Below are 55733 nucleotides of genomic sequence, written 5' to 3'. Positions count from 1 at the left end.
CGCGGCGACCACGGCGATGGCCCTCGGTGCGGGCTGGTTCCTGATCGAGCTGAACGGCCACGGCGCCGCGGGCGTCGCCGAACGCCTCGTCACGTGTATGCAGTCCCTCTGGCCGCTGGTGGTCGTCGTCTCCTGCGTCTGGCATCCCGACGACGACGAATCCCCGGCATGACCGGCCACTGACCGAAGACGGGCATCAGGCGCGCGGCGTCCGGGGCTCGATCCGGAAGTCGAAGGCGAGGGTGCCCGGATCGAGAGCGGTGGCGCCGCCGTCGACGGTGAGCACCGCTCCGTTGACGAACGAGGAAGCGGGCGACAGCAGCCAGGCCACGGCCTCGGCGACCTCGCGCGGCTCACCGGGCCGCCCGGCGGGCAGCACCCGCGTCACCTCCTCGTACGCCGCCTCGACACCGCCCTCCCCGAGCCCCGCCTCCTCGGCGAACCGGTCCATCCGGCGGTCCGCCATGTCGGTGCGCACCCAGCTGGGGCACACCGTGTTGGCCCGCAGGCCCTGGGCCCCGTAGTCGACCGCGAGTGAACGGCAGAGCTGGAGCAGCGCCGCCTTGGAGGTGGCGTAGGCGGCGTTGCCCACGCCGTTGCGCAGGGCGGACACCGAGGCGACCGCGACCACCGCGCCACGGGCGGCGAGCAGATGGGGGAGGGCGGCGCGCAGCAGATGGAAGGGCCCGGTGAGGTTGGTCCGCATCACCGTCTCCCAGTCCTCGGGCGTCACCTCGCCCACGCCGCCGCCGCGCCCGATACCGGCGTTGAGGACGAGCCCGTCGAGGCGGCCGTACGCGGCGACGGCCGCGTCGACGAGTGCGCGTACCGCGTCGGGGTCGCCGATGTCGGACGGGAACGCCAGGGCCCCGGTCTCCTCCGCGACGAGCCGCAGGGGCTCGGGCCGGCGCCCGGAGATCACCACCTGGTGCCCCGCTTCGCGCAGCAGCCGGGCGGTCGAGGCACCGATGCCCGTCCCGCCGCCGGTCACGAGGTACACGCGCTGGTCCGTCATGGTCGTCGAGCCTCCGCCGTCGTCAGCCGGGTCGGTCGGCCGTCGTCGTCCGCCGGCATCGTCCGCCTTCCTCATGATCATATGCGCGGGCCGTACGCCAGGGGCGGTCGTCGGGTACGTACATCGCCTTCCGGGGCGACACCGGCCGTCAGGCGAGTCGGGCCACCGCCTTGTGCGTGGCGGCGAGCGTTCCCGGAGCGATCCGCAGCTGGAGCGCGGAGCCCGTGGCCGTCACCTGGACCGTGGAGTCCTTGGACAGCACCGCCGACACCGGCCGGTGCCACGTCAGTTCGATCGTCGCCCCGTCCCGCAGGGGGCCGGAGACACAGACCGTCGCGGTGGTACCGGACTCGCGGATCAGCACGGAGGCGGGAGCGCCGGCGGTGACCTCGCCGACCGTGCCGCCGAGCCAGAAGTTGATCCCGGTGAGGCCCAGGGAGGCGACGCGCACGCCCTGCTGACCGTTGGTGTTGGCGAGCACGGTGAGCCAGCCCGTGTCCGCGGCGCGGGCGGCCGTCTGCGCCTGACCGGCGCCCGGCATCACGACGTACGCGTACGTCGCCCACGTCGGATCGGTCCCGTGGTCGAACCAGAGGGTGAGGTACCGGCGGGTGACCGGATCCGTCACCGCGCCCTTGTTGATGTCCGACCAGGCGCCCGTGCGCGCCTGGCGCAGTGCCTTCAACGAGGGGGCGCCGCCCGGGAAGACGTACCCCGCGTGCCCGGCGAGGTGGGCCCAGCGCGCCCCGGTGAGAGTGGCGCTCCAGCCGAGCGTCGTCGGCTGGGCCGTGCCGTCGACGGTGAAGGCGTGGCCGCCGGTCGCACCGAGGTTCCGGTTCTCGACGACCGACTCGACGCCCGTGCCATCGCGCCCGTGGATCCCGGCGCCCAGGCAGACGACCGCGTCGTCCAGGAAGAACCAGGACTTCTTGGCCAGGAGGGTGGAGGACAGGCCCTTGAGGTACTGCCCCACCGCCGCGTACGTTCCGTCGGTCGTCCCGCCGACCCAGCGTACGTCGGGCCGGGCCGCGCCCCAGACACCGCCTTCGCCGTCGGCGAGGAGCTTGCGGGACGCGGTGGTGCCGGGCAGCCGGTAGGGGTCGACGGTGGGCCAGAAGTGGTCGCTGTACTGACCGTTGGCGAAGTCGTGGCCCCACCAGTAGAGCATTCCGGAGCCGCTGTGCCAGGCGCGCACATTCTCGCCGTTGCCGTTCTCGTAGTACGTGATCCGGTTCGACGCCATGGAGAGCGAGGCCGCCCAGCCGGCGCGGCGGTGCACGGCACGGTCCATGCCGGGGAAGAGCCGGTGGCCGGCCGGCTCGGGGCTCGCCGCGGCCGTACCGTCGTCGACGGTCTTGAGACGGGCGAGCGCGGCGACGCCGAGCGCGGGACTGGCGAGCAGTGGACTGTATTGGTCGCGGGCGATCCAGCCCTTGACCATGCCGTCCCAGCGGGTCTTCTCCGCGGCCGAGGCGCTCTGCGCGAGCAGGGCGACGCAGGCGATGACCGAGTGGCCGCGCAGGTGGTCGTCCTGGCGGACGCCTCTGGTGTCCGTCTTCTGCACGCCCCGGCTGACCGCCCGCCCGGAGACGGCGTCCATGGCGAGACCGTTGAAGAGGAAGGGCGCGTACGCCTTCTCGACGGAGTCGAACACGATCTGCCGGCCGCTGTCCGTGACCTCCCACGTCGAACCCTTGAACAGGGCGAGGAGGAGGGAGAGGCCGCCGAGCATGACGGCACCGTAGGAACCGGCGTAGGGGACGTAGGTGTGCTGGATGAAACTGCCGTCGGCGTGGAGCCCGTCCCCGTTCGTGACGTACGGGAAGACCGGCGAGAGCGCGTCGCGGGCGAGGGCCAGTTTGGCGGCGGACCTGCCGATGACGCCGCGCAGCGCGAGGACCCGGCACAGGTCCACCCGGTTTGCTCCGGTGGAGGTGCCGGTGTAGTTCGCGACAACGCTGTCCGGGACGAAGCGGTCGACGGCGGCGCAGTGTTCGGTGACGCGCGCGGTGCCGAGATGGTCGTACAGGAGGGCGTCGATGTCGAGCAGCGCCTGCGGGATGCCGATCTGCCAGTTGTACCAGTTGCCGTAGCGGGTCCGGTTCGCGTGGTACGCCTGGTCGTGGAGGTGGTCGAGGCCCGCGAGGATCTCGACCCGCAGGGCCGTGTCGCCCGTGAGGCCCGTGCCGGGCTGGGAGTACGCCTCGGTGAGGGTGCGCAGCCGGTTGTAACTGGTGTTGAGATTGCCGGAGTACGTGTACGACTCGGCGTCCGTGTCCGGTTCGGGGTCCGCGTAGGGCAGGTCCGGCCAGAGGGAGCCGTGCACCGGTGCCATGGAGGAGCGGAGATCGCGGGCGGTGGCGCCGAGGGCGGCCAGCTTGGAGGCGAAGGGCTCGGCGGTGGGCGAGAAGTTCGCGCCGAGGAGCAGGTCCCGCCACTTCAGGCGCAGCGTGTCGTAGGCGTCGGCGCCGTACGCGGGTGTCGCTGCGGCCGGCACCGCGAACGGCGCGAGAGCGGCGGCGCCGAGGGCGGCGCGCAGCACGGCGCGTCGGGACAGCAGGGAGGCGGGCGCGGGGGAGTGCGCGGGGCCCAGACCGGGGCCGGGGCTGTGGCTGGGGGAGGGCGTGTCGGAGCGCATGGCGGGGTGCATCGGGGAGGGACCTCCTGGAGGCGAGCGCCCGGCGGTCGGCGCGTGGCCGACAGCATGCCCGCGGCAGAAAGCGATTGCTACCCCTCGGAGCCGAGCTGTCGTCGGATCCGGTGGTACCCCCTCCACTTCCGCTCGTCATGACGGTATGTTCACGTCAAGCACACACGATCACCACATGCCGCACGAGGGGACACCTTGAGCCAGCAACATCCCGGTCCGCCGCGCCGACCTGACGAGCCGCCGGCCTGGGGCGGGCCTCAGCAGCCCGGCCCCTGGGGGCCGCCGCCCCGGAAGAAGTTGTCCACCGGGGCGATCGTCGGCATCAGCCTCGGCGGTGTCTTCGCCTTCCTCGTGATCGTCGGGGCCGTCACCGGTGAGGGCGAGACCACGGACGGCAAGGCCGCCGGGGAGAAGCCGGCGCCCACCGCACCCGCCACCTCCCGGCCTGCCACCGCCACACCGAGCGCGCCCGCCGCTCCCTCCGGCGTTCCGTCCGCCGCGCCCGGCAGGAAGACGGACGGTAAGAAGGCGGACACCGGAAAGCTGCCCGCCTTCCTGGGCAAGGGGCTCCAATACGCGCAGGACGAGGCGCAGTCTCTCGGGTTCTACAGCCTCCGCTCGCACGACGCCCTCGGGCGCGGTCGCAACCAGGCCTTCGACCGGAACTGGAAGGTCTGTTTCCAAGCCCCGGCTCCCGGCACCCACAAGACCGACGTCACCGTCGACTTCGGCACCGTGAAGCTCGAGGAGAACTGCCCGAAGAGCGACTTGGGGGCGCGGGAGGAGACCGAGGCGGGCGGCACCATGCCGGACTTCGCCGGGAAGTCCGTGAAGGTCGCCCGAGGCTCCCTGCCCTCCAACGCGAGCATCACCGTGACGGACGCCGCCGAGGGCCGCATGGTCCTCATGGAGTCCAACTGGAAGGTCTGCACGCAGGACCCCGAGGCGGGCGCCGCGCTGAACGGCCGACCCGTCAGCTTCACCGCCGTGAAGTTCGAGGAGAGCTGCCCCTAGAACCAGGTCGTGTCCGGACAGTAGCGGTCCGACCGCGGGTCAGGCGGGACTTCACGGACACGGCCCAGGGGGTACCCGAGCCCGCCGCCCCCATGGGGCGGGCTCGGATCACGGGCCCGCGGTCACCCCGCGGGCCTCTCGCAGGGCCCGGTGGACCGCCCAGGTCACCGAGATTAGGGGCACGGCCACCACGGCCCCCACGATTCCGGCCGCGATCGATCCCGCGATCACCGAGATCGCCACCACCAGAGGGTGCAGCCGAACGGCCCAGCTCATCACGAGCGGATGCAGCAGATGGCCCTCGATCTGTCCGATGACCACGATCAGCGCGACCACGATCGCCGCCACCAGAGGGCCCTGCGATGCGAGCGCCACGACGGCGGCGACCGCGAGAGCGACGGGGGAGCCGATCAGCGGGACGAAGGCGGCCATGAACTCCAGGAGCGCCAACGGGACCGCCAGTGGGACGCCGAGGAGCCAGAGCGCGAGACCGACGAGGACCGCGTTCGTCGCGGCCACCAGCACGATGCCGTGCGTATAGCCGGTGAAGGTGTGCCAGGCCGCGCGTCCGCCGATCTTGACGCGGCCGCGCACGGAGCGCGGCAGCTGCTCCTGGAGCCAGGACCACTGACGGTCTCCCGAGTGGATGAAGAACACCGAGCAGAACAGTGCCAGCGCGAGCGTGGTGAGCACCGACACCAGCTCGCTCGCTCCGCTCAACGCCCGGCTGACCAGGGTGGAGCGGTGACTCGACAGCCACTGTCCGATCTTGCCCTGGACGTCGGAGAGCGCCTCCGGATTCAGCCGGAACGGCGGTCGTTCGAGCCAGTGCTCGATCCGGTCGACGCCGACCCGGAACTCGCGCACCAGTGTCGCCCGCTCACCCGCCACCGCCTCGCCGACCAGCGTGAGGACACCGAGGACGAGCGCGATGCCGCCGAGGAAGGTGATGGCGACCGCCAGCGGGCGGGGCAGGCCCCCGGCGACCACATCCGCGACCGGACGCAGCAGCGCCGTGATCACCAGACCGAGGAACACGGCCACGCCGATCTCGTGGAAGCGCCCGAGCAGGGCGAACAGGCTGTAGACGAGAACTCCGACGGCGAGCAGCCGCCACGCGTATGCGGCGGCTGTGCGAAGGAACGGGGACACCGGCGGGGGCGTGCCTGGCTGCATGACCGACGACCTACCACCGCCAGGTCGGCGGGCCACGCCCGACCGTCCACATTCGCCCCTCCGGGAGCCCGGACGGGCGAATGCGGGGCAAACCCCTGCCCCGGGCCGGTGTCGTCACGAGGCCCTTCGCCCGCGCCGGTGAGTATCAGGGGATGGGTGTCGTCCTGCCGGTCCTGTTCTCCTTGTTCGCCGCGTTCAGCAACGCGCTCGCCACGGTGCTGCAGCGCCGCGCGACGCTGACAGTCCGTCAGACGGACTCGTTCCGCCCGAGTCTGATCCTCGACCTGATGCGGCGCCCGCTCTGGCTGGTCGGCATCCTCGCGCTGATCGCGGCCGGGGTCGGGCAGGCGGCGGCCCTGGCGACCGGGCCGCTGGCGCTCGTACAACCCCTGTTCGTGCTCGAGCTGCCGCTCGCCCTGCTGATCGCGTCGCTGCTGGCGCGCCAGCGGCTCCCCGCCCGCCTTTGGTACGCCGTGGCAGCGGTGGTCGTCGGCCTCGGGGTGGCCCTGATGGCCGCCTCGCCCGCCGGGAACCGTACGCAAGTACCGCTGGACCGCTGGATTCCGGCGCTCGTGGCGTGCGGCGTCGCGGTCCTGGCGCTGTCCACGGTCGGCCTGAAGAAGCCGACGGGACGCGCCCGCGCCGGTTGCCTCGGAGCCGCGACGGCGATCTGTTACGCCCTCACCGCGGCCCTGATGAAGGTGTCGATGCACATTCTGGAGGAGGGCGGTATCGGCGCCTTCCTGACGAGCTGGCAGACGTACGCCTTCGGTGCGACCGGGATCGCGGCGATCCTTCTGCTCGAACACGCCATGCAGGGCGGACCCCTGGTCGCCTCGCAGCCCGCGCTGACGCTGGGGGACGCGACGGTGAGCCTGATGCTCGGCATTCTGCTGTACGAGGAACACGTCCGCACGGGGTGGTGGCTGCTGCCGCAGCTGGCGGGAGTCGGTCTGATCGTCTTCGGGGTGTTCGCGCTGGCGCGCAGCGGGGTCAGCGCGACCTAGGTGTATTGACCCGCAGGGCAGGGCCTGCGGCGTCTGGTGCGTGCGATCGCGAGGCGGCGGGTCGCCCTCGTACGGGGCGTACTCGGGTGATCCCGACAACACGGCGAGCGTGCGTGCCAGACGTCGCGGGCCAGGCGGGACTTCACGGATACGGCCTAGTGCCGTGACCGCACAGGTTCACCGGGTGAGGGACAGGCACCGGATGTAGCGAGGTCTGTCCGGTGTAGGGCTATGGCACGATGCGGCGATGATCACCTCACCCATTCCGCCCGTCGTTCCCGCAGGTCACCTGGCCAAAATGGACCAACCCGTGCTTGCTCTGCCCAGCGGTTTGGAGCTACGCCCTTGGCGTGTCAAAGACGCCGACGCGTTGGTAGCCGCTGCCCAGGAACCGGCCATTCGTCAGTGGAACCGGCTCGTCGTGACGTCGCGGGAGGAAGCGCGCAAGCGGATCGAGCGCATGCGCGAGCGTTGGGAGAACGAGCAGAGCGCGATATGGGCCATCGCCCGGCCCGATGGTGGTCAGGCGGTGGGGCTGATTGGCTGGGGTGACATCGACCTCAGTGGCGGCAGTGCCGAAATCATGTACTGGATCCTGCCGGCAGGACGCGGGCGGGGCGCCATGGTCGAGGCTACGAAGCGCGTCAGTCAGTGGGCGTTTGACGACCTTGGGCTGCACCGGCTCCGGCTGTGCCACGCGGTAGCCAACTCGGCATCGTGCCGAGTAGCGGCGAAGGCCGGCTACTCCCTGGAAGGCACGATGCGTAGCGCCCTGCTGCACGAAGACGGATGGCACGACGAGCACCTGCACGCCCTGGTTCACGGCGACATTTGATCCTGTGACGAGTGGTCAGGCCGCGGTTGGTAGCGGTCTGCCGCCCCAGTGGATGCCTTTCTCGGTTCGGATGCGGGCGCGTTCGCGTCGTTGGGCGGCCAGGACGTCCGGGTGTCGCCGAGGCGAGCAGCATCATCGCCCGCCTGAACCGCACCGAGCCGGTGCTGCCCCGCCGAACGATGTGCTGGAGCTTCTGCCTCTCCTGCTCGGTCAGCCCGCGGACGCTGACCGGTAACGCCATCCCGCCTCCCCATGCCAGTCGAAGTCGTCACATCCGACCAGCGCAACGAGCAACCCGGCGTACTTTCCCGGTCACAGCACCAGCGAGGGCGGCCTGTCCATGGCGAGGAGCGCGCCGAAAGGCCCGCAGGGCACATGGCGGCCACAATCGAGAGAGGGGCCCCGCCCGCAGTGCGAGGTACGGAGGTACGCCGTGGAAATCCTGGAACCCCAGCCGACCACGAAGGCGCCCGCCGAATGGTTCACCGGGGAGGTCTGGTTCGACGTCATCCACGCCGGCCGGGAGCCCTCCCGCCTGCGCGCCAACCTGGTCCGCTTCGCGCCCTCCGCCCGTACGCACTGGCACTCCCACGCGCTCGGCCAGACCCTGCACATCGTCTCGGGGATCTCCCTCATCGGCACCCGCGACGGGAGGATCATCGAGGCCCACCCCGGTGACACCATCCACACCCCGCCGGGTGAGGAGCACTGGCACGGCGCCACTCCCGACCGCTTCATGGCGCACCTCGCGCTGTGGGAAGGCATCGGGGAGGGAGTCCCGGAGACCACGTGGCTGGAAGAGGTCGGCCACGACGTATACACCGGCCCGCGCATCAGCGCCAGCTGAACCGGCCGGGGAATACGCCCTCCGCACCCGTCGTTGTCGCCGCTGAAGCGGCCACTGTCGACGCCCCCCGGGCCCATACCCAGAGCGGTGGCCGAGAGCTCCGAGACCTTCCGGAACGCCATGCCCAGAGCCCGAGTCGTTCGTAGCGCCCTCACCACCTCGGCCGCCGTGGTGGTCGGCCTGCTCGTCGGCTGCTCCGCGGTGAGCGGCAGCCGCGGTACGGCCGACGTGTCGACCCCTGTGTCCGTGTCCATGTCGGTCTCCGAGACGCCCAAGCCGCCCCCGACGCCTGAACCGACACCGAAACCGACGCCTCCGCCGGTCCCGTCCCCGCCCGCGACGCCCGCCGCCGCCCCCGCCGCCGAACCGGAACCCGACGAGAAGCCCCGGACCGCGGAGCTGGCCATTCCGTCGATCGGCCTCAGCGACCTGCGCGTGGTGCCGTACGAGGGAACGACCGACGACCGGGCGGGAACGCGGATACAGGACCGGGGCGTGGCCGCCAGCCCCTACGGAAAGCGGGGCGGTGTCGGTCCGGGCGAGATCGGCAACTACCTGGTGACCGCCCACCGGCTCTCCGCGGGCGGGCCCCTGCGCGACCTGCCCTCCGTCGACGTGGGCGACTCCGTCTTCGTCACGGCCGGGGACACCGTCTACGTGTACAAGATCGTCGAGACGAGGACGACGTCCTTCCGCTCCGCCCGCTCCCTCGCGGAGCAGCGCGCCGCGGTTCCGGGCGAGCCGGGCGAGAAGCCCACCCGGGCCATGATCACCCTCTCCACCTGCGCGACGCCCGAGGACGACGCGGCGGGAAACTTCTGGCGCGACGCCCAGGGCAACCCCGAGCACCGGATCGACAAGATAGGCGTCCTGTCGTCGACGCGGCCGGCGTAGGACACCGAGCGCCAGGATCGCTCAGGGGTGCGTGAACACGCCGGCCATGCGGGTGTCCGGGTTGCTGCTGATGGCGACGATCGCCCCGCCGTCGGCGCGGTTGGCCCGCGCGTGGGCGCCCGCGTAGCCGTCGTCGGTGAGGAAGATCCCCAGGGCCGCGATCCAGTCGTCGACCGTGCCGGTGGCCGGGTCGTGGACCGGCTCGGGGCGGGGCACCACCCGCTCCTGGGCGATGTAGCCGTGTGCGGCCGCCGTCTCCAGCGCCTGCCGCCACTGGGCGTCGCTGCACTCCCAGCCGACGAACGTGTCCATGCCGCCGTACCCCGCCCCGGGTTTCAGGATGAGGTGCTCCCTGCGCTCGCGGCAGACGTCCAGCAGCTCGGCCGGTCCTGAGGCGCGCAGGGTGCGGCTCCAGGGCAGAACGCGGTCCAACAGCGCCCGCTCCTCGGCGTCGAAGGCGGTGCTCCACCGCGGGTCGGAGAGCAGGGCCAAGGCGCTCTTGTGGGAGTAGAGGCCGCTCTCCAGCGATGTGAACAGCACGGTCCTGCCGGCCTCGTGGGCGCGGACGAAGGGCTCCGCCGCCTCCGGGCCGGCCGGGTCGTCGAGCAGTTGACCGGCCGCGAAGTTCCGCAGCACCACGTCCAGTGGGGTGCCGCGCAGGGTCAGCTTGCCGTCCGTCCGGGCGCGCACCTCGCCCACCTCGCCGATCCTCAGGTCGAGGCCCTGCGCCGCCATCGCCTCCTGGACGGCGCGCATCAGCCTTCCGTACGCGGCGACGGCGCCGTTCCCCTCGATGAGGCCGATCACCGGCTCCGCGCCGGCCGCCACGACCGGCCGGGCCCTGTCGCGCAGGACGGCCGCCATCCGCGCCGCGATGTCCACGTGGTCGAGACCGTGCCGCCGGGCGAAGTCGGCGAAACCCGGCACTCGCAGAAGACTCTGGTTGAACACGGCCATGTCCGTGCCGCCCACCTCGCTGCCGAGGTTGAACTCCAGGAGCTTGTACGACGTGCCGTCGTGGTACACGTCCGCGCGGCCGAGCTTGTCGGGGCGGCCGGAGCCCGCCCGGCACAGCAGGGCCGCGTGCCGGGGGCCGAGCCCGATCTCCGCCGCGTACCGCTCGACGTCGCCGTCGAAGAGCCGTCGCGGGAGCGAGACGAGAAGCTCGAAGAGACGCTCCAAGTCTGCGGCGAAGGCGGCCAGTTCCGGGCCGTGCGCGAACCAGGGGCGGGACAGCAGGTGGGCGCGCCAGGCCTCGTCGAAGGCCGGAGGCAGCTCCGCGCGGGCGACGGCGTCACCCAGGCCGCCGCCTTCGCGCCGGCACTCGTCCACGTACATCCGGCTCAGCACGGTCGTCGGCAGCTCGGTCATCCGTATCGGCTCGATTCGCTGGAGGAGTCGGGTCCGGGCCCAAGTCGACCACGCCGGTGCGGCGCACCGAAAGAGAGCGCCCGGCAACTCCTCGCCGTGGTCGCGCAGCCTGGAACCGGTCCATGCCGGGCCCGGCGCCGCAAGGCCGGCGTCACCCGCTTGCCGCTCCTCCGGTTGCGGTTAATGTCGATATATAGGCCATATGTGCATCCTCGCTCCCGCGCCCTTCCGGTGAAGGGGAAGGGGCGGCACGAAAGGAGCCTCCCATGACCCGTATGGTGCGGGGCGCGATAGCCCTGGCCGGAGCCGTAGCCCTCTCTCTGGGAGCGGTCGCAACCAGCGGCGCGGAGCAGCCGGGCGCGGACAGCGCGCAGGGTGAGGTGAAGATCGGTCTCCTGCTGCCGGAGAGCAAGACGACACGGTACGAGAAATTCGACCGGCCCTACATCGAGGCGAAGATCAAGGAACTGGCGCCGGACGCCCAGATCGACTACTACAACGCCGCCGAGAGCGCGACCACCCAGCAACAGCAGGTGAACACCGCCCTCGCCAAGGGCGACAAGGTGCTCATCCTCGACGCCGTCGACGCCAAGTCGATCCAGTCCTCCGTGCAGAAGGCCCGTGACGCCGGCGTGAAGGTCGTGGCGTACGACCGCCTCGCCCAGGGACCCGTCGACGCCTACGTCAGTTACGACAACCGCAAGGTCGGCGAGCTGCAGGGCCAGGCGCTGCTCGACGCGCTCGGCGACAAGGCCGAGACCGGCCAGATCGTGATGCACAACGGCTCGCCGACCGACCCGAACGCCGCCGAGTTCAAGGCCGGCGCGCACTCCGTCCTGGACGGCAAGGTGAAGATCGGCAAGGAGTACGACACCCCGAACTGGGACCCGAACAACGCCAACCAGCAGATGTCCGGCGCCATCAGCGCGCTCGGCAAGGAGAACATCGTCGGCGTCTACTCGGCCAACGACGGACTGGCCGCCGGTATCGCCACCGCCCTCAAGGCGGCCGGCATGAACGTGCCGCTGACCGGTCAGGACGCCCAGCTGGACGCCATCCAGCGACTCCTCCTCGGCACCCAGACGATCACCATCCAGAAGCCGTACAAGCCCGAGGCCGACGCGGCGGCGACGATGGCGGTCAACCTGGCCGAGGGCAAGGAGCTGCCCAAGTCGCTGACGCCCACCACCGTCACCAGCGGCAGCGGCGAGAAGGTCCCCGCCACCCTGCTGACGCCGATCGTGGTCACCAAGGACAACATCAAGGACACGGTCGTCAAGGACGACATGTACACCGTCCAGGAGATCTGCACCCCGACCTACGCGGCAGCCTGCAAGGAGGCCGGTCTCCAGTAGCCGTGAGGCGTTCATCCGACGGGGGCGAGGCGGCCCGGACGAGCGGGCGAGCGGAGGAGGCGGTTCCGTTGCCGGAGGCACCTGTGCTCACACTGCGGGGGATCTCCAAACGGTTCGGCGCGGTCCAGGCCCTGTCGGGGTTCGACCTGGAGGTCCACCCCGGCGAGGTCGTCGCGCTCGTCGGCGACAACGGCGCCGGCAAGTCCACCGCCGTGAAGGCGATCGCCGGGGTGAACCCGCCCGACGAGGGCGTCATCGAGTGGGAGGGCCGCCGGGTCACCATCAACCGGCCCCACGACGCCCAGAACCTCGGCATCGCCACCGTCTACCAGGACCTGGCCCTGTGCGACAACCTCGACGTCGTCGGCAATCTCTTCCTCGGCCGTGAACTGCGCCGCTTCGGCATCCTCGACGAGGTCCGCATGGACCAGCGCTCCCGCGAACTGCTCGACACGCTGTCCATCCGCATCCCCAGCGTCCGCATCCCCGTCGCCTCGCTCTCCGGCGGCCAGCGCCAGACGGTGGCGATCGCCCGCTCGCTCATCGGCGAACCGAAGGTCGTCATCCTGGACGAGCCCACCGCCGCGCTCGGCGTCGAGCAGACCGCCCAGGTTCTCGACCTCGTCGAGCGGCTCCGCGACCGCGGCCTCGGCACCATCCTGATCAGCCACAACATGGTCGACGTGATGGCGGTCGCCGACCGGATCGCGGTCATGCGCCTCGGCCGGAACAACGGGTTCTTCGACAAGCGATCCACCACCACCGAGGAGATCATCTCCGCCATCACCGGGGCCACCGACAGCGCCGTCACCCGCCGCCAGGCCCGCAAGCGGGAGGAGGAGGGAGAGCGATGAGCCGCGACCAAGACCCCGGCGGAGCCCCCGGCAACGGCCCGGCCAGAGGCGTCGGCGGACGCCCCGACGAAGCCACCGCCCAGGAACCGGCGCGCGATTCCCTGCCCGCCGTCGACACCCGCCTGCTCGTCCGAGAGGAAGGCGTCCGGGGATACCTCGGGGAGTTCCGGCGCAAGCTGCGCAGCGGTGAGCTGGGCTCCCTTCCCGTCGTCGTCGCCGTGATCATCATCTGGACCGTGTTCGGCAGCCTCAACAGCGCCTTCCTCTCGGCCCAGAACCTCTCCGACCTCAGCCAGCAGATCGTCGGCACCGGCATGATCGCCGTCGGTATCGTCTTCGTCCTGCTGCTCGGCGAGATCGACCTGTCCGTCGGCTCCGTCAGCGGCCTGTGCGCCGCGCTGTTCGCCGTGTTCAACGTCATCAACGGCATGAACGAGTGGCTGGCGCTCCTGGTCGCCGTGGCCGGCGGCGCGGCCGTCGGCCTCATCCACGGCTTCTTCTTCGCCAAAGTGGGCGTGCCCGCGTTCGTCGTCACCCTGGCCGGCAACCTCGCCTGGAACGGACTGATGCTGCAGGTGCTCGGCACCAGCGGCACGGTCAACATCCCCAGCGAGACCATCGTCGCCAAGCTCTACTCCACGATTTTCCACAGCCCTGCCGCCGCCTACGTGACGGCGGCCGTGGGCGTCGGCCTCTTCCTGGCGGCCTCACTACTGGACGCCCGACGCCGGCAGAAGGCAAGGGTGCCGTTCCGGCCGGTGGCGGAGATCGTGCTCCGTACGGTCGTCATCGCCGCGATCGCCTTCGCCGCCGCGTACATCCTCAACCAGTACCAAGGCCTTCCGCTGGCCCTCCTGATCTTCCTGATCCTGCTGGTCGTGCTGGACTTCGTGCTGCGCCGCACCACCTACGGCCGCCGGATCTTCGCCGTCGGCGGCAACATCGAGGGAGCGCGCCGGGCCGGCATCAGTGTGCCGTTCGTCCGCATGTCCGTCTTCACGATCGCCGGCATGATGGCGGCGATCGGCGGCATCTTCCTGGCCGGCCAGATCCAGTCCGCGAGCCAGACCTCCGGCGGCGGCAACCTGCTGATGAACGTCATCGCCGCGGCAGTCATCGGCGGGACGAGCCTGTTCGGCGGCCGCGGCTCCGTCTGGTCCGCGCTGCTTGGCGCGCTGGTGATCGGGTCCATCCAGTCCGGAATGAACATCATGGGTGTCAGCAACGCCGTCCAGTTCATGATCACCGGGTCGGTCCTGCTCGCCGCGGTGGTCGTCGACTCGCTGTCCCGCAGAAGCCAGAAGGCCGCGGGCCGCGCCTGACCGGGACCGTCCCGGTCCACCGGCGCCGCGGTGTGAGGAGGTCACCGACGATGTCCAGTACCGCCGTGAGGGACATGCTCGCCACATACCCGGCCGATCTCGGCGGGATCGACCCTGGAAAGCTGACCCGCTGCATCGAGGAATGCGGCGCGTGCGCCCAGGCGTGTACCGCCTGCGCGGACGCCTGTCTGTCCGAAGGCATGGTCGGCGATCTGACGAAGTGCATCCGTACCGACATGGACTGCGCCGACATCTGCACCGCCACCGCGGCCGTGCTCTCGCGCCACACGGGGTACGACGCCGGCGTCACGGCCGCGATGCTGCACGCCTGCGCCACGGTGTGCAAGGCGTGCGCGGACGAGTGCGCCTCCCACGCCGACATGCACGACCACTGCCGTATCTGCGCCGAAGCCTGCCGCTCCTGCGAGCAGGCCTGCGACGACCTGCTCGAGTCCCTCGGCCGCCGCTAGGTCGTGTCCGGAACGTAGCGCCGTCCGCCCGCAGGGCGGGGCCCGCGGCGTCTGGTGCGTCGATCGCGAGGCGGAGGGTCGCCCTCGTCCTGGGCGTACTCGGGACTCGGGTGATCCCGACAACGCGGCGAGCGTGCGCGCCAGGCGGGACTTTACGGACACGGCCTGACGGCCCTCATCTGCTTCCGGGGCACCACGCCGGCTGCCCCGGAAGGTCAGCCGCACCCTACGCAACCGCCGCTGCCGCAGCCGGCGCGAGGTCTCCGCGCCCAGCGGCTGAGCCCAGCCGGTCACGCAGGCGGCCCCACCTCCCGGCGGGTGGCGAGGCCGTGGCCGAGCGGCGAGGTGCCGAGCGGGAGGGCGGTGCTCTGCTGTCCGACGGCGTCGTACGGAGCCGTGGTGTCGGGTGCCGTCAGGGCCCGGACGAGACCGTCGGACGGTCGACGTGAGGACCATGCCCAGCGTGGGGGAAGGGCAGGCCGTACCGAAGGATCTTTCTGGAAAGATCTTCTACCCCGGCGGAGTGCCGACCCGTCTCCACGGCAGCCGAGGCTAGTCGGGCCGCAGCGAACGCCAGATCCGGTCGGGCAGGATGCGCGCGGCCTGGTTCAGGTCGATGTCGTACGTGCTGGACAGCCAGCGGCGCGCGGTCTCCTCGATCGGGCCCATGACGAGCACCTCCAGCACCGGAGTGGGCAGGGGCGCGATCACGCCCGCCTCGATGTGCGGCCGCAGCCACTCGGCGATCGAGGCGAACTTGACCGCCTTGAACGCCCTGATCTCCTCGGCGTGGGCGGTGAGATAGCCCGAGTAGGCGGAGGCGTGCAGGAACAACGCGGCGTCACGGTGCTCCACCGTGAACCGCAGGTAGCCCTTGACGAGCGCGCGGACCCCGGTGCGGGGAGTGCGCGTGCGGCCCAGATCGGCGAAGACCTCGTCGCACAGCTGCCCCATGCAGCGGATGTAGAGGCCCGCGGCCAGACCGTCGAAGCTGCCGAAGTGATGGTAGAGACTGCCCAGGCTGACGCCGCTGGCCGCGGTGACCGCGTTCACCGTGAAGCCCTGCCGGCCACTCTCCGCGTACACCTGGAGCGCCGCGGTCAGGAGGCGGTCGACGGTGACCTCACCACGCTGTTGCTTAGGGGGCATGGTGGATTCCCGTCGACGTCATGGCCGTCAGCCTAGCGCAAGCGGATCGACCGTCACCCAGCCGAAAGGGGTGGCATAACGCCTGGTCGGCCGGGTGTTGAGGGGCTCGGTCGGTCACGCATCCGGAGAGCTGCCGCGAGCCGGGGACACCCGTGCGAAGCCTCTTGATCGATATGATGTGCGCTCCGCTCGCCGAGGGCGAGCAGGGGGCTCGGGGGAGGCCACGTCGTGAGAACCGTTCTGCTGGGTCCGGTCGGGGCGCGCGCCGACGACGGGACGCCGACCGACATCGGCGGGGTGCGGCTGCGCATGCTGCTCGCCAGGCTCGCTCTCGAAGCGGGACGGCCCGTCTCCGTCGACGCGCTCGTCGACGGCCTGTGGGGGACGGAGCCGCCGGCCGAGGCGGGTAACGCCCTCCAGGCCTTGGTCTCCCGGCTGCGCAAGGCCCTGCGCGGGGTCGGCACCCTGGAGTCGGTGGCGGGCGGATACCGGCTGGTGGCGCGTCAGGAGGACGTGGAAGCCCACCGGTTCGAGGAACTGGCCGGCCGGGGCAGGCGCGAACTGGCGGCCGGGCGGCTCGAAGCGGCGGCGTCGACACTCGACGAGGCCCTCGGGCTGTGGCGCGGCGCCGCCCTGGCGGACGTACGGGAGGCTCCGTTCGCCCGGGCGGCCGCCTCGCGCCTCGACGGCCTGCGGGACGCCGCCGCCGAGGACCGGTACGACGCGGAACTGCGGCTCGGGCGGCACGCCGACGTCCTCGCCGACCTCGAAGCGGCGGGAGGCGAGAACCCGTTGAGCGAACGGCTCGCCGGTCTGCGCATGCGGGCGCTGTCGGCGGCGGGACGGCAGTCCGACGCGCTCGCGGTGTACGAGGAGACGCGCGGCCGGCTCGGCGAGGAACTGGGCGTCGACCCCTCACCGGAACTGCGAGGCGTCCATCTCGCCCTGTTGCGCGGTGAGTTGAAGGCGCCGGCGGCAGTGTGGCGGGAGTCGGCCACTCACCGCCTCCCGGCGCGGCTGACGAGCTTCGTCGGCCGCGAGCGGGAACTGGACACGCGCGCCGAACTGCTTGCCACCTGCCGTCTCGTCACCATCGTCGGCTTCGGCGGCGCGGGCAAGACCCGGCTGTCGGTCGAAGCGGTGAGCCGGCACCGGGCCCACGGGCGTGGCCGGGTGTGGTTCGTGCCGCTCGCCGGTGTGGGGCCCGGGGACCGGCCGGCCGACGCCGTCCTCGGCGCGCTCAGCTCGCACGGTGGTCGCCTCGGACAGCGCGAGCGCCCCGGAGGGCGTGGACGGGGGCGAACCGCGCTACCGGATGCTGGAGACGGTCCGCGCCTACGCGGCCGAGCGGCCCGCGCGCGCCGGGGACGCCATGGCCCGGCGCTTCGCCGACCACTTCCTCGCCCTCGCGGAGGAACACGAACCCCTGCTGCGCACCCTCTCGGCTTCCATCCGTCGCTGCCCCTGCTGCGGATGTCCCAGCTCGCGGACGACCCGGAGCTCAGGGACCGAGGCCGCCGGCAGGCCCTGAACTCACCGGGCCCCTGGGTGCGGGCGAGCGCCCACTGGGCGCACGACTTCGTCCTGACCGAACAGGGAGACCTCGACACCGGAGCCGACGCACGCCGGTAGGCGCTGCGCGGTTTCGGGGACCGCTGGGGGCTGGTCATGAGCCTGCTGCCGCGCGCGGGGAGAGCGAGGGGCTCGCGTGGGTGGCGCTGCTGCCCGCCTGGCTGCTGGCGCGGGAGGACGACCCGGCCGGCGCGGCGACGGCGGTGGGGACGACCCGGGCCCTGCGCGGGGCGTTCGACCACGGGGACCCGGAGCTGCGCGCGCTGGTCGCCGAGCTGACCGGGCGACTCGGCGAGGAGGGGTACGGGGCGGCGTACGACCGGGGCGCCACGCTGCCGCGCCCCGACGCGCTGCACCGGCTGACCGAGATGGCGGGCCTGCCCGCCCCGTCGTAGGCCGGGGGCACCCGCTGCTTTCCGGCGAACGTCGTCATCCGGTCTCCCGGCGCGGTTCACCTGATGCGCCCGACGCAATCACCGCGAGAATCAGGCCACTTGAGCGGAGGGCGGCGCCATGGTGTCCGGTCGGGATCGCCCGGCCGGACATCGGGCGTGCGTTCGAGTCTGTGCTCTGGCTGTCCCTCGGGGCATACTGGTTACACGATGACGAACCGATCCGCGCCCCGGCGCCACCTGTCCACCAGCCCCTTCGCGGCTCCCGTCGATCCCGTGATCAAGGAGTTCGCCGTCGGTGACCGCGTCTCCCACGATCGTCACGGCCTCGGGAAGATCATTGGCATGGAGCCGACGGGTGCGCTCCTTGTCGACTTCGGAGCCAGCCAGATCCGCGTCCTGAGCCCCTACAAGGGCATGCACAAGCTCTGACGGCACTCTCCTGATCCGCCCCGGTCCCTTCTGCGCCCGGGGCGGTTCTCGTTCCCGTCCCGCGCCTACGATGGCCCCATGTCCGGACGCGAGGGAACCTCAACGGCGAGTGATGTGCACGAGCGCACCCCGGGTGCGCGGGAGCTCACCGCCGCGGCGGGTGTCTTCGCGCTGCTCGCGGACCCGACCCGGCTGCATCTCGTGTGGCTCCTGACCCGGGGAGAGGCGGATGTCACCGCGCTTGCCGAGGCGTGCGGCGCCGCCAGGCCCGCGGTGAGCCAGCATCTCGCCAAGCTCCGGCTCGGAGGTCTCGTCCGGCACCGCAAGGACGGGCGCCGGGTGGTGTACACGCTGCCGGACGGACACATGCGGCGTCTCGTCGTCGAAGCGATCAGCCACGCCGATCATCAGGTGACGGGCGAGCCCTGGCACGACTGAGGGCCGCCGGCCTCCAGGACGATCGGGGGCCCGGCTGGAAATTCAACATGTGCGCAACCATGCACACGTCGGTTACGGTGGTGAGGCACCCCGTAGCCGAACGAGGGCGGACTCCATGCTGTCCGTGCTGCGTCACCCCACCTACCGCCGCCTCTTCACGGCCCAGGTCCTCGCCCTGGCCGGTACCGGGCTCGCGACGGTCGCGCTGAGTCTGCTCGCGTACGACCTCGCCGGAGCCGACGCCTCGGCCGTCCTCGGAACCGCCCTCGCGATCAAGATGGCCGCCTACGTGGCCATCGCCCCGCTCATCGGCGCGGTCGCCGACCGCATACCCCGGCGGGCGCTCCTCGTCTCCACCGACCTGATCCGCGCGACGGCCGCCCTGGCGCTGCCCCTCGTCACCGAGGTGTGGCACGTCTACGTCCTGATCCTGCTGCTCCAGGCCGCCTCGGCCGCCTTCACGCCGGCCTTCCAGGCCACGATCCCCGACGTCCTGCCCGACGAGCGCGACTACACCCGCGCCCTGTCGCTCTCCCGCCTCGCCTACGACCTGGAGAACCTGTTCAGCCCGGCCCTGGCCGCGGCCCTGCTCGCGTTCCTCCCGTACGGCGCGCTCTTCACCGGCACCGCCACCGGCTTCCTCGCCTCCGGGGCCCTGGTCGCCTCCGCCCTGCTGCCCGCCCCCGCCCCGGTGGAGCGGACCGGGGGCGTGTTCACCAGGGCCGCCTTCGGCACCCGGCTCTTCCTCGCCACCCCGCGCCTGCGCGCCCTCCTGGCGCTCGAACTCGTCGTCGCGGCGGCCGGCGCCATGGTCCTCGTCAACACCGTCGTCCTGGTACGGGAGGTCCTCGGCCGCCCCACCGGTGACGTCGCGCTCGCTTTCGGCGCGTACGGCGCGGGCTCGATGGCCGCGGCACTCTGCCTTCCCCGGATCCTCGACCGGGTCGGCGACCGCGCGCTCATGCTCCCCGCCGCCTTCCTGGCGACCGCCGTCCTCGCCCTCCTCCCGCTCGGCCTGAGCATCGCCCCGGGCCCGTGGTCCTGGCCCGCCCTGCTCACCGCCTGGTGCGCGGTCGGCGCCGCCACCTCGGCGGTCCTGACGCCCGGTGGGCGGCTCCTGCGGCGCTCGGCGGCGCGCACCGACCTGCCGGCCGCCTTCGCGGCCCGCTTCTCCCTCGCCCACGCCTGCTGGCTGCTCACCTACCCCCTGGCGGGCTGGACGGCCGCGCACGCCGGCCTCGGGGTCGCGGCCGGCGCGCTGAGCGGCGTCGCGCTCCTCGCAGCCGTCGCCGCAGTCAGGCTGTGGCCGCGCACGGACCCCGACGAGCTGGAGCACGTCCATCCCGAGCTGGCGCCGGACCACCCGCACCTGCGCGGTGCGGCCCGGCGCCACGCTCATGACTTCCGGATCGACTCCCTCCACCCCCGGTGGCCCGGCCCCGACCTCACCGAGCGGCCCCGGAGCGGGCGAACCGCAGCGTGAGGAGCTGGAAAGGGCGCAGCCGCAGTTCCAGCCCACCGTCCGCCTCCCGCACGGCTCCGTCCGGCACGTCGGCGAGCGGGCGCTCCAGGAGGTCACAGACCTGCACCCCCGCCAGTGCGAGGGCTGTGGTCAGCCGGGCGCGGGCGCGACCGCCCCGGGACTCGTAGAGGCGCACGACGACGTCGCCGCCGCCGTCGTCGGCGAGCTTCACGGCGCTGACCACCACGGCGTCGTCGTCCACCGCCACCAGCGGGGCGACGTCGGCGTCCCCCGGGACCCGGCGCTCCGGCAGGTTGACCCGGTAGCCCTCGCGGACCGCGTCACCCACGGCGGCGCCCGGCACCAGGGCGTGCCGGAAGCGGTGAGCGCCCTGGTCGGTGTGCGGGTCGGGAAAGCGTGGGGCGCGCAGCAGTGACACCCGTACGGTCGTGGTCGTGCCCCCGTCGGGCCGGACGGTGCGGGTGACGTCGTGCCCGTAGGTGGAGGCCGTGACCAGCGCGACGCCCCAGCCCGGCTCCTCCAGGTGGACGAAGCGGTGGTTGCACGCCTCGAACTTGGCCGCCTCCCAACTGGTGTTCGTGTGCGTGGGGCGGTACAGATGGCCGAACTGGGTCTCGGCGGCGTAGCGGTCGGTGTGGATGTCGAGGGGGAAGGCGGCCTTCAGGAACTTCTCGGTCTCGTGCCAGTCGACCTCGGTGTCCAGGTCGAGACGGGCCGACCCGGCGGTCAGGGTGAGCGTCTGGACCGCGCGGGAGGCGCCGAAGGAGCGGGTCACGCGCACCGACACCGCCTGCGGGGATTCTGCCGCGACGACCACCTCGTCGGCCTCCGTCAGGTCGGTGACCGTGTTGCGGTAGAACTGGTCGACGTCCCAGGCGTCCCACATGTTCGGGAAGTCGGGGTGGATCTGCAGCAGATTGGCGGCGGTGCCCGGCGCCAGCGTCTCCCGCCCCTCGGCGAGGTCGACCACCGACACCACCAGACCGCGCTCGTCGACGGCCACCCGCAGCAGTCCGTTGGAGAGCGCGAACCCGCCGCCCGGCCGCGCCTCCACGGCGCAGCCGCCGGCCGGCCGGCCCCCGCCCGCCGGGAAGCCGGCCGGAGTGCCCGCCGGAACGGCAGCCCGTCCGCCGCCCGCCGGGACGCCCGCCCGCTCGTGCGGAGCCGCGTTGAAGACCACCTCGCCGCCCGCCGACGCGTCACCCGCGAGCGCACGCTGGGCACGGCCGATGATCCCGTTCAGCTCCTCGGCGACCTTCGCGTACGTCCGCTCCGCCTCCCGGTGCACCCACGCGATGGAGGAGCCCGGCAGGATGTCGTGGAACTGGTGCAGCAGCACCGTCTTCCAGATCCGGTCCAACTCCTCGTACGGATAGGGGAATCCGACCCGGACGGCGGCCGTGGCCGACCACAGTTCGGCCTCGCGCAGCAGGTTCTCGCTCGCCCGGTTGCCCTGCTTGGTCCTCGCCTGACTCGTCAGCGTCGCCCGGTGCAGCTCCAGATACAGCTCGCCCACCCAGACCGGCGGGTCGGGATACTCCGCCTCGGCCTTGGCGAAGAACTCGGCGGGCCTCTCCCATCGCACCCGCGCCGACCCCTCGAGATCCCGCAGCCGGGCCGCCTTCGCGATCATCTCGCGGGTCGTGCCGCCGCCCCCGTCACCCCAGCCGGTCGGCGCGATCGAGTGCCGCGCCCGCCCCTTGTCCTTGAAGTTGCGGACCGCGTGGGCGATCTCCCTGCCCTGCATCGAGCAGTTGTACGTGTCGACGGGCGGGAAGTGCGTGAAGATCCGGGTCCCGTCGACGCCCTCCCAGCGGAACGTGTGGTGCGGGAAGGAGTTGACCTGACTCCACGAGATCTTCTGCGTCAGCAGCCACTTGGACCCCGCGGCCTTGATGATCTGCGGCAGCCCGCCCGCGAAGCCGAAGGTGTCAGGCAGCCACGCCTCCTCGTTCTCGACGCCGAACTCCTCCAGAAAGAACCGCTTGCCGTGCACGAACTGACGCGCCATCGCCTCCGAGCCGGGCATGTTCGTGTCCGACTCCACCCACATGCCGCCGGCCGGCACGAACCGGCCCTCCGCGACCGCCTTCTTGACCCGGGCGTACACCTCCGGACGGTGCTCCTTGATCCACGCGTACTGCTGCGCCTGCGACATCGTGTAGACGAAGTCCGGTTCGTCCTCCAGGAGCGCGGTCATGTTCGCCGTCGTTCGCGCCACCTTGCGGACCGTCTCCCGCAGCGGCCACAGCCACGCCGAGTCGATGTGGGCGTGGCCGACCGCGCTGATCCGGTGTGCCGACGGTTCGGCGGGGGAGGCGAGCACCCCGGCAAGCCGCTCGCGGGCGGCGGCGGCCGTCGCGTTCACGTCCTGGAGATCGATCGCGTCCAAGGCCCGCTCGATCGCCCGCAGGACGTCCCAGCGGCGGGCGCCCTCGACGGGCAGCTCCGCCATCAGCTCGCCCAGCACCTCCAGGTCGATCACCAGCTGCCACACCGTCTCGTCGAAGACGGCCAGCTCCATCCGCTCCAGCCGGTACTGCGGTGTGTCGCCCGCCGTCTCCTTCTCGCCGAGCGTCGTCGGCAGGAAGGGGTGGTAGTCGAGGATCACCGGGTTGGACGCGGCCTCCACATGAAGCAGCACCTCCTCGCCGCCCGCCGCCGGGGCGGCGATTCGCACCCACTGGTTGCGCGGGTTGAGCCCCTTCACCGGCGATCCGTCCGGCCGGTAGACCAGGCCCTCGCACTGGAAGCCCGGCATGTTGGCGTCGAAGCCGAGGTCGATCAGGGCCTCGACGGTCCGGCCCGCCCAGGCCGCCGGCACCGTGCCGGAGACGGTGAGCCAGCTCGTACCCCACGGCGCTCCCCAGACGTCGCCGACGGCGATGGGAGTACGGGGGGCGGCCAGGCCCTCGGCCACCGGCACCGGTTCGTCGGGCGCCGTCCAGATCCCGGCCTCCAAGGGCACCGACTCCGGGTGGATCGCCGGCCGGATGCGTTCGTCGAGGACGCGCTTGAGACGGGACTCGATCAGCTTGCGGTCGTCATGCATGGCACTTCGCTCCATCGCGTGAGGGGACTGGCGCGTAGGTGGGACGGGGCGGGCGGCGTGGGTCAGGCCCGCCCGACGTCGTCGACGGTCACGGTCTCGGTGATACCGCGAGCGGCCAGATGCGCCGGGTCCGAGGCCCGCCCGGCCAGCACGGTCGTCGGCCTGGCGCCGTCGGCGGCCAGCCGCGTGAACGCCTCGAAGAACGCCCCGCCGGGGGCGCAGACCGAGCGCTTCGGCGCGTCGTCCGGCAGGTCCAGGACCAGGGCGGTGGTACGCGGCCGGGCCCGGTGTCCGCGCTCGCGGACGTCCTCGACGATCCGCGCGAGGGCCCTCCCAGCCGGCTTCGCCTCCCGGTCGTTGGTCAGCAGGCCCAGGCTGTACTCCAGCTCGGGGAAGTCGGCGAGCGAGCGGTCGACGTCGTGGGAACACCACCAGGTGATACCCCACAGGTCCGGGCAGTCGAGTGCCGCGGCGACCGTTGTACGGGTGAAGTCCGCGGCCCGGTCGGCGGCGATGTGCGGGGCGGGCGCCCCGACCTCCTGCAGCCACACCGGCCGGCCCGGATCCTCGGCCCAGGCCTTCGACAGCTCGATCATGTACGCCGCGTGGAGCCCGGTCGCCGGGGCCTCGGCGCCGTAGCGCTGCGCGGTGCCGTTGAAGACCCAGGAGTGCACGGCCGTCGCCGCGCCGAGTCGGGCCGCGTGGGCGGGCGTGAACGGGTGGTCGTCCCGATACCAGGCGGCGTCGTATTCCGCGTGCAGGTGCAGCCTGCCGGGCGCCCCCCGCTCGCAGGCGTCCAGCATGCGGCGGAGCCAGGCCTCGGCCTCGCCGGGGGTGATCCGGTCCGGGTCGGGGTGGGGATCGCCGGAGAACTGGTTGATCTCGTTGCCCAGGGTCATGCCGATGAAGCCCGGCCGGTCCGCGAGCGCAGCGGCCAGGGTTCGCAGATAGGCGGCCTGGCCGTCGAGCACGTCCGGGTCGGTGAACATGTTGCGCCGGTGCCAGGTGAGCGTCCAGGACGGCCGGAAGTCGAAGCTGGACAGATGGCCCTGCAGCCCGTCGACGGCGACGTCCAGTCCCCGTTCGCCGGCCGCGTCGACGAGCTGGACCAGTTGCTCGACGGCGCGGGGCCGGACCAGGGTGCGGTTGGGCTGGAAGACGGGCCACAGCGGGAACACCCGGATGTGGTCGAGACCCAGCGCGGCGACGGAGTCGAGGTCGGCGCGGACGGCGTCGAGGTCGAAGTCGAGCCAGTGGTGGAACCAGCCCCGCGTGGGCGTGTAGTTGACGCCGAAGCGAGGGGCGCCGCCGGAGTCGGTGGGGGAGGCCTGGGAGGGGGTCATGCTCGGCATCGGGTCCTTTGCGTCGGTCATCCCTTGGTGTCCGTGTCCCTCGGTCATCCCTTGAGGGCGCCTTCCTCGACGCCCTTGAAGAAGAAGCGCTGGAGGGCGGCGAAGACGGCGACGATCGGCAGGAAGGCGATCATCGTGCCCGCGGCGATCAGCCGGGGGTTGGCGGCGAACGTGCCGTTCAGGTACTGGAGCCCGACGGTCAGGGTGTACCGCTGGGGGTCGTTGAGGACGATCAGCGGCCACAGGAAGTCGTCCCACGCACCGATGAAGGTGAAGATCACGACCACGCTGAGCATGCCCCGTACGTTCGGCAGGGCGACATGGACCAGGCGCTGCCAGACACCGGCACCGTCGACGAGCGCGGCCGCGTCGAGCTCCGGCGGGACGGCCTGGAAGGCCGTGTACATCAGCAGGACGTTGAGCATGGCGATCGCGCCGGGAAGGGCCACGCCGAGCAGTGTGTCCGTCAGACCCATGCTGCGCACCGTCACGTACTGCGAGACGATCGTGACCTCGCCGGGAAGCACCAGCGTGGCCAGGAAGAGGCCGAGGACCAGTCGTACGCCGCGGAACCTCAGCCGGGAGAGCGCGAATCCGGCGAGGGTGGCGCCCACCCCGTTGCCGACGACCGCGATCCCCGCCACGGTCAGCGAGTTGACCGCGTAGGTCCACACCGGGATGGTGTCGGCGACCTGGGTGTAGTTGGCGAAGGTAGGGGCGGCGGGCAGGAAGTCCGGCGTTCGGGAGTACACGTCCTCGCCGGGGCCCTTGAGCGAGGTGGACAGCTGCCACAGGAACGGACCGATCGTGAGCAGCAGCACCAGGGCGAGGAGCAGATAGCGCGCGGCCTTCCCGGCCGGCGTGGGAGTGCCGAATCCCCGTGCGGGCATGGTTCAGGCCGCCTTCCGGTTGAGCCGGGCGAGCAGCAGCATCGGGCCGACGGTGATCATGAAGAGGAGCAGGCTCAGGGCGGAGGCGTAGCCGATGTGCCCGGTGAAGCCGCGGCTGTACATCTGGATGAGCATCACCACCGACATGTCCCGGCCGCCGGGGCCGCCGGTGCCGTTGGACAGGACGTACAGCTCGGAGAAGACCCGCAGCGCGGAGACGGATATCAGGACCGAGATCAGCATCATCGCGGGCCGGACGCCGGGCAGGGTGACGTGCCAGAACCGGCGGACGGCGGAGGCGCCGTCGACGGCGGCGGCCTCGTGCAGCTCGCGGGCCACGTTCCCGAGCGCGGACAGATAGATGACCATGTAGTAGCCGAGGCCCTTCCACACCGTCAGTCCGATCGCGCTGAACAGCAGCAGCCAGCGGTCGGTGAGGAAGGAGACCGGCTGATCCGCCAGGCCGAGCTGCCCGAGCACTCCGTTGACCAGGCCGCGGTCGTCGAGCACCCAGCCCCAGATCAGCGCGACCACGACGGCGGAGGCGACCACGGGGGTGTAGAACGCGGTGCGGAAGAAGGTGATGCCCGGCAGCTTCTTCTCCACGAGGAGCGCGAGCAGCAGCGGCAACAGGGTGAGCAGGGGCAGGCAGACGAGGAGATAGACGATGCTGTTGACGAGCGCGTCGATCAACTGCTCGTCGCTCAGGGCACGTTCGTAGTTGTCGAGGCCGGTGAAGTGGCCGCCGCCCAGGGGCTTGGCGTTGGTGAACGACAGGATCACCGTGTTGACGGCGGGCCACAGGTTGAAGACGGCGAGCCAGACCACGGCCGGCCCGGCGAGCAGCCACGGCGTGAACCAGCGCCGGTGGGTGAGCCGGTGTGTCATGGGAGCCTTCCGTTCGCGCTTCAGTCCTTCAGCATCTGGTTGCAGCGGGTGACCGCCGTGTCCAGCGCCTCCTTGGAGCTGGTCCGGCCGCTGAGGGCGAGGGCGATCTGCTGGTTGATCACCGTCTTGATCGCGTCGTTGGCCTGGACGGGCTCCAGCATCCTGGCGCCGGCGAGCGAGCTGAAGGCGGTGACCTTGGCGTCGCCCGCGTTGGTGCCGTCGCTCTTGCTGAAGAAGGCGTCCGACGCCGAGGCCTTCGTCGAGGGGAAGATGCTGGTGAGACGGGCGAAGGCGGCCTGGTTCTCGGCGTTCGTGACCCAGCGCGCGAGCGCCAGAGCGGTGGCCCGGTTCTTGGTTCCCCCGGAGACGGAGAGGCCCTGGACGTACAGCGGCGGGGTGCCCATGGCGGGGGAGGACACCACCTGGGGCGCGAGGCTCGGGTTGTCGGCCGCGAGCGAGGTGATGTAGTTGCCGCCGGCGGTCGTCCAGGCGACCGTGCCGGAGGTGAACAGCTTGGCGTTGCCGGCGTACTTCTCGGTCAGCACGTCCTTGGGCAGCAGGCCGTCCTTGAAGGCGCCCCGGTAGGTGTCGAGGAGCGCGGCGGCCTCCGGGGTGTTGAAGGTGAAGGTCTTGCCGTCGTCGGACATGAGCTTCACCCCGGCGTTGGCGAAGTCCATGAGGCCCGGCTTGCGGCTCATCAGGTAGACCGAGCCGTCGGACTTCTCCTTGACGGTCCTGGCCGCCGCGATCAGCTCGTCCAGGGTCGCCGGGGGCTTCTTCGGATCGAGGCCGTAGCGGGTGAGAAGCGTCGCGTTCCAGTAGTTCACGTCGGTGTTGAGGTACCACGGGTAGCCGTACGTACCGTCCTGGCCGGCGAAGCGGTAGGCGGCCGTGCCGCCCTCGACGTAGTCGGAGGCCCGCTTCGGGTCGGCCTTCGCCACGTCGAGGAGCATGTTCTGCTTCACCAGCGGCAGCGCGAAGTCCGGCGGGAGGTTGACCACGTCGGGCAGGGTGCCGCCGGCCGCCTGGCTGAGCACCTTCTCGGAGTAGCCCTCGCCGGGCTGGTCGAGCCACTCCACCTGGACGCCGGGGTGCTTCTTCTCGAAGGCGTCGATCACGCCCTCCATGTACGCGGTGAACTTGGGTTTCAGGGCCCAGGTCTGCAGCGAGACCTTGCCCTTCACCTCGCCCCCGGCGGAAGCGTCGCCGGCGCCCGTGCCGCCGGAGCCGTTCGGGTCGCCGAGGCCGCAGCCGACGAGCGTCGCCGCGGCGACCGCGGCGACGGCCAGCCGTATCCAGTGGCTTGTACGCATGTGAGAGGTCTCCCGGTCTGTTCTGACGGAGGGTGTCCGACGGAGGCTGACAGAGCAACTAAACCGGTCTAGCGATGGGGGACTATGCTCCGGCTAGACTCCGCTGTCAAGGGAGTGCGCGGGCGCGTGCCCGAGAGCGTGAAGAGGAAGGGGCGCCGCGTGGGCAGACCGACGATCGCCGACATCGCCCGACGGGCAGGGGTGTCCAAGGGCGCGGTCTCCTTCGCGCTCAACGGGAGACCCGGGGTCAGCGAGGCGACCCGGGAGCGGATCCTGCGGGTCGCCGAGGAGATGAACTGGCGCCCGCACAGCGCCGCGCGCGCCCTCGGCGGAGCCCGGGCCGGCGCGGTGGGCCTGGTCCTGGCCCGCCCGGCGCGGACCATCGGCCTCGAACCCTTCTTCAGCCAGCTGCTGAGCGGTCTGCAGGCCGGTCTCTCCGTCCGCGGCACCGCGCTCCACCTGCTCGTCGTCGAGGACACGGCGGCCGAGATCGAGGTCTACCGGCGCTGGACCTCCGAGCACCGGGTGGACGGCTTCGTCCTGGTCGATCTCCAGGTGCGCGACCCGCGGATCCCGGTCCTGGAGGAACTCGGCGTGCCCACGACCGTGATCGGCGGGCCCGGTCGTCACGGTCGGCTGCCCAGCGTCTGGGCGGACGACCGCGAGGCGATGGTGTCGATCGTCGACTACCTCGCCGCCCTCGGCCACCGCCGGATCGCCCACCTCGCGGGACTCCCGGCGTTCCAGCACACCCAGCGCCGCATCCGAGCCGTACGGGACAGCGCGAAGCGCCTCGGCCTCACCGATGCCGTCTCGCTGCCGACCGACTTCAGCGACGCCGAGGGCGCCGCCGCCACCCGGGCGCTGCTGGCCCGCCCGCAGCGGCCGACCGCGATCATCTACGACAGCGACGTCATGGCGGTGGCCGGGCTCGGTGTGGCCGCCGAGATGGGCGTCGCGGTCCCCGGCGAACTGTCCGTCGTCTCCTTCGACGACTCCGCGCTCGCCCGGATCGTCCACCCGTCCCTCACCGCGCTCTCCCGCGACACCTTCGCCCTCGGCGAGCAGGTCGCGCGGGAGCTGCTCGCGGTCGTCGACGACCCGGCGGCGGCGCGCGACGTCAAGAACCCCACGCCCCGCCTCACCGTCCGGGAGTCCACCGTCCCACCCGGTCTTGACCCGGGCAACTAAAGCCGTTTAGCCTCCCGGGGCGAGCCGGTCGCCCCCGTCCGCCCTCGCCCGGCCTGCCCGGCCCGGCTCGCGCACGACGGCCGGCGCCGGCACCACACGCGCCGCAGCCCTCCCCGTACCGCCGCACCCGCACCTCCCGTACGCCCAGCACCCCCACCCTTCCGCTGGACCGGAGTATCGGATGAGACGACACCTGCCCGTTCTGCCGATAGCGGCGCTGATCGCCGCGCTGCTCGGCTTCACCCCCCTCGCCCCCTCGGCCCCCGAGGCGCGCGCCGCCGACCGGGCGGCGGGCGACCAGCCATACGCCTCGTACTGGCACCCGAACACCCTGCTGACCTGGGACCCGGCCACCGACCCCGACGCACGGTTCAACCGCTCCCGCGTCCCCCTGCGGCCGCGCGTCTCCGACCCCGCGCTGAAGGCCAACGCCAACGCCCGTGCGGGCGAGGGGAAGATCGCCTCGCTGGTCTCCTTCGGCCCCACCTCGAACAACCCCGCGCAGGGCTCCACCAACCCGAACCACTACGCCTTCGGCCACTGGCAGTACATCGACAAGCTCGTCTTCTGGGGCGGCTCCGCCGGTGAGGGCCTCATCCTCGCCCCCAACGCGACCGTCATCGACGCGGCCCACCGCAACGGCGTGAAGGTCTACGGCACCGTCTTCTTTCCGCCCACCGCCTACGGCGGGCAGATCCAGTGGGTGCGAGACTTCGCCCAGAAGTCCGGGAACAGATACCCGGTCGCCGACAAGCTGGCGCAGGTCGCCCAGTACTACGGCTTCGACGGCTGGTTCATCAACCAGGAGACCGCGGGCGGCGACGCGGCCCTCGCCACCGAGCTGCGCAACGAGATGCGCTACGCCCGGACCCTCGGCCCGGTCGAGTTCATGTGGTACGACGCGATGACCGAGTCCGGCGCGGTGAGCTGGCAGGACGCCCTCACCTCCGCCAACGACTCCTTCCTGCAGGAGGGCGACCGGCGCACCTCCGACTCCATGTTCCTGGACTTCGGCTGGAGCGCCTCGGGCCTCGACTCCTCCCGTACGCTCGCCCGGAGCCTGGGCCGCGGCGAGTACGAGCTGTACTCCGGCATCGACACCGAGGCGAACGGCTACAACACCTCCGTCCCCTGGGGCTCGGTCTTCCCCGCCGGGCAGCCGCACGTCACCTCGCTCGGCATCTACCGGCCCGAGTGGACCTACACCTCCGCCGCGAACCGGGCCGACTTCCACACCCGCGAGGCGCGCTACTGGGACGGCGCCAACAGCGACCCGTCGAACACGACGACCACCTCGGCCTGGAAGGGCCTCGCCCACCACGTCGCCGAGTCCTCCGCCGTCACCGCCAAGCCGTTCGTCACCTCCTTCGGCGCCGGGCAGGGCGACTTCTACCACTCGGCGGGCGTACGGGTCTCGTCGACCGGCTGGAACAACCTCTCGCTCCAGGACGTACCGCCCACCTACCGCTGGCTGGTCAGCTCCGACGGGGCGAAGCTCACGCCGTCGATCGACTTCGCGGACGCGTACGAGGGCGGCTCCTCCCTGCGCCTGACCGGCACCCTCGACGCCGTCAACACCGTCCGGCTCTACCAGACGAAGCTGCCGGTGGCCGCCGACACCAAGCTGTCCGTGGTCGTGAAGACCCCGGCAGCCGGTCCCACCGGCCTGAAGGCGGCCGTCTCCTTCACCGACGCGCCGACCTCCTTCACCGCCCTCGACCTGGGTTCCACCGCCTCCACCGGCTGGGAGCGCAAGACCCTGGACCTCGCCGCCTTCAGCGGCCGGACCATCGCGCAGATCGGCCTCCAGGCCGCCGGCTCCGTGCCGTCCTACGACGTGCGGGTGGGGCAGATCGCCGTCTTCGACGGCGCGGTGGACACGGCGGCCGCGCCGACCGGCGTCACCGTCCTCGGCGTCACCGACGTGAGCCCGACCCGCAAGTCGCTGCGCCTTGCCTGGACGGCGTCCGCCCCCGGACCGGTCCACCACTACGAGGTGTACCGGCGCAACGCCGACGGCACCCGGATCTTCCTCGGCGCCACCCCGAACGACGCCTACTTCGTCCCGCAGCTCGACCGCGTCGGTACGGAGACCACCACGACGCTCGACGTCGAGGCCGTCTCCGCTGAGTACGGCCGCTCCCCGGCCGCCACCACCACGGTCGCCTGGTCCACCGCGACCGAGTCGAACCTCGCCCTGAACCGCCCCGCGACCGCGTCCGGCCAGTGCAACGCCTCCGAGACCCCGGCCAAGGCGGTCAACGGCTCCGTCTCCGGCGGCAACGGCGACAAGTGGTGCACCACCACCTCCGCCAAGTGGCTGGAGGTCGACCTCGGCGCGGCCCGCTCCTTGAGCCGCTTCACGGTGCGGCACGCGGCCGCGGGCGGCGAGAGCGCGTCCTGGAACACCCGCGACTTCACCGTGAAGGTCCGCGGCTCCACCGCCGACCCCTGGACCACGGCCGTGACGGTCTCGGGCAACACGGCGGCCACCACGACGCACCCGGTGACCGCCACCGCACGCCACGTACGCCTGGAGATCACCGCCCCCACGCAGACCACCGATCCGGCCGCCCGGATCTACGAGTTCGAGGCCTGGGGGTCCTGACGCGACACCCTCCACCCTCTCCCGGGTCACCGCACCCGGGGGAGCCCCGTCACGCTCATCACCAGGGAGTAGAGCGAGGTCGTGGCCGTGATGAACAGGCGGTTGTTCTTGGGTCCGCCGAAGGCGATGTTGGAGACGGGTTCGGGCACGAGCAGCCGGCCGATCAGCGTGCCGTCCGGGTCGTAGCAGTGCACGCCGTCGTGGAGCGCGGCCGCCCACAGCCGCCCGTCGTCGTCGAAGCGGATGTTGTCGAAGCCGCCGTCGGCGCGCTCGGCGAAGACCTTGCCGTCGGAGAGGGTGCCGTCCTCGCGCACGTCGAAGACGCGGATGTGACGTGCGCGGCTGTCGGCGACGTACAACTGCCGCTCGTCGGGGGAGAAGACGATGCCGTTCGGGCCGCCGAAGCCGTCGGCGACCCGGCGGACCTCCGCCGTCACCGGGTCGATCCGGTAGACGTCGCAGCCGCCGAGCTCGCTCTCGGCGCGGTGGCCCTCGTAGTCGCTGGTGATGCCGAAGTCCGGGTCGGTGAACCAGACCGAGCCGTCGGAGCGTACGACGGCGTCGTTCGGGCTGTTGAGCCGCTTGCCCTCGAAGCGGTCGGCCAGGACGGTGACGCGGCCGTCGTGCTCGGTGCGGGTGACCCGGCGGTTGCCCTGTTCACAGCTGACCAGCCGGCCCTCACGGTCGAGCGTGTTGCCGTTGACGTGCCCGGCGGGGGAGCGGAAGACACCGATCGCGCCGGTCGTCTCGTCCCAGCGCAGCAGCCGGTCGTTGGGGATGTCGCTCCAGATCAGCTGCCGCCAGGCGGGCAGGTAGAGCGGGCCTTCGGCCCAGCGGCAGTCGGAGTGGAGCCGCTCCAGACGGACGTCGCCGTTGGCACACCGCCCGGTGCGGAAACGCTCGTCCAGAATCTCGTACCGGTCATCGACGATCTCGCCGGGCATGAGCCACCCCTGTCCCTTGCTGTCTGAATGACATTCGGAATGATCTGAGTATGACAGGACGGTATATGGTTTCGGTATGGGAATGGTGGAGGGGATTGTGGACGACGTCGACCGAGTGCTGATCGCGGAGCTCCAGCGCGACGCCACCCAGGCGTACGCGGCGCTGGGCAGGGCGGTCGGCCTGTCGGCGGGCGCGGCGCACGAGCGGGTGAGGAAGCTGCGCGAGCGCGGTGTCATCCGCCGCACGACCGTGGACGTCGATCCGGTCGCACTCGGACGGGGGGTGCTCGCCTACGTCATGGTCGACTCCTCGGCCTGGATGGGGGATTCGGCCGCGGCCTTCGCCGCCCTTCCCGAGATCCAGGAGGCGCACGTCATTGCGGGCAGCGCCTCGGTCCTCGTGAAGGTGCGCACCGCCACCACGGAGGGGCTCCAGGACGTGCTGCGGCGGCTGTACGCGATCGACGGGGTCAGCGGGACCCAGGCGACGGTGGTGCTGGAGACCTTCTTCGAGAGACCGGTCTCGGCGGACGGACCCTCCGTACCCTCTTGACTCAGGGCGAATAAGGAGAAAAATCCTAAATACACCAGAAAACCAGAGCGAGCCGCACCCGTCGGTGAAGACGTTCGCCGACTCGCGTGACCCACTCGCTGGCTCTGGCCAGGCCCCCGGCGCATCCGCCCGGACTCCGCGTTCTCAGCGACGGCTGGGAACCCCGAGGACGGAGACGGAGTGCCGGGGACTGCATGTCCGGGACCGTTGCGGTCCAGGGGCGTGATGCGGCCGCCCGTCCCGTGCGGCCGGGCGGCCGAGTCCCGTCAGATGCGGTGGACGGTGTGGAGGTTCTTCGCGTACGTCCCCGTGCCGTCCAACGTCGAGGCGCCCGCCAGGTCCGCCATCGTGGGGCCGTCGCACGTCTTGCGGCTGGAGAGGAACCGGCGCGCACCCCGGGAGTCCACGCCGAGGTAGATCCCGACGTGGTCGACGACGAGGAACCGCTCGTCCTGGGGGGTCACCGGGTCGTCCGGCGTGTCGTCGGTGAGGTCCGCGTTGAAGAGCACGAGGTCACCGGGCTGGAGCAGCGGCGCGGCGGGCGGCGCGAACGTCGCCGGGGGAAGCGTGGCCTGGGCGACCCGTACGCCGGGGGAGTGATCGACCATCTGCCGGGAGGTGCGCGGCAGGCGGGTGCCGGAGGAGTCGTCGTAGGCCGCCATCGGCACGCCCATGTGGAAGCCGTAGACCATCCGAACGTAGCCCGAGCAGTCGAGGTTGCCGGCCGGCGCCTCGGCCGCGACGGTCTTGGTGGGGAAGGTCCACGCGAGACCCATGTAGTCGTGGAAGTCGGAACCCTCCTTCAGGTAGCCCTGCGCGTCGGGGTTCCCGTACCCGGCCTTGCCCAGCACGCGCTTGCCCGCCGCCGGGCCCGCCCCACTCAGCACGTCGGACGCTCCGGGCAGGAACATCGCCGCGTACGCGAGGACGTCCGGCTCCGTCGAGCCCGCCCAGGATCGGATCCGCTGCTCGAGCTCGGGCGTCCAGCTCCCGTCGAACGGCTCGGGCAGGACCCGCACCCAGTCTCCATGGGTCACGGTCGGCGGCTGCGCCCAGGTGGCGGCGCCCACCGAGAAGTTGTCCACCAGGAGCCGGACCGGCAGGTTGGCCGTACCGGTCGACGCGATGGCGCGGACGCCGACACGCCCCTTGACGAAGGCGGGCTCGGTGTCGGTGGCCTCGGCCGTCCACGGGGCCGGCTCCGCGGCGTCCGCGCGCCAGGCCTTGGCCTGCATGCGGCTTCCTTCCCGGCGTACACGGATCGTCCAGGCGCTGCCGGCCGGGGCCGCGGTGGTGAGCGTGACGGACGGGACCAGCGCGGTGACGGCGTTGGCCTTTTCCTTCTCGAGGCGCAGCTCGACGGCGCCCTGAGGGGTGAAGTGGAGCCGGGCCCGGTAGCTGTTGTCGCTGTCCTGGTATCCGAAGGAGAGCGCGAAGGAGTACGCCGCGCCCGCGGGCGCCTTGTCGAAACGGGCCGTCGTACGGACGTCGACGTTCGTGATCTCGTCGTCCCGAACGGTGACATGACGGCTGACGTTCGAGCTGGTCAGGCTGATGATGCCGGTACCGGTGCCCTCGGCGGTCACTTCGTAGTCCGTGGCGGCGCCGTTGACCTCGCTCCACGAGCCACCGCCGCGCGACGAACCCCAGCCCCACTCCCACTGCTCCGGGTCGGGCAGGAGGCGGTTCGGGAGGGTGCGTACGAAGTCGTCGTGGAAGAGCCGCTTGTTCTCGCGAAAGGTGCGTGTCGGGCCAGGCATCAGGACCGTACGGGCGCCCTTCGTCAGCAGCGCGACGCGGCTGCCGGCACTGGTCACCTCGGTCCGTTCCGGGGTCCCCGGCAGGACGCCGACGGTCAGTGCGCCCAGCGACACCCGGCTGAAGAACGACCCGTCGAGCGGGGCCGTCGTCACGGAGGAGACCGTCCCGGGCGTGCCCGGGACGGGCGGGAACTGCGGCACCGGCACGGCGACGTCCGCGGCCGCGACGGCGGCCCGGGCGGGCGTACCGCTGAGCCCGCCGAGCGGGAGGGCGGCGGCGGACGCCGCGATGGCGGCGAGCAGACCGCGTCGAGAGGTGATCGTCATGGCACACATGATCCACGCGACCACCAGCGGGTCAGATGGTGGACCCCCCTTCCAGGATTCCCTTGAGGGTCCGTTCGTTCCTCGGCATCTCCTTCTTCACGAACGGGCGGACGACGAAGGGGACGAGCATCTTGCCGATGCCATGGCCCTCGAAGTCGACGGAGAGCGTCAGACGTGAGCGCTCGCCGTCGCCGAGCGGCTCGATCGTGCCGTGGACGTCACCGCGCACGGGACCGTCGATGCCGTGCATGTGCCAACTCCTCGGCGGATCCATGTCGATGACCTGCATCGTCGAGGAGATCTCCCGCCGCCCCATCCGCCGCGTGACGGCGACCTTCGATCCGACGGTCATGGGTGCGTCGCTCAACGGACGGACCGAGACGGCGCTCTCCTGCCATTCCGGCAGATGGGTGGGGTCGGTCACGTAGGTGAAGACCTCTGAGGGGCTGCGCGAGATGTCGATGGTTTCTTTGATGGCGGACATGGCGCCTTCTCGATCTGTCTCAGACACGGCTTATGTCGCTTCGTACAATGATCCCACGGTGTGCCGGGCGGCGCGAGGGTTCGACGCCCCGCGCGTCACGAGGGCCGGTGGGAAGCCCGGTACCGGTAGAGGTCGCGGAGCAGGGCGATCTCCGCCCCGTGGTGCAGCAGTTCCTGGTTGACCCACCAGACGGTGTCGAGGAACGGGTCCTCCGGATCGCTGCCGTGCGGGTACGTGCTGTGGCCCACGGTGTCGAGCGCCGCGTCGTCCGCGGTCAGCAGAGCCTCGCGCCAGGCTCCGGCACCCGTGTCGAAGGCTTTGATCGCCGAGGCGGCGTCCCCGCTGACGGCGTAGTCGTCACGGGTGAGGGCGTGACTGCCGTTCGTGTGGTCCGCGCGGAGCGCGAGCAGCTCGCCGAGGTGGCTCAGCCTCCAGGCGATGGTCGTGAACGGCGGTGGAACCGGGTGCGGCGCGGGAGCGGCGTCGCGCCCCCACTCGCCGGTGCCCGTCAGGAGGGTCGCCCGCGGGCCCGGCCCGTCCGTGCGGCGGCGTACCGACCAGCAGCCGGGAACGGGCTCCCAGAGATACTCCTCGTCGGTCATCGGCACCACGCCGACGTCCGTGCCGTTGCCGCTGTCCACGAACGGCCCCGCCATCCGGTGCGTCAGCCGCTCCCGGGCGAAGTCGAACTGCTCCAAGAGTGGGGCCAGGCGGGGCGGTACGGCCATCGAATACTCCAGGTCGGCGGGCGGATCAGCCGTACTCTGACACACACTCACCCACCGTCACGCGCGGTTTCCCGCCCGTGACGCGTCTCGGGGGAAGCGTCGCCGGGCGGGATCAAGCGCCCGGGACGAGGCGCGGCCCACCGACTCCACAAGGGGCAGCAGCCGGTGCGCGACCCTCTCGCGCAGGGCCATCTCCGTACGGGTGCGGACCACGCCCGGTAGCTGGATCAAGCGTTGGATGACGTCCTCCAGATGACCGTTGTCGCGGGCCACCACCCGCGTCAGCAGATCCCCGCCGCCGGTGATCGAGAACGCCTCGACGATCTCCGGCACTGCCGCGAGCGCGTCGCCGACCTCGTCGAGATGCCCCTGTGTGACCTCGATGTGCACGAACGCGAGCACCGGATGCCCGAGCGCGGCGGGGGAGAGGACCGGACCGGTGGCGGTGATCACCCCGTCCCGCTCCAGCCGGTCGATACGGGCCTGCACGGTGCCGCGGGCCACCCCCAGGATCCGCGCGTACTCGCGCACGCTGGTGCGCGGCTGCTCGATCAGCAGCCGCAGGATGCGGGTGTCGAGCTCGTCCACCGCCATGAGGCCCTCCGTCTCCCTCCGGCCGCACGCGTGCCGCACCGCGTGTCCCGCCGGATGTGACTCGACAGTACCCATGTCACATCGTGCGGTGAATGAGCCGGGCTCGCAGGGGTAGTCGTTGCAGAGCCCGAGCCCGTGGTGGATCGACGTCCGACCGGAAGGACGGCCCCATGAACACACCCGAGCCGACCGAATACCGCATCGAGCACTTCAGAGACCGGCTCGCGGGTGGCGAACTGGCCGAACTCGGCCTGCTCGTGGAGCTGCGCGGGGCCTCCGTACTGATCCGGGGGAGCGTCCCGAGCGCCGCCTACCGGGACCGGGTGCTCGATCTCGCGCGCACCGAACTCGCGGGGCTCGCCATCCACGCCGACGTCGTCGTGGCGGGCCACGCACAACCCGACCGGGCGGAGGACCTGCCATGATCCGAGTCGCGGCCGTCGGCGACATCCATCTCGGCGAGGACAGCCGGGGAGTACTGAGGCCGGCCTTCGACACGCTCGGCGAGTCAGCCGACGTCCTCCTCCTGGCGGGTGATCTCACCCGCCACGGCACCGTCGCGGAGGCCCGCGTGGTGGCGGAGGAGGTCGAGGGGCTGCCCGTTCCCGTCGTCGCCGTCCTCGGCAACCACGACTACCACGACGACGCCCAGCACGCCATCACGGAGGTCCTCGGTGACGCCGGGGTGGAGGTCCTGGAAGGCAGCTCTGTCGTCATCCCCGTACAGGGCACCCGGCTCGGCATCGCCGGGACCAAGGGATTCGGCGGAGGATTCCCGGGGCGCAGCGCCGGTGAGTTCGGCGAACCCGTGATGAAGGCGTTCGTCCGGCACAGCCGGGACTGCGCGCAGGGCCTGGAGCGCGCGCTGCGGGAGCTCGCCGACAGGGAGTGCACGACCCGGATCGCGCTGACCCACTTCTCGCCGGTCCCGGACACGCTGGCCGGGGAGCCGCTGGAGATCTTCCCCTTCCTGGGGAGCTACCTGCTGGCCGAGGCGATGGACGAGGCCGGCGCGGACCTGGCGGTGCACGGCCACGCCCACCTCGGCGCCGAGCACGGCGTGACCCCTGGCGGCGTCCGCGTCCGAAACGTCGCCCAGCCCGTCATCGGCAAGGCCTTCGCCATCTACCACCTGCACCCGTCGGCCCAGAAGCCGGCAACGGCCACACAGCCCTCGCCGACCGGCTCCGAGCGCGTGCGGACGTAGGGGGCCCTGCGCCTGCTGGGGGGACCCGGGGGCGGCTGTGCGAAGGAGGCAGCCGGACCTCTGCGTCCTCTCATCCGGTGAGGAGGATTCGGAAGTGATCGGGTTCCGCCGGTCCCGGTCGACGACCTGGATCGGAGACCAAGCCCATTGCCACACGCTGTTTCCCGGCGGGCGGGAGAACCGGATCGTGGCCGCGGGTACCTCGACCGCCGTGCGCGGCCATGACTCGGCGACGGCCGCCCGGTTCGTGCCGTGGGAACGCAGCACCTCGGCGAGGACGGTGACGGTGTCCCAGCCCTCGAAGGCGACGAAGGAGGGCGCTTCGCCCCGCCGCTCGCGGAGCTCCCCGCCGACGCGCTCGCCGAGCGGGCCGAGGCGCTCGGGCAGGTAGGAAGTAGTACGACTCCGGGTACTGCATGAAGTCGATGGAGACGACGCACACGTCGGCGGCCACCCTGTCCAGGAGCGCCGCGCCTGTCCAGGAGCGCCGCGCCGGCGTGGGAATCGGGCGCCTGGTCGTCTCGTGGGCGCGGCGCGGATGGGAGAGCCGCAGCGCCGGCGTCCGTCGTCGCGCGAGAGCCGGGTAGATGCCGAGGATCCACGCCGCGGTCTGTCAGGCGGCGGCGGTGATGGCGGCGAGCGCGTCCACCACGTCACTCAGCCTGCCGTGACGTTCGTGGATCGCGCGTTGCCGGACGGCGCCGTTGCCGCCCCGCCGCACGGTCCGCCACAGCCCGTCCACCAACGCCGCGTCGCCCGCCGTCTCGAGGCCGGGAGCGGCCCTGTGGAGCAGCCGCTCCACCAGGTCGCGGGCCGGGCGCGGCTCTCCGCTCTCCGGGTCGAGGCCCTCGCCCGACATGCCGAGCGACGCGGCGTGTGCGTGTGCCGCGAGCAGACGCCCCAGGGGCACGTCGGGCGGCGGGACGTCCGCGTCCACGTCGTCGAGCAACGTCACCGCGAGTCCGCGGACGAGGGCGGCGAGCAGGACGACCATGTCGAGGTCGGCGTTGACGTCGGCGATCCGGATCTCCAGCGTCGGTACGTGCTCGGAGGGCCGGGCGTGCCAGTAGATCATCTTGCGGTCGAGCAGCGTGCCGCCGCCCACCAGGTCCGTGACGAGGGCCAGATACCGCTTCTCGTCGAGCACCGGGGCGGGCCCGGCGGTCGGCCACCGGCCGAACTCGACGGAACGCCGACTGGCGAAGCCGGAGTCCCGGCCGCGGGAGAAGGGCGAATTCCCGGCGAGCGACTGCAGTACGGGCAGCCAGGGCCGCATGTGGTTCGCCAGTTTCAGGGCACGTGCGCGGTCGAGCGTCCCGACGTGGACGTGACAGCCGCAGACGAGCCCGTCGTACCGGTTGAAGGAGGTGGCGTACGCGCGGGCCATGTGGCGGTACCGGGCCGTGGCGGTCACCGTCAACGGCTCCTCCCGGGGAACCACCGGGGTGCCGGAGGCGACCAGAAGACAGTCGGCCGCGGCGGCGGCCGCGCCCACGGTGCCGCGCAGCCGGGCGAGTTCGCCGCGCAGGTCCCGGCAGGAGACGGTGGGTTGCGTGCAGACCTCGACCTGGGCGTTGAAGAACTCCGCCTGCACCTGGCCTCCGAGCTCGGCCGCGGCCGAACCGATCACCGTGGGCGCCCGGTCGACCGGCGCCCTGCTGACCGGATCGACCAGCATGAACTCCTCCTCCACCCCCATCGTCAGGATCTCCATCTCGCACTCGTCCCTCTCCTGTGCCTACCTGGGCCTTCTCGGCGGGCCCCGTCTCCACGCAGTCCATGGAGGCACGGGCGTCCACGGCCTAACGCCCGAGGTCGTCGGGGTCGTACGCCTCCAAGGGGTGCAGCGCCGGCCCCTGCAGGACCTCGCCGTCGATGTCGAACCGCGAACCGTGACAGGGGCACTCCCACGTCCGTTCCGCCGGGTTGAACGCGACGAGGCAGCCGAGGTGCGTACAGACCGCGGACAGTGGGTGGAGTCGCCCCGACTCGTCGCGGTGGACGGCGCATGCCCGGCCACCGACCCGCACCACCGCGCCCTCCCCGGGCCCGATGTCCTCCACCGCGTCCGCCGGGCCCCGCCCGAGGGCGGTGTCCAGGCGGTCCTTCACGAAGTGCTTGCCGACGTCCCACTGCGCCTTGGCGACGGAGGGCGCCGTGCGGAGCACGGATCCCGGGCGGCGGGGGTCGTACAGCCGGGCCCACTCCGGCGGAGCCTGACCGGTGATGAGCCCGCTCAGCAGCCGGCCCGCGAGGACTCCGCCCGCCATGCCCCAGCCGGCGAAGCCCGTCGCCACGAAGACGCGGGGGTCGTCGCCGTGGTGGAGCGGGCCGATGAGAGGGACGGTGTCGGTGGCGGCGTTGTCCTGGGCGGCCCATCGATGGGTCGGGGTCACACCCGGGAACCGCTCGCGCATCCACGCGGTGAGCCGCTGATAGCGGCCCTCGGTGTCGCTCTCCGTGCCGGGCGTGAAGACCTCACCGGTGACGATCAGCAGCCTGCCGTCGCCGTACGGGGCCGTGCGCACCGAGCGCTTGCCCCCCTCCCGGGTGATGTACATGCCCTGCGGATCCCGGTCGGCGGGCAGTGGACCGGCCACCACCAGGTCGCGGTGCTGGGTGAGGCGGGCGGCCAACAGGCCGCGGTCGAAGACGGGGTGGTGAGTGGCGACGACGACGGCCCGGGCCGTGACGGTGGCGCCCGAAGCCGTGGTCAGGCGGCAGGGCTCGCCCTCGTCGAGCCCGGTCACCCGGGTCTGCTCGTGGATACGACCGCCGCGAACCACCAGGTCGGCGGCGAGCGCGCGCAGGTACTTCCGCGGATGGAACTGTGCCTGGTCCTCGACGCGGACCGCTCCGGCGACCGGGTACGGCAGGTCCGTCTCGGTGACGAAGGAGGCGTCGAGACCGGCTTCCTTCGCGGCCTCCGCCTCGGCGCGCAGCGCGTCGGTTCCCTCCGGGTCCTCGCAGTAGGTGAGGGCGGGCCGATGCTCCAGCTCGCAGTCGACACCCAGTTCGGCGGCAACCTCGCCCACGTGCCGAACCGCCGCCATCTGGGACTGGGCGTAGACGCGTGCGGCGTCGGGGCCGTGCGAGGAGCGGAGGCCGTCGTAGACGGTGGTGTGCAGGGCGCTCAGCTTTCCGGTGGTGTGGCCGGTGACCCCGCCGGCCACCCGGTCGGCCTCCAGGAGGACCACCGTCCGGCCGGCCCGGGAGAGCTCCCAGGCGACGCTGAGTCCGGCGATGCCCGCGCCGATCACGGCGACGTCGGCATCCGCCTCGTCGCCGTCGAGGAGTGGGGGGTACGCGGGGATCGCCGCCGTGCGCATCCAGTGGGAGCCGCTGGTGTCAGGGATCCGATTCATGCGGGGCAGATGCCCGGAAAACGAACGGGGATGCGTGGGCGCCCCACGCATCCCCGCCCGGGCGCACGCCTGGGCCCACCGGCTGGGATCGCCCGGCGTACCGGGGTTCGCACCGGGGCCGCGAGGCGGGACCGCGCCCGGGCGGACAGGGTTCGCCCGGCCCCGGCGGGACCGCCCGAGCCGAAGGCATGGGCACCCGGCTCACCCGGCCGGACCCGCCGTCCCGGTCAGGTCCGCGCCCGGCCCACCCGGCGGGAGGGTCCGGTCGCCAGGCATGCCCCCGGGAGCATCCGGTACCTGGCATGCACCCCCGAGGCCACCCGGGTCACCAGGCACGGCCCGCAGGCCCGCCGGGGCCGCACCAGGTATGAGCGGCACACCTCAGGGCACCAGTCGAGCGAAGCGGCGGTCAGCCGCCGTCGCGCTCGCCGTCACCACGGGCGAGGTGCACAAGGAGCGGTCCGGCACCCGACGCGCCGAGGCGCGAACGGTGAAGGAGGTCAGCCGGTACCTGGGGAAAACCCCGGCGGTGTGCCGTGCCTCGTACATCGATCCCCGCGTCTTCGAACTCTTCGAGGAGGGCGTCACCGTGGCCCCCGCCCTCGACCGGCTCGGGGAACACGGCACCTTCGGCCGTCCGGCGACGCAGGGCGCGGTGGAGCGAGCGGTCCTCGACCTGCTGTCCTCCTGAAACACCGGGGGGCGAACGGGCTGGCGTGGAATCCGGCGAGGTGGGCATCCGCCGCTCATGAGAGTGATCAAGCCGCCGGGGGTGTATGCCCCGCAGGGGGACACGAAGCTGTTGATGGAGATCCTGGACGCGGAGGACCTGCGCCCGGGGGCGCGAGCGCTGGACCTGTGTACCGGCACGGGGATCCTCGCCATCGCGGCCGCCCGCCGGGGCATGGACGCCACCGCCGTCGACGTCTCGCGGAGAGCGGTCGCGACGGCATGGCTCAACGCGCGCCTGCACGCCCGACGGGTGCGTTTGCTCAGGGGCGACCTGAGCGAGCCGGTGGCCGGCGAGCGCTTCGACCTGGTCACCGCCAATCCGCCCTATGTACCGGCCGAGGACCCCGACCTGCCCGCGCGCGGGGCGCGCAGGGCGTGGGACGCCGGGCTCGACGGGCGGCTTCTCATCGACCGCATCTGCCGTCAGGCACCGCAGCTGCTCAACCCCGACGGGGTGCTGCTGCTCGTCCAGTCCTCCCTCTCCGGTACGGACGCGAGCCTGGAGGCGCTCCACCGTTCCGGGCTGAACGCCGAGGTGGTCCGTCGCCGGAGCCAGCCCTTCGGACCGGTGATGAGCGCGCGGGCGCGGTGGTTCGAGCAGCGAGGCCTGGTTCCTTCGGGGCGGCGTACCGAAGAACTGGTCGTCATCCGTGCCACCCACGGCGGCACGGACGCGAACGCCTCGGGCACGTGGGACCGGGACGTCCGCATGCCCGAGGAGAGAGCGGGCACGAGCCGTGATGACGGAGCCGCGCGGATCGGGTGGTGAACGATGGCTACACAGCAGTCGGCAGACGAGACGCAGGAGTGCCACGAGGGCCGGGAGTGCCACGAGGGCCATGAGCCACGGGGCCGCGAACCGGTCACCCGCGCCGGCACGACGCGCATCACCCCCGTGCGGGGAGGCCCCCTGTTGGTCGAGGGCCCCGTCGAGATCGTCATGCCCGACGGGACCGTGGAGCGATGCGACCGCCCCACGGTGGCGCTCTGCATGTGCCGTCGCAGCCTGCGGTACCCCTTCTGCGACACGAGCCACCGTCCCCGTATCCGACGCGACCGACGCGACAACAAGGAGGAGTGAGCGGCCGGCGCCGCCGCTCCGCGGCACCCCCACAGCACCGAGAGGGAGCAGATCATGCCTCGTGGATCCAGCCCCAAGCGGGAACGCCAGTACGAGCACATCAAGGAGAGCGCGCTCGACCGCGGCGAGAGCAAGAAGCGGGCCGAGGAGATCGCCGGCCGGACCGTCAACAAGGAGCGTGCGCGTTCCGGTGAGTCGAGGACCGCGAGCAAGTCCTCCACGCAGGGCAAGTCCCCCTCCCAGCGGGGCGGGGAGCGCTCGCGCGGCGGCTCCGAGGGCAAGACGTACGACGAGCTGTACGCCGAGGCGAAGCGCCGCGACATCCACGGCCGCTCCTCCATGAACAAAGAGGAACTGAAGCGCTCCCTCGGCAAGTGAGCGATCAGGCACCGGGCGACGAGGGCGGTCCGGGTGGGCGGGCGGACGATCGAGTCCCCGTCGGTGCTCGAACGGCACCCCGATGGGATCGGCGACAAGGGGTTCACGCGGAAGGCCGTCCGGGACCACTTCCCCGACCGGGTGCACCGCGCCGACCTCCCCGAGGAGCACGGGGTGGTCACCTACGCGATTTGCGACGACACGGCCGCGATGGTCGACCTCGCCGGCCACACCCGCGTCACCCCGCACCGCTTCCTCTCCCAGAGCGACCGCCGGGACCCCCGGACCGCCTCGTCGTCGACCTGGACCCGGCGACGGACGACTTCTCCCTCGCCCGGGAGGCCGCGGCGCCTGCACGACCTGCCCGACGGATTCGGGCTGCCGTCCGTCGTCATGATCACCGGCTCGCGCGGGCTGCGCGTCCTCGTGCCCCTGGACCGCCGGACCCCGTTCGACGACGTACGCGCCCTCGCCCGCCCCCTCGCCGCGCCCCTCGCCCGGGCCGATGCCGACGACCGCGAGCTCACCACCTGTCGGCCGAGCCCGGACGCCATCGAGGACCTGCTCAAGGACGACCCCTGGCAGGACTTCCCCTGGCGCGGCCGCTCCCACGGCCCGGCGCGCCGGCGGCTCGCCGCCCCGCACGCCTGAACGGCCCCCGAACGCCAACGACCCCGAGCACATACGTATGACGGTTCCACCCGCACGAAGGAGGAGGAAGGCGTGACACCGCACCCCACCCCCGACACCCCCGACACCCCGTCCGACCCTGCCCGGCCCGCCCCGGAGCCGGCGATCCGTCGTCCGCGCCCCGACTTCCCCGACCAGGAGCAGGAGCACCCGGGCTGGACCGGCCCGATGGACCCCCGGCCCGACCACGGAGAGGAGAGCTACCGCGGGCACGCGCTGCTCCACGACCGCAAGGTCCTGCTGACCGGCGGCGACTCCGGCATCGGCAGGGCGGTGGCGCTCGCCTGCGCCCGGGAGGGCGCCGACATCGTCTTCACCCACCTTCCCGAGGAACAGGCCGACGCCGACGAGACGTCCCGGCTCGTCGAAGCCGCCGGCCGACAGGCCGTCTCCGTCGCCTGCGACATCCGAGAGGAACGCCAGTGCGCCGAGCTGGTCGAGCGCACGGTGGCGGCCTTCGGGCGGATCGACGTCCTCATCAACAACGCGGCCTACCAGATGGCCCAGCCGGACGGCATCGAAGCGATCACCACCGAGCAGTTCGACCGCGTGATGCGGACCAATCTGTACGGGATGTTCTGGCTGACCAAGGCCGCGCTGCCGCACATCCCGCGGGGCGGCGTCGTCATCAACTCGACCTCCGTGCAGGCCTACAAGCCCAGTCCGCCGCTGCTCGACTACGCGATGACCAAGAGCGCCATCGTCACCTTCACCCAGGGCCTGGCGCAGATGGTGGCGGCCGACGGCATCCGGGTGAACGCCGTCGCGCCCGGCCCCGTGTGGACGCCGCTGATCCCGGCGACGATGCCGGACACGGTGGAGTTCGGCAAGCAGTCGCCCATGGGGCGCCCGGCGCAGCCGGCCGAGATGGCGCCCGCCTACATCTTCTTGGCTTCCCCCCAGGCCGGCTACATCACCGGCGAGATCGTCAACGCCACCGGGGGAGTTCCGCTGCCCTGAACAACCGCCCGGAGTCCGGGGAATGAAGTCCCGCACGCCGGGCACGCGAGGGATGGGCAGATTGGTCCCCTCTTGACCGCGTAAGAGCTAGACCGAGCAAGGTTCGACCGATTGAGGAGGAATGCCGTGAGCATGGTGAAGGAATCCATCGACGTCGACGTACCTGTGCGCCGCGCGTACAACCAGTGGACGCAGTTCGAGGATTTCCCGAGCTTCATGGAGGGCGTGGAGGACGTCCGCCAGCTCGACGATCAGCACTGTCACTGGCGAACGAAGGTCGCCGGCGTCCAGCGCGAGTTCGACACGGAGATCGTCGACCAGCTGCCCGACGAGCGGATCTCCTGGCGTACGACCGGAGGCGACGCGAAGCAGAAGGGCGTCGTCACCTTCCAGCCGCTGGACGAGACCCACACCCGCGTCAGCCTGGCCATGGACTTCGAGCCCGAGGGCATGGTCGAGAAGGCGGGCGACAAGACGGGCCTCCTCGACCTGCGGATCAGGGGAGACCTGCGCAGGTTCAAGGGCTTCATCGAGGAGCGCGGCGAGGAGAGCGGCGCGTGGCGCGGCCGCATCACCCCCGGCCAGAGCGACACCCAGACGCCGCCGAGCGGCAAGTGGGAGCCGCCGGCGACCGGTTGACACCGGCTCGGCCGGGGCGTCGGGGCGGGGCGGCCGATGCCCGCCCCGGCGCCCCCTTTCACGAAGGAGATCTGTCATGGTCAGGACTCACGGTGCGGCTCCGGCCGCCCGGACCGCGGTGCAGCAGGCGGCCCTGCTCGTGGGCGCGGTCTTCCTGCTGGTGGGCGTCCTCGGATTCATCCCGGGGATCACGACCGACTACGACTCGCTGAAGTTCGCCGAGCACGACTCACACGCCAAACTCCTGGGCATCTTCCAGGTGTCGATCCTGCACAACCTCGTGCACGTGCTCTTCGGTGTCGTCGGTATGGCGATGGCGCGCACGCCCGGCGGCGCGCGGGCCTTCCTCATCGGCGGCGGTGTCGTGTACCTCGTGCTGTGGATCTACGGCCTGGTCATCGACCTCGACAGCGACGCCAACTTCGTGCCGGTGAACGACGCCGACAACTGGCTCCACCTCGTCCTTGGTGCGGCGATGGTCCTCCTCGGCGTCCTGCTCACCCGCCGCCGCGGCCGGGCCCACCGCTGACCCCTGCCCCCACCCACCGTGGCCGATCCGGCTCCCCCCGCCGGATCGGCCACGGGGCGTCGCGGCCCGGGGGCCGTGGCCGGGAACGGTCGGTGCCGCTGGTCCGATGGCCGTCCGATGGGCCGGAAGACCGAGGCGAAGCTGGGCCAATGGCTCATCGCTGAGCCTTCCTGTTGAGCCAATGTCTCCTGGATGGTTACCTATCGGTGTAACCAACACTTTCGGCGCCGCGCAGCGCCAGGCAGGCGACGAGGCCGGCCCGGAGCGCGGTGCCTTCGTCGTGTCCGCGCGCGCCCCACACCCCGGGCCGCCCGCGGATCGGCGAGAGACGCGAGGCGAGGGGGGCGGTCGACCGCCGTGAAGAGGATGTTCGTCGCTCCGGACCCGGGGCTTCTCCGGCTCAGGACCTCACTGCGCGCCGTCGTCGGCGTCGGCCTCGCCGTCGCCGTCGCGGAGGTCGCCGGGCTCTCGCTGACCGCCTCCCTCACCGGCGGCCTGGCGGCCATGCTCGCGCTCTTCACGGTGACGGACGCGACGGTCCGCGCCCAGCGTGTCACCACCGCGCTCCTGCCCACCGCCGGTTTCCCGGTCCTCGCGCTGGCCACCACCCTCCACGGCGTCACCCCCGTACGCGACGCGGCCTTCCTCCTCGTCGTCTTCTGCGGTGTCTACGCCCGCCGCTGGGGCCCGCGCGGGCACGCGCTGGGGATCTTCGCGTTCATGAACTTCTTCATCACCCAGTTCCTGCACGCGCGCCCCGAGCAGCTCCCCGAGATCTGCGTCGCGGTGGGGCTCGCTCTTCTGGTGGCCGGCGGCGTGCGCTTCGTGCTCTGGCCCATCGAACGGCGGACCCCGCCCGCGCCTCAGCCGCCCCCGCTGCCGGGCACCGGGCTCGCCCGCGTGACCACCCGGCAGGCGATCCAGGCGACGGCGGCCTGCGCCGTGGCGCTCTCCCTCGGCCAGGTCCTCTCCGAGGAACGCTGGTACTGGGCCGTCGGCACCACATGGTGGATCTTCGTCAACACGGCCTCGCGCGGCGAGACCCTGGTCCGCGGTTTCCGTCGCGTGCTCGGCACGGTGATCGGCATCGCCGCCGGCATGCTGATCGCCATCCCGCTGCACGGCGCGCCCGCCCCGACAGCGGCCCTGGTCGCCCTCTGCGTCTTCGGCATCTTCTACACGGCAGCCGTCTCGTACAGCTGGATGATCCTGGCCGTCACCGTCATGGCCGGTCTTCTCTACGGCCTGCTCGGCGTCCTCGACACCGGGCTGCTCGTACTGCGCCTGGAAGAGACCGCCGTGGGCGCGGTCTGCGCGGCGCTCGCCGTGCTGCTCGTCCTCCCCGTCACCACCCACGCCACGAACGACGCGTGGATCCAGCGCGCCCTGCACTGCGTCCGCGCCGCCACCTCGGCCTCCCTGCGGCGTCTCGCCGGCGACCCCGAGGCCGACCCCTCTCCCCACGCCGCCGAGCTGGAGCTGCTGCTGGGACGGGTACGGCTCTCCCTGGCGCCGCTGGTCCACCCGCTGAACCCGTACCGGGCCCGCAAGGCGCGTGCCCGTCGTGTCATCGCCCTCCTCGACGAATGCGCCGACGAGGTGCGGGGACTGGTCAGGGTCGCGGCGGACCCGGCCGCGAGCCACGACGCCCGGCTCGCGGCGGCCTGCTGGCGGGTCGAGGCGGCCGTCGAGGCGCTTACCTCGCCCGCTGCCGGGCGGGCCCCGGGGACGGGCGCCTCGGCAGGGGCCCGGGCCGTACCGGAGCCCGGAGGGCCGGTGCTCACCCACGTCACAGGGCTGGAGAGGCTGCTCGCCGCCCTCGACGAGCCGCTGCGCACTCCTCCCACGTCGCGACTGGTCCGTTCCTGACCGGCCACTTGGTCTAGACCGCCTGCTACCGTCGGCCCGGACTACGGGGCGGTCAACCGCGACCGCCCCGGCGGCAAGGGGAGAAAGCCATGGGCGGCACAGGCGGGCGGCAGCCGGTACGGGCGGTACGGGCCTTCATCGGGTCGTTCACCTCGGCGGGAGGTCATGGCGTCCTGGCCGCCGACGTCGACGAGGCGACCGGAGCCCTGACCGTCACCGGCGCGACGGACGCGGTCACGGACCCGTCGTACCTCGCCCTCGCCGGCACGGTGCTCTACGCCGTCTCGGAGACCGAGGACGGTGCCGCGGTCGCCTTCGACGTCTCCGGAGCGGTGCCGCGTCCGCTCGGCGACCCGGTGTCCGTCCGAGGTGCCGGACCTACCCACCTCGCCGTCACGTCCGGTCACGTCCTCACCGCCAACTACGGCTCCGGCAGCGTCAGTGCCCTGCCCGTCGCCGCCGACGGCTCCCTGGGCGCCGCGAGCGACGTCGCCCGGCACCAGGGGTCGGGCCCGGTGGCCGGCCGCCAGAGCGGGCCCCACGCCCACCAGGTCCTGCCGGCTCCCGGCGGCCCGTGGGTGACCGCCGTGGACCTCGGCACCGACTCGGTACGGATCTACCGGCTCGACGCGGCCGCGGGCACACTGCGACCGCACGGCGAGACCGTCCTCGGCGCGGGCACCGGACCCCGCCACCTGGCGTTCCACCCGGCCGGGACCCACGCCTACGTCCTGAACGAGCTGGTGCCCACCGTCACCGTCTGCCGCTGGGACGCGGCCGAGGGCGTCCTGGAACCGCTCGGCGAGACCCACGTCGTACCGGAAGGCGCCACCGCGCCGAGCTACCCCTCCGCGATCGTCGCGTCCCCCGACGCACGGCACCTGTGGGCCGCCGTGCGAGGCGACGACAGCATCGCCGTGCTCGCCCTCGACCCGAGCGGCGAGAAGCCCACCCTCGTGACCACGGTCTCCAGCGGCGGCCGCTGGCCCCGCGACCTCACCCTCGCCCCCACGGCCCGCCGCCTCTACGCGGCGAACGAGCGCTCCGGCGACATCACCTGGTTCGACCTCGACCCGGCGACGGGCATCCCGCGCCGCGGAGGGTCGATCGCCGCCCCCGCGGCCTCGTGCCTGATCCTGGGGTGAGCGGGGGACGGGGGGCCGTTCGGCGTGGGTGGCACAGCATGGCCCCATGCCCCCGCAAGGATCTGAGGCGACCGGGCGGGGCTCCTGCCCGTTCTTCGGCTGACGGGGCCCGCCCGGGGTGAGGAGAACCGGCGCCGCGGCGGAGCTCCCGCGGCTCATTCCCCGACGGGTGAGGGGCCGTGGCCGTGGGGCCGTACAACCCCCATCAGGACCTTGACCGGTGGTGCCCAGGTCCGCCTTCGGCAGCGGCGGTGCGCAGGGCCCGCACGTGGGCCGGCCGGTGGGCCTTGCCCCGTTCCGTGGCTGCTGCGGGTCTTCGGCTGAGCGGGGGGTCCGGTCCGCGTGTGTACAGCCCGCGGGCGGCCGTCCGCGTCCCGCGGAGCGCATGGCTCCTCCGGCGGCATCGGCCGCGTGCGGGCTGCGCGAAGCCCGCCAGGGGGCCTTGAGCCGCCCAGTGGCTCCCGTGGGGTTTTCGGCTCAGCGGGGGCGGGGCAGGCTCTCGTGGCGGCGTACGCCGCCATGAGCCCCTGCGCCGACCGCTTGGAGGCCCCGCCTCAGGCCCGCAGCGCCCGAGGCGGGGCCTCCAGGCGGCCGGCGCGGCGTCTCGGCCGATCGCGACCAGGGAGGGCAGCGCCCGCGCCCCGGTCGCCGAGCCGGGCCCTCCGCCCCAGGGGCCGGCGCGCCCGCACGCGCCCAGGCCGCCGAGCCGGTCCTGCCGACCCCGGAGGCCGGCGCGTGTCCCGGGACGCGGAAGGGCCCGCACCGGACGTCTCCGGTGCGGGCCCTTCTCCGTACGCCCACCAGCGGCCCGAGCGCGGCTCGCGCCGCTCAGAGGGCCGGGGCGCCCTGCGGCTGCTGAGGGGCTATGCCCAGGGTGGCCGTGTACTGCGAGAGCACCAGCTTGCCGATCGCCGGGTAGGCGCCCAGCGGCTCGGCGGCGGCGCAGCCGGCCTCCTTGGCGGCCGCGTCGAGCAGGCCGTCGGCCAGCTCCGGTCCGATCAGGTAGGGAGCGAGCGCCAGCTGCTCCGAGCCGGAGCCGCGCAGCTGCTCGGCGATCGCGGCGATCGAGCCCTCCTGGTCGACGGCGGCGGCCATCACCGGGACGGCCAGGCGCGCGGCCAGAAGCATGCCGGTGATCCCGGCGGCCTGGACCGCCTCCTCGCCACCGACCGTCGCCAGCACGATGCCGTCGGCGGCCGTGGCCACCGTGAAGAGCCGGGCGCGGTCGGCGCGGGCCAGGCCGGCCTCCGACAGGCGCACGTGCAGGGCCTCGGCGAGCAGCGGGTGCGGCCCGAGAACGTCCGTCAGCTCGGCCACGTTGCCGCTGTCCATCACGGCCTGGCGGATCTGCCGCATCAGCGCGCTGTCCGGGCCCGCGAGCAGCGGAACCACCACGGCGGCCGGGCCCTCGGGGGCGCTGACCTCGCGGCCGGCGGCCAGAGCCAGCTCGTAGCGCTCGGTGCGCAGCGACTCGGCGCGCGTCAGCACGGTCCCGAGCGTCGGGTACTCGGCGTCGTCACCGTCCAGGTAGCCGATCGCGGCCTCGAGGCCGGGCAGCTCGGAACGGGCGATGCTCACAACCTCCTCGGCCAGCGAGCGTATGGCGGCCGAGGGCACGCCGGGAACGGCGAGGACGAGTGCGGGAGCGCCCTCGGGCGCCGCCGCGGGTTCGGGGCGACGGTGCCGTCCGGGCTGGCGGGGTCGCGGCATTCGTACAGGCAGGCCGGAAGCGGGCCCAGTGGGGGAGCTCATGGCGCCGCATGCTACTGGTTTTGGCCGCCGCGCAGTGCGGTGAGGTGCAGTCGAGCGTTATCTGCCCCGCTTTGTCCGAACCGTTCTCTACGACGTCAGTTGCTCTGTTACGTACAGCAGTCGTGGATCGGTCGGAAGCCGCAGCGTGCCCGTGGCCAGGGCGGAGGCGAGAGCGACGGATCCGGAGAGCGGATCCCCCTCCGCCGACGCGAGCCGCGCCCGCGGAAGTTGCTCCGCCAGTTCGGCCCGCAGGGGTACGAGGAGGGCGTCACCCAGCTTGAACAGGCCGCCGGTCAGCGCGACTTCGCACACCGCCTCGGCCGGGCACACGGCGGCCGCGGCCTCGGCGGTGTGCACGGCGGCCCTGCCCAGGATCTGCTCCGAGACGCGGTCGCCGTCCTCGGCGCAGCGGGCCACCTCCGGCGCGAACGAGGCCAGCACGGCGGGCCGGTCGGTCCGCGGGTAGAGCTCACCGGGCAGCCCGGCCGCCGGGCCGAACCGCTCCTCCGCGCGGGCGAGCAGCGCCGCCGAACCGCCCCGCCGCCCGTCGTACGCCCGCAGCGCCGCCTCCAGACCACAGCGGCCGATCCACGCGCCGCTGCCGCAGTCGCCCAGCAGATGCCCCCACCCGTCGGCCCGCCGCCAGCCGGTCAGATCCGTCCCCAGCGCGATCAGGCCCGTACCGCCGGCGACGACCGCCCCCGGCCGCTGCCCGAGCGCTCCCGCGTACGCGGTCACCGCGTCGGCGGCGAGCGCCAGACTCCGTACGCCCAGCGCCTTCGCCAGGGCGCCGGGAAGCTCGGCACGCAGCTCGTCGCCGAGCGTCGCCATGCCGGCCGCTCCGATCGCGGCGGCGACCACCGGACCGCCGTCGGCGCCGGGCGACATCGCCTCGACGGCCGGCAGCAACTGCGCCAGCAGATGCGCCGCCTCGATGCCGCCGGGACCGGTCCGCACCGGCTCCCGCGAGGAGAACGTGTCCACCACGCGGCCGCTCCCGGCCTCCGCCAGCGCGACCCGCAGACCCGAGCCTCCCGAGTCGACGCCGAGGACGACCTGGCCGGATGAATGCCCGCGCGACCTCATGGAGCGGCTCCAGGAAACGGAAGAGGAAAGGAGGAGGGACGACGGCAGGCAGCCTATCCCCGGGTCGGAAGGCGAGGAACGGACGAGCGGGGACGCGGAAGGGAGTTGGCCGTCCGGGGCGGCCCCGTAGGCCGGTAGGGTGACCTGCTGTGACAGCACGACCGTTGAACGAACTGGTGGAGCCCGGCTGGGCGGAGGCGCTGCGGCCCGTGGCCGGGCGCGTGGCGGCGATGGGCGACTTCCTGCGCGCGGAGATCGCGGCCGGTCGGACCTATCTGCCCGCCGGACAGCACGTCCTGCGCGCCTTCCAGCAGCCTTTCGACGAGGTGCGCGTCCTCATCGTGGGCCAGGATCCGTACCCCACCCCCGGGATGGCCATCGGTCACAGTTTCGCCGTCGCGCCGGACGTGCGCTCGCTGCCGGGGAGCCTGGAGAACATCTTCCGCGAGCTGCACACGGACCTCGGCCTGCCCCGCCCCTCCAACGGTGACCTGACCCCGTGGACCCGTCAGGGCGTCCTGCTGCTGAACAGGGCGCTGACCACCGCGCCCCGGAAGCCCGCGGCCCACCGCGGCAAGGGCTGGGAGGAGGTCACCGAGCAGGCGATCCGCGCGCTGGCGGCCCGTGGCAAGCCGCTGGTGTCCATCCTGTGGGGCCGCGACGCCCGCAACGCACGCCCCCTGCTCGGTGACCTGCCGGCGATCGAGTCCGCGCATCCGTCCCCCATGTCGGCGGACCGCGGCTTCTTCGGCTCCCGCCCGTTCAGCCGCGCCAACGACCTCCTGCTCCGCCAGGGCGCCCAGCCCGTGGACTGGCGGCTGCCGTAGGGGAGGCGCGTCAGCCCTCCACACCTGTCGCCGTGTGCGCGGAGCCGACCGGCTTCGACTCGGGGGAGCCGCGCTGCCGGAGACAGACCGAGAGCACGACCATGGAGGCGACGGCGAGCAGCTCGGACTGCCAGTTCTGGAGCGTACGGTTCCAGAACTCGGCCGAGGAGATGTACGTGCCCCAGGACAACGGCTCTTCGAGGTCCCTCAACTGCTCCTCGTTGTAGGTCACCAGACCCGTCACGGACTGAGCGAGCCACGACAGAAGGACGACCAGGCCCATCACCAGGCCGAGGGACCGGGTGCCCGGCTCCGCGAGCGCCGCCGTGAACCGGACGGCCGCGGCCTCCGCGGCCGCCGCCGGGTCGTCGACGTCCGCACACCCCGGAAGGCCGGCGCACAGGGCGCCGAGGAGGAGGCAGGCGGTCATCGAACACATGGGGGGGAGCATGTCCCGACGAGTGGCCGAACCGCGCGCAAGGAGCGGGGCCGACACGCGGCACGCGGCCCGTAAGGACCGTCCGGCGCACGGCTGTTCTCGCGTTCTCACGGCGTGAAGAGCACCTTCACCGCGCCGTCGCGCTTCTGCTGGAACATCTCGTACGCCGCGGGCGCCTCGCCCAGCGGGACGTGGTGGGTGGCGAAGTCGTCGACACCGAGCGGGTCCGCGTCGGTCAGCAGCGGCAGCAGGTCGTCCACCCATCGGTGCACATTGGCCTGCCCCATGCGCAGTTGGAGCTGCTTGTCGAACATGACCAGGAGCGGCATCGGATCGGCCGCGCCTCCGTAGACACCGCTGAGGGAGACCGTGCCGCCGCGCCGGACGAGTTCGACGGCGAGGTGGAGAGCGGCGAGACGGTCGACGCCGAAACGCCGCATGAGGCGCTGGGCGAGCGCGTCGGGCAGCAGGGACACCATGGTGTGCAGACCGCGCGCGATCGGGGCCCCGTGCGCCTCCATGCCGACGGCGTCGATGACCGCGTCGGGGCCGCGCCCGTCGGTGAGGTCGCGGACCGCCTCGACGATGTCCGCTCCCTCCTCCCGGAGGTCGAGCGTACGCACGCCGCGCGCCGCCGCCCGGGCCAGCCGTTCGGGTACGAGGTCGATGCCGATGACGAGACCGGCGCCCCGGAACGCCGCGATACGGGCGGCCATGTCGCCGATCGGCCCCAGACCGAGGACCGCGACGGAGCCGCCCGGGGGCACGTCCGCGTACGCGACCGCCTGCCAGGCGGTCGGCAGCACGTCCGAGAGGTACACGAAGCGGTCGTCCGGCGGGCCGTCCGGCACGGGGATCGGCAGGGTGTCGCCGAACGGGACGCGCAGGTACTCGGCCTGGCCGCCGGGGACCTGGCCGTAGAGCTTGGTGTACCCGAACAGCGCCGCTCCCGTGCCGTACTCCCGTACCTGGGTCGTCTCGCACTGGGAGTGCAGCCCCCGCCCGCACATGGGACAGCTGCCGCAGGAGACGTTGAAGGGGATCACGACACGCTGTCCGGGCCGGAGTGTGCGCACCTCGGGGCCGATCTCCTCGACCACGCCCATGGGTTCGTGCCCGAGGATGTCGCCGGCGTCGAGGAAGGCGCCGAGCACCTCGTACAGGTGCAGATCCGATCCGCACAGCCCGGTCGTGGTGATCCGCACGATCACGTCGGTGGGCTCTTTCAGGGTGGGGTCGGGCACCGACTCCACGGACACCTTCCGCCGTCCCTGCCACGTCACGGCCCTCATCGGGGACCGTCCTCCCCCGTGTCCTCGCGCCCGTCGTCGCGGGTGTCGTCGGGCTGGATCACATCGAGCAGTTCGAGCAGGTAGAGAAAACTCGCGGCCATGGGGGAGTCTCCCGTCTCGGCGCGGACCCGGCCCCAGTCGACCCGCTCGCGCAGGCCGCGCGCGACCGGGAGGAGAGCCCCGAAGTCGCAGTGGTGCTCGGAGAGTGCCGTCAGCCGGCTGGTCAGGAGATCGGTCGGATCGAGGACCGGCATGTGCACCGAGTCCACGGGAAGCGTCCGGGCCCGGTCGAGCAGCTCGGTGGTGACCGGACGCCCGGCGAGGGAGAAGATCAGGTCGATCTGCTCGCCATGGGCACGGGCCTTGATGAGCCAGTCCTCCGGAGGGTCGACGATCTGAACGCCCCGCTCCGCGAGCAGCCGCGTGATCTCCTCCGCGTCCTCGCGACGCACCGCGAAGTCGGTGTCGTGCTGCAGCCGGACCGGGATGCCGTGCGCGTACGCGGCGACACTGCCGACCAGTGCGAACGGGCATCCGGAACTCTTCAGGATCGCGGCGACCTCCTTGGTCGCCTCCAGGATCGCCTGGGTGTGGTCCGGCGGCAGCGGCCGCGCGTGGCCGCCGACGCCGTGGGGCAGACCCGCCTCGGTCGCGGCGGCCCGCACCCGACGAGTGACGGAGAAGGGGCGTTCCTCGCGCCCTTCCGTAAGGTTCATGAGTGTCTCCTCCCGGAGGATCCGACCGCACGCCGCTCCAGCGGGCGGGGAGAACTGCCTCTACCC

Annotated in this window: 52 protein-coding genes and 3 pseudogenes (1 of these 55 cut by a window edge); 31 read left to right on the top strand and 24 right to left on the bottom strand. The window is 72.2% G+C overall.

The window, feature by feature from the left end; all coding sequences use genetic code 11:
* Positions 1-172, top strand: the 3' portion of a protein-coding gene (locus IE136_RS21690) for a DUF998 domain-containing protein (RefSeq protein ID WP_158984981.1). It extends 428 nt beyond the left edge of the window; 172 of the gene's 600 nt are visible here — the last part of the coding sequence; its start codon lies off the left edge, out of view; it ends in the stop codon at positions 170-172.
* A 24-nt stretch (positions 173-196) separates the two neighbouring features.
* Here IE136_RS21690 and IE136_RS21685 read toward each other — a convergent pair whose 3' ends face one another.
* Together IE136_RS21685 and IE136_RS21680 are read right to left on the bottom strand one after the other, a co-directional pair.
* Positions 197-1015, bottom strand: coding sequence for an SDR family NAD(P)-dependent oxidoreductase (locus tag IE136_RS21685; RefSeq protein ID WP_158984979.1), 819 nt, complete (start codon positions 1013-1015; stop codon positions 197-199).
* A gap of 148 nt (positions 1016-1163) precedes the next feature.
* Positions 1164-3665: a polysaccharide lyase 8 family protein gene (locus tag IE136_RS21680; RefSeq protein ID WP_229819011.1), complete on the bottom strand. Its 2502-nt coding sequence runs from the start codon at positions 3663-3665 to the stop codon at positions 1164-1166.
* 195 nt (positions 3666-3860) lie between these two features.
* Here IE136_RS21680 and IE136_RS21675 point away from each other — a divergent pair, with 195 nt between their 5' ends.
* Positions 3861-4679: a hypothetical protein gene (locus IE136_RS21675; protein ID WP_189601155.1), complete on the top strand. Its 819-nt coding sequence runs from the start codon at positions 3861-3863 to the stop codon at positions 4677-4679.
* Between the two features lie 108 nt (positions 4680-4787).
* On the opposite strand, the gene IE136_RS21670 is transcribed toward IE136_RS21675, so the two are convergent.
* On the bottom strand, positions 4788-5855 hold the full coding sequence (locus tag IE136_RS21670) for an AI-2E family transporter (RefSeq protein WP_158984977.1): 1068 nt from the start codon (positions 5853-5855) through the stop codon (positions 4788-4790).
* 152 nt (positions 5856-6007) lie between these two features.
* On the opposite strand from IE136_RS21670, the gene IE136_RS21665 reads away from it, so the two are divergent.
* Both IE136_RS21665 and IE136_RS21660 read left to right on the top strand, forming a co-directional pair.
* Positions 6008-6862, top strand: a complete 855-nt coding sequence (locus tag IE136_RS21665) for a DMT family transporter (protein WP_158994015.1) — start codon at positions 6008-6010, stop codon at positions 6860-6862.
* Between the two features lie 247 nt (positions 6863-7109).
* Complete coding sequence (locus tag IE136_RS21660; RefSeq protein ID WP_189601154.1) at positions 7110-7697, top strand: GNAT family N-acetyltransferase; 588 nt, start codon at positions 7110-7112, stop codon at positions 7695-7697.
* A 115-nt stretch (positions 7698-7812) separates the two neighbouring features.
* Here the strand turns inward: IE136_RS21660 and IE136_RS35895 are convergent.
* Positions 7813-7938 (bottom strand): annotated as a pseudogene (locus IE136_RS35895) (IS630 family transposase); the annotation flags it as partial.
* 192 nt (positions 7939-8130) lie between these two features.
* On the opposite strand from IE136_RS35895, the gene IE136_RS21655 reads away from it, so the two are divergent.
* Positions 8131-8544: a (R)-mandelonitrile lyase gene (locus tag IE136_RS21655; RefSeq protein WP_158984973.1), complete on the top strand. Its 414-nt coding sequence runs from the start codon at positions 8131-8133 to the stop codon at positions 8542-8544.
* A gap of 120 nt (positions 8545-8664) precedes the next feature.
* Positions 8665-9438 carry a class E sortase gene (locus tag IE136_RS21650; RefSeq protein ID WP_229819010.1) on the top strand — a complete coding sequence of 258 codons (774 nt, stop codon included), beginning with the start codon at positions 8665-8667 and terminating at the stop codon, positions 9436-9438.
* Between the two features lie 21 nt (positions 9439-9459).
* On the opposite strand, the gene IE136_RS21645 is transcribed toward IE136_RS21650, so the two are convergent.
* Positions 9460-10809 carry a hypothetical protein gene (locus IE136_RS21645; RefSeq protein WP_229819009.1) on the bottom strand — a complete coding sequence of 450 codons (1350 nt, stop codon included), beginning with the start codon at positions 10807-10809 and terminating at the stop codon, positions 9460-9462.
* Positions 10810-11075: 266 nt separating this feature from the next.
* On the opposite strand from IE136_RS21645, the gene IE136_RS21640 reads away from it, so the two are divergent.
* From IE136_RS21640 to IE136_RS21625, 4 genes are all read left to right on the top strand, one after another.
* Positions 11076-12164, top strand: coding sequence for a substrate-binding domain-containing protein (locus IE136_RS21640; protein ID WP_158984971.1), 1089 nt, complete (start codon positions 11076-11078; stop codon positions 12162-12164).
* Between the two features lie 68 nt (positions 12165-12232).
* The gene (locus tag IE136_RS21635; protein WP_158984969.1) at positions 12233-13018 is read left to right on the top strand and encodes an ATP-binding cassette domain-containing protein; all 786 of its coding nucleotides are present in this window, start codon (positions 12233-12235) and stop codon (positions 13016-13018) included.
* Positions 13015-14340 (top strand): sugar ABC transporter permease, encoded by a 1326-nt coding sequence (locus IE136_RS21630; protein ID WP_158984967.1) that lies wholly within the window; start codon positions 13015-13017, stop codon positions 14338-14340. Before IE136_RS21635 ends, IE136_RS21630 begins: the two co-directional genes overlap by 4 nt.
* Positions 14341-14390: 50 nt before the next feature.
* On the top strand, positions 14391-14810 hold the full coding sequence (locus IE136_RS21625) for a four-helix bundle copper-binding protein (protein WP_158984965.1): 420 nt from the start codon (positions 14391-14393) through the stop codon (positions 14808-14810).
* Positions 14811-15362: 552 nt separating this feature from the next.
* On the opposite strand, the gene IE136_RS21620 is transcribed toward IE136_RS21625, so the two are convergent.
* Complete coding sequence (locus IE136_RS21620; RefSeq protein ID WP_158984963.1) at positions 15363-15959, bottom strand: TetR/AcrR family transcriptional regulator; 597 nt, start codon at positions 15957-15959, stop codon at positions 15363-15365.
* 228 nt (positions 15960-16187) lie between these two features.
* Here IE136_RS21620 and IE136_RS21615 point away from each other — a divergent pair, with 228 nt between their 5' ends.
* The 5 genes from IE136_RS21615 (at position 16188) to IE136_RS21595 (ending at position 20276) form a co-directional block, all read left to right on the top strand.
* Positions 16188-17591, top strand: coding sequence for an AfsR/SARP family transcriptional regulator (locus IE136_RS21615; protein WP_189601153.1), 1404 nt, complete (start codon positions 16188-16190; stop codon positions 17589-17591).
* An 80-nt stretch (positions 17592-17671) separates the two neighbouring features.
* Positions 17672-17926, top strand: a complete 255-nt coding sequence (locus tag IE136_RS21610) for a hypothetical protein (RefSeq protein WP_158984959.1) — start codon at positions 17672-17674, stop codon at positions 17924-17926.
* A gap of 207 nt (positions 17927-18133) precedes the next feature.
* Entirely contained in the window at positions 18134-18355 is a 222-nt protein-coding gene (locus IE136_RS21605) for a hypothetical protein (protein ID WP_158984957.1), read from the top strand.
* A gap of 78 nt (positions 18356-18433) precedes the next feature.
* Complete coding sequence (locus tag IE136_RS21600) at positions 18434-18793, top strand: ArsR/SmtB family transcription factor (protein WP_158984955.1); 360 nt, start codon at positions 18434-18436, stop codon at positions 18791-18793.
* A 115-nt stretch (positions 18794-18908) separates the two neighbouring features.
* Entirely contained in the window at positions 18909-20276 is a 1368-nt protein-coding gene (locus tag IE136_RS21595) for an MFS transporter (protein WP_158984953.1), read from the top strand.
* Here IE136_RS21595 and IE136_RS21590 read toward each other — a convergent pair.
* The 5 genes from IE136_RS21590 to IE136_RS21570 all read right to left on the bottom strand — a co-directional run bounded on the left by IE136_RS21590 (position 20239) and on the right by IE136_RS21570 (position 27771).
* The gene (locus IE136_RS21590; protein ID WP_189601152.1) at positions 20239-23328 is read right to left on the bottom strand and encodes an alpha-mannosidase; all 3090 of its coding nucleotides are present in this window, start codon (positions 23326-23328) and stop codon (positions 20239-20241) included. The genes IE136_RS21595 and IE136_RS21590 overlap by 38 nt on opposite strands.
* Before the next feature lie 62 nt (positions 23329-23390).
* Complete coding sequence (locus tag IE136_RS21585; protein ID WP_158994009.1) at positions 23391-24671, bottom strand: glycoside hydrolase 5 family protein; 1281 nt, start codon at positions 24669-24671, stop codon at positions 23391-23393.
* Between the two features lie 53 nt (positions 24672-24724).
* A complete protein-coding gene (locus IE136_RS21580) occupies positions 24725-25570 on the bottom strand; it encodes a carbohydrate ABC transporter permease (protein WP_189601151.1) in 846 nt (281 codons plus the stop codon).
* A gap of 3 nt (positions 25571-25573) precedes the next feature.
* On the bottom strand, positions 25574-26458 hold the full coding sequence (locus tag IE136_RS21575; protein ID WP_158984947.1) for a carbohydrate ABC transporter permease: 885 nt from the start codon (positions 26456-26458) through the stop codon (positions 25574-25576).
* A gap of 20 nt (positions 26459-26478) precedes the next feature.
* Positions 26479-27771: an ABC transporter substrate-binding protein gene (locus tag IE136_RS21570; RefSeq protein WP_189601150.1), complete on the bottom strand. Its 1293-nt coding sequence runs from the start codon at positions 27769-27771 to the stop codon at positions 26479-26481.
* Positions 27772-27930: 159 nt separating this feature from the next.
* Between IE136_RS21570 and IE136_RS21565 the strand changes: the two genes are divergently transcribed.
* Both IE136_RS21565 and IE136_RS21560 read left to right on the top strand, forming a co-directional pair.
* Positions 27931-28962 carry a LacI family DNA-binding transcriptional regulator gene (locus IE136_RS21565; RefSeq protein WP_189601149.1) on the top strand — a complete coding sequence of 344 codons (1032 nt, stop codon included), beginning with the start codon at positions 27931-27933 and terminating at the stop codon, positions 28960-28962.
* A gap of 181 nt (positions 28963-29143) precedes the next feature.
* Entirely contained in the window at positions 29144-31570 is a 2427-nt protein-coding gene (locus IE136_RS21560) for an endo-beta-N-acetylglucosaminidase (protein WP_189601148.1), read from the top strand.
* A 26-nt stretch (positions 31571-31596) separates the two neighbouring features.
* On the opposite strand, the gene IE136_RS21555 is transcribed toward IE136_RS21560, so the two are convergent.
* On the bottom strand, positions 31597-32514 hold the full coding sequence (locus tag IE136_RS21555) for an SMP-30/gluconolactonase/LRE family protein (RefSeq protein ID WP_189601147.1): 918 nt from the start codon (positions 32512-32514) through the stop codon (positions 31597-31599).
* A gap of 97 nt (positions 32515-32611) precedes the next feature.
* On the opposite strand from IE136_RS21555, the gene IE136_RS21550 reads away from it, so the two are divergent.
* Positions 32612-33067 carry an Lrp/AsnC family transcriptional regulator gene (locus IE136_RS21550; protein ID WP_189601217.1) on the top strand — a complete coding sequence of 152 codons (456 nt, stop codon included), beginning with the start codon at positions 32612-32614 and terminating at the stop codon, positions 33065-33067.
* Positions 33068-33333: 266 nt separating this feature from the next.
* On the opposite strand, the gene IE136_RS21545 is transcribed toward IE136_RS21550, so the two are convergent.
* The 4 genes from IE136_RS21545 to IE136_RS21530 form a co-directional block, all read right to left on the bottom strand.
* On the bottom strand, positions 33334-35154 hold the full coding sequence (locus IE136_RS21545; RefSeq protein WP_189601146.1) for an NlpC/P60 family protein: 1821 nt from the start codon (positions 35152-35154) through the stop codon (positions 33334-33336).
* Between the two features lie 31 nt (positions 35155-35185).
* Positions 35186-35638, bottom strand: coding sequence for an SRPBCC family protein (locus IE136_RS21540; protein WP_158984937.1), 453 nt, complete (start codon positions 35636-35638; stop codon positions 35186-35188).
* Positions 35639-35733: 95 nt separating this feature from the next.
* Positions 35734-36366, bottom strand: coding sequence for a DinB family protein (locus IE136_RS21535; RefSeq protein WP_158984935.1), 633 nt, complete (start codon positions 36364-36366; stop codon positions 35734-35736).
* A gap of 57 nt (positions 36367-36423) precedes the next feature.
* On the bottom strand, positions 36424-36960 hold the full coding sequence (locus tag IE136_RS21530; protein WP_189601145.1) for an Lrp/AsnC family transcriptional regulator: 537 nt from the start codon (positions 36958-36960) through the stop codon (positions 36424-36426).
* Positions 36961-37130: 170 nt separating this feature from the next.
* Here IE136_RS21530 and IE136_RS21525 point away from each other — a divergent pair, with 170 nt between their 5' ends.
* Both IE136_RS21525 and IE136_RS21520 read left to right on the top strand, forming a co-directional pair.
* A complete protein-coding gene (locus IE136_RS21525; protein WP_158984931.1) occupies positions 37131-37385 on the top strand; it encodes a hypothetical protein in 255 nt (84 codons plus the stop codon).
* Positions 37382-38167 (top strand): metallophosphoesterase family protein, encoded by a 786-nt coding sequence (locus IE136_RS21520; RefSeq protein ID WP_189601144.1) that lies wholly within the window; start codon positions 37382-37384, stop codon positions 38165-38167. Before IE136_RS21525 ends, IE136_RS21520 begins: the two co-directional genes overlap by 4 nt.
* A 70-nt stretch (positions 38168-38237) precedes the next feature.
* On the opposite strand, the pseudogene IE136_RS35890 reads toward IE136_RS21520, so the two are convergent.
* From IE136_RS35890 to IE136_RS21510, 3 genes and pseudogenes are all read right to left on the bottom strand, one after another.
* Positions 38238-38557: pseudogene (locus IE136_RS35890) on the bottom strand (ABC transporter substrate-binding protein); the annotation flags it as partial.
* A 223-nt stretch (positions 38558-38780) separates the two neighbouring features.
* Entirely contained in the window at positions 38781-39881 is a 1101-nt protein-coding gene (locus IE136_RS21515) for a carboxylate-amine ligase (protein ID WP_158984927.1), read from the bottom strand.
* A gap of 88 nt (positions 39882-39969) precedes the next feature.
* A complete protein-coding gene (locus tag IE136_RS21510) occupies positions 39970-41532 on the bottom strand; it encodes an FAD-dependent oxidoreductase (RefSeq protein ID WP_189601143.1) in 1563 nt (520 codons plus the stop codon).
* A gap of 412 nt (positions 41533-41944) precedes the next feature.
* On the opposite strand from IE136_RS21510, the pseudogene IE136_RS21505 reads away from it, so the two are divergent.
* The 10 genes and pseudogenes from IE136_RS21505 to IE136_RS21460 form a co-directional block, all read left to right on the top strand.
* A pseudogene (locus IE136_RS21505) lies at positions 41945-42223 on the top strand (DNA topoisomerase IB); the annotation flags it as partial.
* 57 nt (positions 42224-42280) lie between these two features.
* Positions 42281-43033 carry a HemK2/MTQ2 family protein methyltransferase gene (locus tag IE136_RS21500; RefSeq protein ID WP_189601142.1) on the top strand — a complete coding sequence of 251 codons (753 nt, stop codon included), beginning with the start codon at positions 42281-42283 and terminating at the stop codon, positions 43031-43033.
* Between the two features lie 3 nt (positions 43034-43036).
* On the top strand, positions 43037-43345 hold the full coding sequence (locus IE136_RS36765) for a CDGSH iron-sulfur domain-containing protein (protein WP_158984921.1): 309 nt from the start codon (positions 43037-43039) through the stop codon (positions 43343-43345).
* Positions 43346-43399: 54 nt separating this feature from the next.
* A complete protein-coding gene (locus IE136_RS21490) occupies positions 43400-43723 on the top strand; it encodes a plasmid stabilization protein (protein WP_189601141.1) in 324 nt (107 codons plus the stop codon).
* Between the two features lie 33 nt (positions 43724-43756).
* Entirely contained in the window at positions 43757-44374 is a 618-nt protein-coding gene (gene ligD / locus IE136_RS21485; protein ID WP_189601140.1) for a non-homologous end-joining DNA ligase LigD, read from the top strand.
* 144 nt (positions 44375-44518) lie between these two features.
* A complete protein-coding gene (locus tag IE136_RS21480) occupies positions 44519-45373 on the top strand; it encodes an SDR family oxidoreductase (protein ID WP_229819025.1) in 855 nt (284 codons plus the stop codon).
* 126 nt (positions 45374-45499) lie between these two features.
* A complete protein-coding gene (locus IE136_RS21475) occupies positions 45500-46012 on the top strand; it encodes an SRPBCC family protein (RefSeq protein ID WP_158984916.1) in 513 nt (170 codons plus the stop codon).
* 76 nt (positions 46013-46088) lie between these two features.
* Positions 46089-46541: a DUF4383 domain-containing protein gene (locus IE136_RS21470; protein ID WP_158984914.1), complete on the top strand. Its 453-nt coding sequence runs from the start codon at positions 46089-46091 to the stop codon at positions 46539-46541.
* A 366-nt stretch (positions 46542-46907) separates the two neighbouring features.
* Positions 46908-48410 carry an FUSC family protein gene (locus IE136_RS21465; RefSeq protein WP_189601139.1) on the top strand — a complete coding sequence of 501 codons (1503 nt, stop codon included), beginning with the start codon at positions 46908-46910 and terminating at the stop codon, positions 48408-48410.
* Between the two features lie 89 nt (positions 48411-48499).
* On the top strand, positions 48500-49555 hold the full coding sequence (locus IE136_RS21460; RefSeq protein WP_189601138.1) for a lactonase family protein: 1056 nt from the start codon (positions 48500-48502) through the stop codon (positions 49553-49555).
* Between the two features lie 828 nt (positions 49556-50383).
* On the opposite strand, the gene IE136_RS21455 is transcribed toward IE136_RS21460, so the two are convergent.
* Positions 50384-51307 carry a sirohydrochlorin chelatase gene (locus tag IE136_RS21455; protein WP_158984908.1) on the bottom strand — a complete coding sequence of 308 codons (924 nt, stop codon included), beginning with the start codon at positions 51305-51307 and terminating at the stop codon, positions 50384-50386.
* A gap of 87 nt (positions 51308-51394) precedes the next feature.
* The gene (locus tag IE136_RS21450) at positions 51395-52393 is read right to left on the bottom strand and encodes an N-acetylglucosamine kinase (protein WP_158984906.1); all 999 of its coding nucleotides are present in this window, start codon (positions 52391-52393) and stop codon (positions 51395-51397) included.
* A gap of 149 nt (positions 52394-52542) precedes the next feature.
* On the opposite strand from IE136_RS21450, the gene IE136_RS21445 reads away from it, so the two are divergent.
* The gene (locus IE136_RS21445; protein ID WP_158984904.1) at positions 52543-53220 is read left to right on the top strand and encodes a uracil-DNA glycosylase; all 678 of its coding nucleotides are present in this window, start codon (positions 52543-52545) and stop codon (positions 53218-53220) included.
* A 10-nt stretch (positions 53221-53230) separates the two neighbouring features.
* On the opposite strand, the gene IE136_RS21440 is transcribed toward IE136_RS21445, so the two are convergent.
* The 3 genes from IE136_RS21440 to IE136_RS21430 form a co-directional block, all read right to left on the bottom strand.
* Positions 53231-53659: a DUF6766 family protein gene (locus tag IE136_RS21440; protein WP_373309105.1), complete on the bottom strand. Its 429-nt coding sequence runs from the start codon at positions 53657-53659 to the stop codon at positions 53231-53233.
* A gap of 107 nt (positions 53660-53766) precedes the next feature.
* On the bottom strand, positions 53767-54951 hold the full coding sequence (locus tag IE136_RS21435; protein ID WP_158984903.1) for a zinc-dependent alcohol dehydrogenase: 1185 nt from the start codon (positions 54949-54951) through the stop codon (positions 53767-53769).
* Positions 54948-55667 carry a nucleotidyltransferase family protein gene (locus IE136_RS21430; RefSeq protein ID WP_158984902.1) on the bottom strand — a complete coding sequence of 240 codons (720 nt, stop codon included), beginning with the start codon at positions 55665-55667 and terminating at the stop codon, positions 54948-54950. Before IE136_RS21430 ends, IE136_RS21435 begins: the two co-directional genes overlap by 4 nt.
* Positions 55668-55733: the final 66 nt, after the last annotated feature.

It is taken from the genome of Streptomyces lateritius (genome assembly GCF_014649715.1).
GTDB classification, from domain to species: Bacteria; Actinomycetota; Actinomycetes; order Streptomycetales; family Streptomycetaceae; genus Streptomyces; species Streptomyces lateritius.
This window is presented reverse-complemented; position numbering and strand designations above follow the sequence as displayed.

Excerpts from the sequence above, each read along its gene's own strand:
- IE136_RS21685 (WP_158984979.1), bottom strand. The coding sequence starts at position 1,015 with ATGACGGACCAGCGCGTGTACCTCGTGACCGGCGGCGGGACGGGCATC.
- IE136_RS21680 (WP_229819011.1), bottom strand. The coding sequence starts at position 3,665 with ATGCACCCCGCCATGCGCTCCGACACGCCCTCCCCCAGCCACAGCCCC.
- IE136_RS21670 (WP_158984977.1), bottom strand. The coding sequence starts at position 5,855 with ATGCAGCCAGGCACGCCCCCGCCGGTGTCCCCGTTCCTTCGCACAGCC.
- IE136_RS21665 (WP_158994015.1), top strand. The coding sequence starts at position 6,008 with ATGGGTGTCGTCCTGCCGGTCCTGTTCTCCTTGTTCGCCGCGTTCAGC.
- IE136_RS21660 (WP_189601154.1), top strand. The coding sequence starts at position 7,110 with ATGATCACCTCACCCATTCCGCCCGTCGTTCCCGCAGGTCACCTGGCC.
- IE136_RS21650 (WP_229819010.1), top strand. The coding sequence starts at position 8,665 with ATGCCCAGAGCCCGAGTCGTTCGTAGCGCCCTCACCACCTCGGCCGCC.
- IE136_RS21645 (WP_229819009.1), bottom strand. The coding sequence starts at position 10,809 with ATGACCGAGCTGCCGACGACCGTGCTGAGCCGGATGTACGTGGACGAG.
- IE136_RS21640 (WP_158984971.1), top strand. The coding sequence starts at position 11,076 with ATGACCCGTATGGTGCGGGGCGCGATAGCCCTGGCCGGAGCCGTAGCC.
- IE136_RS21630 (WP_158984967.1), top strand. The coding sequence starts at position 13,015 with ATGAGCCGCGACCAAGACCCCGGCGGAGCCCCCGGCAACGGCCCGGCC.
- IE136_RS21625 (WP_158984965.1), top strand. The coding sequence starts at position 14,391 with ATGTCCAGTACCGCCGTGAGGGACATGCTCGCCACATACCCGGCCGAT.
- IE136_RS21620 (WP_158984963.1), bottom strand. The coding sequence starts at position 15,959 with ATGCCCCCTAAGCAACAGCGTGGTGAGGTCACCGTCGACCGCCTCCTG.
- IE136_RS21605 (WP_158984957.1), top strand. The coding sequence starts at position 18,134 with ATGACGAACCGATCCGCGCCCCGGCGCCACCTGTCCACCAGCCCCTTC.
- IE136_RS21600 (WP_158984955.1), top strand. The coding sequence starts at position 18,434 with ATGTCCGGACGCGAGGGAACCTCAACGGCGAGTGATGTGCACGAGCGC.
- IE136_RS21595 (WP_158984953.1), top strand. The coding sequence starts at position 18,909 with ATGCTGTCCGTGCTGCGTCACCCCACCTACCGCCGCCTCTTCACGGCC.
- IE136_RS21590 (WP_189601152.1), bottom strand. The coding sequence starts at position 23,328 with ATGCATGACGACCGCAAGCTGATCGAGTCCCGTCTCAAGCGCGTCCTC.
- IE136_RS21585 (WP_158994009.1), bottom strand. The coding sequence starts at position 24,671 with ATGACCCCCTCCCAGGCCTCCCCCACCGACTCCGGCGGCGCCCCTCGC.
- IE136_RS21580 (WP_189601151.1), bottom strand. The coding sequence starts at position 25,570 with ATGCCCGCACGGGGATTCGGCACTCCCACGCCGGCCGGGAAGGCCGCG.
- IE136_RS21575 (WP_158984947.1), bottom strand. The coding sequence starts at position 26,458 with ATGACACACCGGCTCACCCACCGGCGCTGGTTCACGCCGTGGCTGCTC.
- IE136_RS21570 (WP_189601150.1), bottom strand. The coding sequence starts at position 27,771 with ATGCGTACAAGCCACTGGATACGGCTGGCCGTCGCCGCGGTCGCCGCG.
- IE136_RS21560 (WP_189601148.1), top strand. The coding sequence starts at position 29,144 with ATGAGACGACACCTGCCCGTTCTGCCGATAGCGGCGCTGATCGCCGCG.
- IE136_RS21555 (WP_189601147.1), bottom strand. The coding sequence starts at position 32,514 with ATGCCCGGCGAGATCGTCGATGACCGGTACGAGATTCTGGACGAGCGT.
- IE136_RS21545 (WP_189601146.1), bottom strand. The coding sequence starts at position 35,154 with ATGACGATCACCTCTCGACGCGGTCTGCTCGCCGCCATCGCGGCGTCC.
- IE136_RS21540 (WP_158984937.1), bottom strand. The coding sequence starts at position 35,638 with ATGTCCGCCATCAAAGAAACCATCGACATCTCGCGCAGCCCCTCAGAG.
- IE136_RS21535 (WP_158984935.1), bottom strand. The coding sequence starts at position 36,366 with ATGGCCGTACCGCCCCGCCTGGCCCCACTCTTGGAGCAGTTCGACTTC.
- IE136_RS21530 (WP_189601145.1), bottom strand. The coding sequence starts at position 36,960 with ATGGCGGTGGACGAGCTCGACACCCGCATCCTGCGGCTGCTGATCGAG.
- IE136_RS21525 (WP_158984931.1), top strand. The coding sequence starts at position 37,131 with ATGAACACACCCGAGCCGACCGAATACCGCATCGAGCACTTCAGAGAC.
- IE136_RS21520 (WP_189601144.1), top strand. The coding sequence starts at position 37,382 with ATGATCCGAGTCGCGGCCGTCGGCGACATCCATCTCGGCGAGGACAGC.
- IE136_RS21515 (WP_158984927.1), bottom strand. The coding sequence starts at position 39,881 with ATGGAGATCCTGACGATGGGGGTGGAGGAGGAGTTCATGCTGGTCGAT.
- IE136_RS21510 (WP_189601143.1), bottom strand. The coding sequence starts at position 41,532 with ATGAATCGGATCCCTGACACCAGCGGCTCCCACTGGATGCGCACGGCG.
- IE136_RS21500 (WP_189601142.1), top strand. The coding sequence starts at position 42,281 with ATGAGAGTGATCAAGCCGCCGGGGGTGTATGCCCCGCAGGGGGACACG.
- IE136_RS36765 (WP_158984921.1), top strand. The coding sequence starts at position 43,037 with ATGGCTACACAGCAGTCGGCAGACGAGACGCAGGAGTGCCACGAGGGC.
- IE136_RS21490 (WP_189601141.1), top strand. The coding sequence starts at position 43,400 with ATGCCTCGTGGATCCAGCCCCAAGCGGGAACGCCAGTACGAGCACATC.
- IE136_RS21470 (WP_158984914.1), top strand. The coding sequence starts at position 46,089 with ATGGTCAGGACTCACGGTGCGGCTCCGGCCGCCCGGACCGCGGTGCAG.
- IE136_RS21465 (WP_189601139.1), top strand. The coding sequence starts at position 46,908 with ATGTTCGTCGCTCCGGACCCGGGGCTTCTCCGGCTCAGGACCTCACTG.
- IE136_RS21460 (WP_189601138.1), top strand. The coding sequence starts at position 48,500 with ATGGGCGGCACAGGCGGGCGGCAGCCGGTACGGGCGGTACGGGCCTTC.
- IE136_RS21455 (WP_158984908.1), bottom strand. The coding sequence starts at position 51,307 with ATGAGCTCCCCCACTGGGCCCGCTTCCGGCCTGCCTGTACGAATGCCG.
- IE136_RS21450 (WP_158984906.1), bottom strand. The coding sequence starts at position 52,393 with ATGAGGTCGCGCGGGCATTCATCCGGCCAGGTCGTCCTCGGCGTCGAC.
- IE136_RS21440 (WP_373309105.1), bottom strand. The coding sequence starts at position 53,659 with ATGTGTTCGATGACCGCCTGCCTCCTCCTCGGCGCCCTGTGCGCCGGC.
- IE136_RS21435 (WP_158984903.1), bottom strand. The coding sequence starts at position 54,951 with ATGAGGGCCGTGACGTGGCAGGGACGGCGGAAGGTGTCCGTGGAGTCG.
- IE136_RS21430 (WP_158984902.1), bottom strand. The coding sequence starts at position 55,667 with ATGAACCTTACGGAAGGGCGCGAGGAACGCCCCTTCTCCGTCACTCGT.